Source organism: Bacteroidales bacterium (assembly GCA_021648725.1).
Lineage (GTDB): Bacteria > Bacteroidota > Bacteroidia > Bacteroidales > JAADGE01 > JAADGE01.
Map to the genome: position 1 here is coordinate 1 of JAKISF010000003.1, position 57,671 is coordinate 57,671.

Genomic DNA, 57,671 nt, shown 5'->3' on the forward strand with positions numbered 1-57,671 from the left:
CTATATTTTTCGATTTTAAATTTTACAAAAACACAAATCCAAATTTTTGACTTGTATTTTTGTGATGATAAAATAAAAAAATCAGAAATAAGCTGTTTTTAAGGCCGAGAAAATCAGCAAGCCCTAAATAAAATACTACTGACTTATTCAAAATGATATAAGAAAACAATAGTCCCGATATAAGCCGGTTTTTTTCTGTCTTTTATTTCTAAGGTAGCACGCATTTCAGCTTTACAAATACCTCTTAAATCCTTAATACTTTCAACTGTTACTTTTAATCTGACTTCGTCATCAACCCTTACGGCTTCCATAAATTTGAATTTCTCAATACCGTAATTTACCTGCATTTTTAAATTATTAACTTCAATAATTTGTTCCCAAAGATAAGGTAAAACCGAAAGTGTTAAATAACCGTGGGCAATAGTTGATCCGAATTGTGTTTCTTTTTTTGCTCTTTCAACATCAGTATGTATCCACTGAAAATCAAGCGTTGCATCTGCAAATTTATTTATTTGCTCCTGTGTAATTTTCAAATAGGCGGAAGTTCCGATTTCTTTGCCTTCATGTGATGCAAATTCTTCAAGACTGTTTACAATTACTTTTGACATAGTTTTTGTGTTTTAAATTAATTATTTTTCTTTCTCCAAGAGTCTCTTAATGTAACTGTTCTGTTAAATGTTAGTTTTTCTGAATTACTGTCTTTATCAAGTGTAAAATATCCTTTTCTTTCAAACTGAAACTTTTCACCGATTTTTGCATTTTTTAAAAACGGTTCGGCTTTGCAGTTTTCAATAAGAGTTAAAGAGTCAGGATTTATAAACTCTTTAAAATCTCTATCTTTGTGGCTGTCAGGGGATTCATCGCTGAATAATCTGTCATATTGTTTAACATCAATATCAATTGCATGTTCAACAGAAACCCAATGAAGCGTTCCTTTTACTTTTCTGCCGTCAGGTGATTTTCCGCCTTTTGAAAGAGGGTCATAAGTGCAAAGCAGTTCTGTGATTTCTCCGTTTTCATCTTTTATAACTTCATTGCAAGTAATAAAATAAGCATATCTTAATCTTACTTCCCCTCCGAGTTTAAGCCTGAAAAATTTTCGATTTGCAATTTCTTTAAAGTCCTCTTTTTCAATATATAAATTTCTTGAAAACGGAACTTCTCTTGTTCCGGCACTTTCATCTTCCGGATTATTAATTGCAGATAATAACTCATCCTTTCCTTTCGGATAGTTTGTAATAGTAACTTTTAAGGGGTCAATTACCGTCATTACTCTTTGGGCAACTTTATTAAGGTGCTCTCTTATGCTGAATTCCAACAAACTTACATCAATTATATTCTCTCTTTTTGCAACACCTACTTTCTCAGCAAAGATTTTTAATGCTTCCGGCGTGTAACCTCTTCTCCGTAAGCCTGAAATTGTAGGCATTCGAGGATCATCCCAACCTGAAACATAATTCCCTTCAACCAGTTGCAAAAGCTTTCTTTTGCTCATAACAGTATAATTCAAGTTTAATCTGGCGAATTCAATCTGGCGAGGTCTTGTTCTGCCTTCTTCGTAAATATGACCCAGAAACCAATCATACAAAGGTCGATGATTTTCAAACTCAAGCGTACAAATTGAGTGTGTAATACCCTCAAGATAATCTGATTGCCCGTGTGTATAATCATACATCGGGTAAATACACCACTTATTTCCTGTTCTGTGATGATATTCGTGTTTTATTCTGTACATAACCGGATCACGCATATGCATATTGGGCGAACTCATATCAATTTTTGCACGAAGAACTTTTTCACCATCTTTAAATTCGCCTTTTTTCATGCGTTCAAATAAATCTAAATTTTCTTCAACAGAGCGATTTCTGAAAGGACTTTCAATACCGGGTTTTGTCGGAGTACCTCTTGTTGCAGAAATTTCTTCTCCGCTTTGGTCGTCAACATAAGCAAGCCCTTCTTTTATCAACTTTATTGCCCATTTATAAAGTTGCTCAAAATAATCTGACGAATAAAGATCTTCTCCGTTCCATTTAAAACCCAACCACTCAACATCTTCTTTGATGGAATCAACAAATTCAATTTCTTCTTTTGTGGGATTAGTATCGTCAAAACGAAGATTTGTTTTTCCGTTATATTTTTCTCCCAAACCAAAATTAAGGATAATTGATTTTGCATGACCGATATGCAAATATCCGTTGGGTTCAGGCGGGAACCGTGTAATTATTTCTTTGTGTTTTCCTGATTTCAAATCTTCTTCAATAATTTGTTCAATGAAGTTTAATGGTTTTTTTTCTTCCGAAACTTCATTATTATTTTTGTCTGTCATAATTATCTGTCTGTAAAATTATCATGCAAAGATAAAATGAATTATTGTTTTTTAATACATTTGCAAATTGAATTTATTTTCGTAAATTTTTAATATGGGATTTATAGAAATTGAAGGTATGGAGTTTTATGCCTATCACGGACATTACGAAGAAGAACAAATTGTAGGCAATCGCTTTTTAGTTGATTTGAAAATTGAAACAAATTGCCGAAAGGCTGCGGAAAGTGATCAAATCGAAGATGCTGTTAATTATCAAACAGCTTATAAAATTATTAAAACTGAAATGCAAAAAAAATCCAATTTACTGGAAAATATTGCAGGCAGAATTATTGATGCGTTGCATAATAAATTAGAAAATATGAAATCCGTCAGCATTAAACTGTCAAAAATGAATCCTCCCATGGGCGGAAAAATTAAAAAAGTAAGTATTACAATGACAAAATAAAACAATGGAAAACAAATTAACAATATATAATACATTAAGCAGAAAAAAAGAATTATTTGAACCCATAAATCCTCCCTTTGTAGGAATGTATGTTTGCGGACCTACGGTTTACGGCGATTCTCATTTGGGGCATGCTCGCCCGGCAATTACATTTGATGTTTTATTCAGATACTTAAAATATACCGGATATAAAGTTCGATATGTCAGAAACATTACTGATGTAGGGCACCTCGTAAATGATGCCGATGCAGGAGAAGATAAAATTGCAAAAAAAGCAAAGCTTGACCAAGTTGAACCAATGGAAATTGTTCAAAAATATACAAACAGTTATCATAAAAACATGGAGCAACTAAACACATTGCCTCCGAGCATTGAGCCGCATGCATCTGCACACATTATTGAGCAAGCGGAAATGGTTGAAGAAATTTTAAAAAACGGTTTCGCATACGAAGTGAACGGTTCTGTATATTTCGATGTTGCAAAATACTCCGAAACAAATAATTACGGCAAACTTTCAGGAAGAATTTTGGAAGACCTCCAAAACAATACAAGAGAACTTGCCGGACAAAGTGATAAAAAAAACTCATTCGATTTTGCTCTCTGGAAAAAAGCAGAACCGGAACATATTATGCGTTGGCCTTCAAAATGGAGCGACGGTTTTCCCGGCTGGCATTTGGAATGTTCGGTAATGAGCACAAAATATCTCGGTAATAAATTTGATATTCACGGTGGCGGTTTAGACCTTCAATTTCCCCATCACGAATGCGAAATTGCACAATCGAAAGCTGCAAAAGGTGAAGAAGCTGTTAAGTATTGGATGCATAACAACCTTATTACAATTGCCGGACAAAAAATGAGCAAGTCTTTAAATAACTTTATTATGCTTGATGAAATGTTCAGCGGAAAACATGAACTTTTAGAACAAGCATACAGCCCGATGGTTGTAAAGTTCTTTATATTACAGGCACATTACCGCAGTACGCTTGACTTCTCAAATAAAGCATTGCAAGCATCCGAAAAAGGATTTAACAGATTAATGACAGGAATTCAGACTTTAAATAATTTAAAAGAAAGCAATGAATCAACCGTAGATGTCAAATCTTTGACCGGCAAATCCTTTAAAGCACTTGATGACGATTTAAATACTCCCGTTTTAATTGCTCATTTATTTGACGGCGTTAAAATGATAAATTCAATAGCTGCAGGAAACGAAACAATTAATAATAATGATTTGTCTTCTTTGCAAAACTTCTATGATGATATTGTTTTTAAAATTCTCGGATTAAAAGACGAAGAAGCAACTTGCAATAATGATGAAAAGCTTTCGGATGTTATTGAGCTTCTTTTAAAATTAAGAACAGAGGCAAAAAAGAATAAAGATTTTGCAACTTCTGATAAAATAAGAAACGAGCTTAAAGAACTAGGGATTATTGTTAAGGACACGAGAGAAGGCTCTGAGTGGAAGATTAATTAATTACATTATAAACAAAAAGTATAGAATTACTTCGGCATTTTTTATTGTCATTTACATTTACTTTACACACTAAACCTCTGAAAACAAACATTTTATGTATATTCTGGTTGCCTGCGTTAGTATTTTTTAATTGCAAATACACTTTCTGATTTGCAAAGATAAAATACACATGCGGCTAAGAAAAAAAACGATTGTGTCGCAAACAACACTTTTTACTTGATAAACAGGAAAAAATACACTACGAAAAGTTTATACAAATAAAACAAAACCGATTGTTATATGAATACTGCTGTTTATATATGTTATCCGTCTTTTACAAAAAAAAACATGACATTTGAGTTATTAAATTTTTTGTAACTATTTGCAATTATATACGTCTTAAAAATAAAAAGCCAAAACAATGAATGTCAATAAAGAAAATAAATTGAAAAAAACATATAAGTTTTATGTATTAATAATAATGTTTTTTTTGAGTTTCAGCAGTAATGTTTTTGCAGAAAACAATATAGGAGTTTCTGGTCAGGTAAAAGACGAACAAAGCAAAAAAGTTATAGAGTTTTGTAATGTTCGCGTATTTAATATGAAAGACAGCCTGATAACAGGAGGAGTAACTGACCAAAAAGGCTTCTTTATAATTCCCTTGTTAAGAGGAAATTATAAATTAATAACCGAATATATGGGATATATACCGGACACTACTGAAATTTCCGTAAAAACAGGAACAGAATTCATCGGCATTATTAAACTTAAAAGAGATGCAAACAATATAGATGAAATAATAGTAGAAGGCAGCACAAAGGAAAGTTTAATCGATAAAGATGTTTATCTGGTTACAAGTGATTTAAAAACAGGGGCAGCAAATACAAAAGATGTACTCTCAAAAGTTTCCGGTGTTAATTACGACAGATATAATAATTCAATAAAAGTTGACGGAGACGAAAATATCATAATTCTTGTAAACGGTTTGGAAAAAGATCAAGAATATATCAAAAATTTAGCTCCCGACAGGTTAAAAAAAATTGAAGTTATAAGAGACCCGAGCGGAAGATATGCTCTGGAAGGATATTCTGCAATTATAAACATTATATTAAAAGAAAATTATAAAGGAACCGAATTCCATTTTTCTGACCAACTGATTACCGACCCCGACAATAAAGATTCAAATTACCGTATTCCTATTAACAGCTTTGATGCAAATATAAATTACACATATAATAAAATTAATATTTATTCTGCCGTCAGATACAGCTTTTTTAATATTGGAATGTTGGCAAGTAATTATAAAGAATATGACAACGGATTAACAATTGATAAAAACTCAGGAAGTAATTTACATAATTTGTTATATAAAAACACAAGTGATAATCTAACCATAGGTGCTGATTATTATATAAACCCGAAACATACCGTAAGTTATGAAAGTAATTATAAAGGATATCTTTTAGGAGAAGGCATCTCAAACGAAACATATAATACTTTATATCTGCAAGACGGAAACATAATTGATAATATTGAAATTGAAACAAATAATAATTCAAACAATCAAAGCAATTACCATTCTTTCTTTTATATCGGAAAGTTTAATAAAAAAAACAGTTTGAATGTTGACTTTACATATTCAACATACAAGGATAACTATACAAATAAATATTATGAAAATTCTGTTTTAGGAAGAACCGAGCAAGGAACAAACAATAAAACAAATACAAAATTCTATGCCGAATTCAATCATACTTTAAATGATAAATCAAATATTCAAGTAGGTTACGGAAATGAAACTAAAAATCTTACAAATACACTCATTACAAACAATATTTATTTTAATGAAGTACCGGAAGGCACAAATCCTGATTTTAATTTAACCGAATTACGCCATAAATTTTTTGCATATTACTCGTGGAATATTAATAAAAAACTCGGAATTAAACTTGGCGGTGCTGCTGAAACAAGTATTCCGAAGGTTTACGGCGAAAAATTAACATACTTCATTTACCAACCTTATGCAGATATCAAGTACAAACCTTTTAAGATTTTAGATATACAACTAAAATACAGATCATCAAGTGATTATCCGAGTATAAGTGAAGCAAATCCATTTACTTATGTAATCGACCAAGAAACCGTATCAAAAGGAAATCCTTTTTTAAGTCCGGCAGTAAAACATAAACTTTCAATTAAACTTAATATCTTGAAAGGTTTAGCATCAGTTGAACCTTATTATCATTTTTCCGAAAATTACATCAGCCAAATAGGAACATTAAGAAACGACGGAATATTTGAACTTACATATCAAAATGCCGGAAGATATGAGCATAAAGGAATAAAAGCAAATCTTACGATACCTTTCGGAAAAAGTTTATTTCTTCAAACAAATACAGATTTTTATAAAAGCAAAATTGAATTTGACAATAATATTCAAAAAATAAACGACTGGCGAATGAACAGCCAGTTAATATATGTAAATAAAAAATACGGAAGTGTCAGCGGGTTAATATTTCAAAATAACTTATCAAAATACATTACCGCACAAGGCTATAATATGTGGAATAATGATTTCTGGGGATTATTTGTTCAGCAACCTTTCTTTAAAAAGAAGTTAAATGTTATGCTTCTTTATATGTTGCCGCTTGAACTCGGAATGGATTATTACCAAGGTTCATATACCGAAACAGCCAATTACTCTGAATTAAAAACACAAGACATGAGCCTTCTTAAAAACGTACTACTTCTAAGGGTCAGTTTCAGAATGAATAAAGGACAGTCTGTTCGAAAAACAGAGAAGGAAGTTAAAGAAGAAAAAGAAAAATCAACTAAAAAATTGTTTTAAAAAACAATAAAATTAATCTCCGAATAAAAGATATAACTTACATTTGTAATTCATTCAAAACACACACAATATGAAACATCTTATATATATTTTTTCAACAATATTGTTATTGTCAACAGCGTGTAAAACCGACAATAGCAACAAGGCATCAAAAGATAAAGAAGCAAAAATTATAAGCAAGCCAAATTTAAAACTTGAAAGTGATATTATGACACCGGAGGTTCTTTGGTCATTCGGACGCTTGGGAGATGTTCAGGTCTCGCCCGATGAAAAAACTTTGCTTTTCGGAATAACATATTATGATATTGCCGAAGACAAAGGCAACAGAGAACTTTATACAATGCCGGCAGAAGGTGGTGATATGAAGCGAATTACGGAAACAGCCGGCGGAGAATATAATGCCGTTTGGAGTAAAGACGGTAAAACAATTTATTTTATGACTTACGGTGAATCCGGAATGCAAATGTGGAAAATGAATGCAGACGGAACAAAAAGAACTCAAATTTCAGATATTGAAGGCGGAATTTCAGGATTTATCATTTCTCCGGATGAAAGCAAAGTTTTGTTTGCAAAAGAAGTTGATTTAATCGACGATGTTGTTGATAAATATCCCGATTTGCCGAAAGCAAACGCAAGAATCATAGAAGATTTAATGTATCGCCATTGGGATACTTGGACAGATTCGTACAGCCACATTTTTGTTGCTGATTTTGACGGAAATTCAGTTTCAGGAGAACTTGATATTATGAAAGAGGAAGAATTTGACTCACCTTTGAAACCTTTCGGCGGATTTGAGGAAATTACTTGGAGTCCTGACAGTAAAACAATTGCATATACTTGCGTTAAGAAAAAAGGGAAAGAATATACTTTATCAACAAATTCAGATATTTATTTGTATAATATTGAAACAAAAACAACCTCAAATTTAACAGAAGGAATGAACGGCTACGACAAAGCACCTGTTTATTCGCCTGACGGTAAAAAAATTGCATGGGAAAGCATGGAAAGAGACGGTTACGAATCGGACAAAAACAGATTGTTTATATATGATTTTAAAACAAAAGAAAAGAAAGATTATACAGTAGATTTCGACCAAAATATTCACGGAATAAATTGGACGGCAGACGGAAAAAACATTTATACCGTAAGTGACTATCATGCACGTTTTCAAATTTTCAAATTAAATATTGAAAGCAATGAAATAAATGCCGTAACAAAAGGCGATTATAATTACCGTTCTGTTGCTGTTCTGTCGGATAAATTGATTGCAACAAAACAATCAATGTCGATGCCTACGGAGATTTTTGCAATTAAGGAACAAGGCAAAGAAACTCAACTAAGTTTTGTAAATAAAGATGTATTAGATCAATTAGAACTTGCAAAAGTTGAAGAGCGTTGGGTTAAAACAACCGACGGAAAAGATATGTTGGTGTGGGTAATTTATCCTCCCCATTTTGATGCAAATAAAAAATACCCTGCATTGTTGTATTGTCAAGGCGGTCCGCAATCGTCAGTCAGTCAGTTCTTTTCTTATCGCTGGAATTTTCAAATGATGGCAGCAAACGGCTATGTTGTTGTAGCTCCCAACCGCAGAGGATTACCTAGTTTCGGGCAAGAATGGAATGAACAAATAAGCGGAGATTACGGCGGGCAAAATATGAAAGATTATTTTTCGGCAATTGACGAATTTAAAAAAGAACCTTTTATTGATGAGGATAAACTCGGGGCAATCGGGGCAAGTTACGGAGGGTTTTCTGTTTTTTGGCTTGCCGGAAATCATAATAAAAGATTTAAAGCATTTATTGCACATGACGGAATTTTTAATTTTGAAGCACAATATCTCGAAACCGAAGAAATGTGGTTTGCAAATTGGGATTTAGGCGGTGCTTTTTGGGATAAAAATAACAGAACTGCACAAAATTCTTATGCAAATTCACCGCATAAATTTGTGCAAAATTGGGATACGCCGATTATGGTTATTCACGGACAAAAAGATTACAGAATTGCCGTAACGCAAGGAATGAGTGCTTTTAATGCTGCAATTTTAAAAGATGTGCCGGCAAAATTCCTTTATTTCCCGGAAGAAAATCATTGGGTATTGCATCCGCAAAACGGAATACTTTGGCAAAGAGAATTTAAAACTTGGTTGGATAAATGGCTTAAGTAATTTTTAAACCTCATTAAGCTGTAAACATTTATTATATCAAACTTCGGTTATTAATTTAAATTTATGCTTACGAGCTAACTTCCGTACCAAACATTTTTGCCCTGTAAAATACTGACAAGTGCAAAGGAGCATTATAAAGTAAGAACTTAAAAAGCGATTACGTTCATGACCATTTTAAGTCGGAAAACTTAATACCCCAAATTGTAATATCATCACGTTGTTCCTCTTCTCCTTGATATTCTGCCAATCTTTTCTCTATTAAATTCTTTTGCTCAGCTAAACTAAGGTCTTTGGCTTCTTTAAGCGTTTCAATATACCTTGGTGTTCCGAAACGTTTTCTTTCGGCATTATTTTGGTCAATAATACCGTCTGTTGACAGCCAAATACTGTCATCATTATAAACAAAAAAATCTTTATTGTCAAATTCAATATTCCCTCTTTTTTGTATTGTTCCCCCTATTGATCGTCTGGCAGATGATAATATCGTGATATCGTCATCTTTTTTTGAATAGTAATACAAATCACATTTTGCACCCGAATATGTAATATGAAAAGTATTATCTTCTTTTTCAATCATACACAGTGTCATGTCCATTCCGTCATTATTATCAGTTGTTTCTTGTCTTAGAGCCAACTTAACTTTCTCATCCAATCTTTCAAGAATATCTTTCGGACTGACAATTTTTTGCTCCAAAACGATTTCACTTAATAAACGGCTTCCAATCATTGACATGAATGCCCCGGGAACTCCGTGTCCGGTGCAATCAACTGCTGCAACAAAAATCTTTTCTGAAAAATCATCTGTTGCGGGTAAATGTGCATACCAATAAAAATCACCGGAAACAATATCTCTCGGCTTAAAAATAACAAACGAATCAAAATATTTTTCAAGATCATCTCCTAAAGGAAGAATTGCTTGTTGGATATTTTTTGCATAGTTGATACTGGATGTAATTGCTTCATTTTGTATTTCAATAAATTCTTTTTGTTTTATGATTTCAATCTCTGCTTTCTTTGCAACGGTAATATCTGTATCTATCGTAATTAATTTAACAACTTCATTGTTGTCATCTAATATCGGGGTTATTGTAGTTTGTGCCCAAATATCTTCCCCTCTTCTTGTTTTATTAAGGTTTTGATAATAACCTGTTTGCTTTGTTTCAAGTATTTCTTCAATTACTCTTTTAACATCCGGATTACCGCTTGCACTAATTATATTTTCATCTAATTCATTTCTCAGCAGTTGCAAAGTGTAGCCGTACATTCGAGTAAACCCGGCATTTACCCATTCAAAGTTTCCGTTTACATCAAGAATAGATACTGCATTGTCAGTTTCAGAGGCTACCAGCGATAACTTTTCAAGTTCAGAGTTTACACTTTCCAATTGTTTCGCCTGATTTTGAATCTCATCTTTTTGGCTGTTAATTGCAACATATTGTTCGCTAAGTTGTCTGTTAACCTTTTGTTTATTTATATAACTTACAACAATTAATATTAACATGAAAATAACAACAATCCCGATTCCTGCAAAAATAAATAAATATGTTTTTTGCGATGCAACTGTTGCTTGTGATTCTCCCAAAACTTCTTTATTCTTTCTTAACCTTTCCTCTTGTTCTTTAAGGTCTTTACTTTTTAACTCAATCTCTTCATTAAGTTTCTTAACAAATTCTTTTTGTTTATTAATGTTTTCGGTTTGTATTTCAAGAATTGCAAGGTTTTTTAACAACTCTTCTTTTCGCATCATAACCTCAGAACTCATAGAATCCAGTTTTAAGTTTTGCTCTTTTACTTCATTCTCTTTTGCAGATAATAAATATTCTTTACCGGCAATACTGTCTCTTTGGCTCTTAATTTTATCTTCTTGCTCTTTCAAAAGCTTTTCTTTTTCTTCTATTTCCAGTTTTTTCTGTTCCAACATCTTTTGTTCCGCAATAAGCCTTTTATTTGTTTGAATTTGCATTATTCTGATGTCTTCACGACTTCCTCCTAACCTTAATATTGTAGTAGAAAATTTAAGATTCTGTTTGCCGGCAAGTCGTGTATTAATATCAAAAGGTTTTGATGCATCGGCCTTATTCAGGTTAATTACGCTGTATTCAGGTTGTTTAGACCTGTCCGAGATTATTAAAACATTCTTACCGTTTAATTTTTGATAAACAAATGCTAAATATGCATTCTCATTTTTTGTGACGTATAAAATATGGTTGGGTTCAACATCTGCATAATTTGTATATTTAATTATTTCAACGGGTTTTCCTTTTATTGTTCTCATTGCCGCTAATTTCTCCAATTCGTCAAATGCTTTTTGAGAAGAGAATACACCTATTGTAAATTTTGAAATATTAGCTTCGTTCTCCCAAGTTATGCCAGGGGCAATATTAAAAATCCACATTGCTCTTTTTTCATCCTCGGTTTGCGAATATAACTTTTGAGAAGATATTACACCAATCATAACTAACATTATAATTGTAAAATATTTTTTAAAATTTCTCATTTGTAAAAAATTTAAGTCTTTTGTTTTATATTTTATTTGTTGAAAAATATATTAAAAGGTTTAGTTTGATTTACTCTCATATTCTTTTATGAGCTTTTCTTGTTCTTTTATTATTTCTTTAAGATTCTTAACCTCAATATCTTTTTCTGCTAATTCTTTTTTCACTTTAAGTAATTCTATTATTTGTTTCAACTTGCATCTTCCGTATATCCACTCTGCTTCCTCCTATCCTTGAATATTGATGCTGATAACTCAAGGTTTTGCTCTTTTGCAAGTTTTGTGTTAATATTAAAAGGTTCTGAAGTGTTCGATTTACATAAATTAAATACACTATACTCAGGTTGCTCAGACCTGTCAGATATTATTAATACATTTTTATTTTTAAGCTTATTGCACACAAGCTCTAAATGTGCATTTTCATTTTTTGTGATATAAATAATATGATTTGGATTAATTTCTTCTAATTTTGAATATCTGTATACTTCAACAGCCTTGCCTTTTACGGTTCGTTTTTCTGCTATTTTTTTTATCTCATTATATTCAGTTTCCGAGGAGAACACACCGATAACATATTTTGGGACAGTTGATCCGTTTTCCCATGTTGTACCCGATGCAATATTAAAAATCCACATTGCCCTTTTTTCACTATCTGTTTGCGAAAACATTTTCCGGGTAGATGTTACGGCAATCATAACTAACATTATAATTGTAAAAATTTTTTTAATATTTCCCATTAAACGTAATTTCATAAATTATGCTATTCTGTAAAGCGAAACTTAACAAAATTAATACTTTTTTAGAAATTTATATGCAAATTTCTCATAATTTATTCTTTTTATACATATTTAAATCATATTTTTGTTATCTGTCTTTTCAGTAAAATCCAAAAAATTGTGCTTATTATAGAAAAACTTCTATCTGTTGACACAGAGCTTTTTTTGTTTTTGAATCAATTTCATAATAACTTTTTCGATGTTATTATGAGGCAAATCAGTTCTAAAATAATTTGGCTTCCTCTGTATCTGTCAGTACTTTTTTTTATTTATAAACGGTTTAAACTTAAAAAAACAATTTTACTTTTAATTTCTTTCGGCTTTTTAATTGCATTCAGCGATCAAATTTCCGTTCAGCTTTTTAAAAATGTATTCCAACGCTTGCGTCCGTGCTTTAACCCTGAAATTCAAGATTTAACCCACGTCCTTTCATTGCCCGGAAGTCGCTACGGTTTTGTATCTTCACATGCTGCAAACTCATTTGCATTTGCATTTTTATCTTTACTTATTTTCAGAAACAAAAACTATACAATTTTTATTTTATTCTGGGCATTTACTGTATCCTACAGCAGAATATATTTGGGAGTTCATTACCCGTCGGATATTATAGGAGGTGCTGTGTTAGGAGTTTTTATCTCTGCTTTAGTTTATATAATTATTAAACCCCGGATTTTAATTAAGTAAGAATATCACTTCTTAATATGATAAGTGATTTTTCTGTCTTGATACTTACTGACATTCAAAGGGGTTGTATGCCTGTTTCTTTTTAGCTTAATTCCGCAGTCAGGACAATGTAAATCAACTGCAGAAAGGTCCTCTCCGCATGCAGAACATTTTGACTCATCATTTATCCAAGAAACCTGTTCCTCCGATAATTTTTCCGGAATATTTTTTTTAATAAGAATACCGTCTATAGATTGTAATATCAAATTATAAATAAAATTATCAATTATTAAAAAACTAATCCCAAAAAAGCCTGCTGACATTAGAGCAGAAGTAATTAAAAACCATTTAATTGAAAGAAAAGAAAAAAAAGCGGTAAGGATAATTATAATGAGAACAATTCGAACTAAATTTTCAAAATTGACTTCGTAATCAATAATCAGCTCATTGTTTATTAAGTTTATTTTAATTTCTGTTGAATATTTAAAATTAAAAACAGGAGCAATAAATTTGAAAGATAATGTTTGATTTTTTATTTTAAAGTCTGTCGGATTTTTTTTCTGTATTGCTTTGTTCACAAGATTTTGAATGTCACACAAGTCAATATTGTTCTCATTTAGTTCTTCTCTTGATTTTACTAAACTCTTTTTATATGAATACGGAAAAGCCATTTAATTATTAAGTTCGATTTCTAATATCTTAATTTCTTCAACAGCAACTTGACACGATTTAATAAAAACATTAACTTTTTGACTGTATATATCTTTATTTCTTTTTTCTTTTAAATCTGATTCAAGTATTTTCATATCATCTGCTTGTTTATCCATACCCATAATTTTAATGCTCGACTTTGCTTTATGAACAATGTCTGCAAGCAGTTCGTAATCTTCTTTGTTTAATGCGGCAATCATCACCTTTTCAAACTCAGAAACATTTTGTTTAAACAAATTAAAAATCTTCTTTTTAAACTCTTTCTTTTGCGATATTTCGTCAATATATTTTGTATTTATTATTTTACACATTGGACTCATAATAAATAATATAAACTTGGGTTATTTTTGACCTGTTTAAAATAAAATGACATAAAACTACACTCTTCACAAGCAACCTTATGCCTTTACTCTCATCTAAATTTTATGTTGATATTATACAAAAAAGGTATCTATTAATTTTTTTATATTAAATTTGCCTTATATTTTATAATAGATTAATACTTCAAATTTAATAGAATTATAACAAAATACTGCTGAATATGAAAAAAATATTCATTTTAATCATAAGTCTTGTTTCGATTAACAGTTTCGCACAAGATAATCAAACATCTATAACTGCTAAGGGGCAAGATGCAGAGTTAGCTTACAATGAAGGTGTTAAATTTTTTCTTAACCAGGACCTTCCGGCAGCCCTCGGAGAGTTGTCTAAAGCAATAGATTTAAGATCTGATTTCGGCAAAGCATATTATAACAGAGGGGTAATAAAAAGTGAATTGAAAGACTTTGAAAGTGCAATATCAGATTTGTCAATTGCAGTTCAGTTATTACCGGATATGCCGAAAACTTTATTTGCACGAGGATTTGCAAGAGTTAACACTTCCGACTTCAATGGTGCAGTCAGTGATTTTACCCTTGCAATAAAATCAGGGTATAACAAACCAAATGCCCTGTATTACAGAGGGGTTGCTCATTTGAAACTTAAAAATTACGATGAGGCGATTAAAGATTTTAATGAAGCTATCAGCATGAATGAGAATTATGCCTATGCATATCACGACAGGGGAAGTGCAAAGCGACTAAAGGGAAACCCGCAAGGTGCTGAAAATGACTATCTGAAAGCTGTTGAAATTGACCCTAATTTATATTTTGCTTATAATAATTTGGGGGCTGTAAGAAGCGAACTTAAAAAATATGACGAAGCCATTACGGCTTACAGCGAAGCTTTAAATGTAAATGCAGAATATTATCCGTCATATAACGGAAGAGGGCTTGCTAAATATGCACAAGGCGTAAATAATTTAACAAGAGATAAAACAGAAGATGCAGAAAAAAACTTCAAAGAGGCAATTAAGGATTTTGAGAAAACTATAAATTTTAATAACACTTTTGAGATTGCCCATAATAACTTAGGAATGGCACAATTAAAACTCAAAAATTACAAAGAAGCCGAAGCTGCATTCACAAAAGCAATTAAAATTAAAGCTGATTATCCTGAGGCATATGCAAACAGGGGGACAGCAAGAGAAAACCTCAGAAATTTTACAGGAGCCTGTAATGATTGGGAAAAGGCAGTTTCATTAGGAATAGAACATGCTGATAAATATATTAAAAACTGCAAGTAAGAAACAATAAAATAACAAAGACTCAATATGAAAACTAAGATATTTTTGACTATTATTTTTTTATCGGTTATTTTTCAAAACCAAATATTCTCACAAAAATTTGTGAAAGTTAAAAAGTCAAGCTACAAAATAGAAGAGGAAGGTTTCAAGGAAGCCTGGAAACATGTAAAAAAAGGAAATAAACTTTTCAGAATGAATAAAAAAGGTGCTTTCTACGAAGCACTTGAACATTACTTAACTGCAAATAACTATAACGAAGATAATGCAGCCCTAAACTACCTTATAGGCATTTCATATTTAAAAACATCTGATTCTAAAAAAGCATTAGAGTTCATTGATAATGCTAACTTTATATACGGTTACTTGACTGATGATATATTATACTGGCTGGCAATGGCAAAACAATATAATTACCAATTTGATGAAGCGATTGATGACTACGAGGAATATATGAGTTCTTTGACACCGAAAGAAATGCAAAGAAAAAAAACAAAAATCGACAAAAGAATTGAAGAGTGTGAAAGCGGCATAAAACTAATGAACAATCCCGTAAGATGTTTCGTTGACAATTTAGGTAACGGCGTAAATACAAAAGCTCCCGAATACAGTCCTGTTTTTTACTTTAGAGATTCCGTTTTATACTTTACTTCAAGAAGAGAAAATACAACCGGAGGTAAAAAGAATCCATACAGTCGTATGTATTATGAGGATGTTTACACTTCTTATTTTAAAAACGGGAAATGGCAAAATGCCGACCAAATGGAAAAGCCGATTAATACAAAACATAACGACGCAGCAGTAGATATCTCCCCCGAAGGTCGTGAAATATGTATTTACAGGGGTTATAAAGGTCAAGGAGATTTGTACAACAGCCAATTTAAGAAAGATATGTGGCAAAAACCCGGGAAAATGAAAAGGGTTAATAAAGGCAAATACAGAGAAAGTTCAGTTTCTGTTACCAGAGACTCTATGACTTTATACTTTATAAGTGACAGAAAAGGAGGACAAGGACGACAAGACATTTGGATGACTCAAAAAACAATTGACGGAAGTAAGTGGCAAAAACCACAGAATCTAGGGCATGTAGTAAATACAAAATATAATGAAGAAACTGTTGAAATTTCAGCTGACGGTAAAGATTTGTATTTCAGTTCAAAAGGACACAACTCAATGGGAGGTTATGATGTTTTTGTAACACATAAAAATGATGACGGAACTTGGACAGAACCTGAAAATATTGGCTACCCTATTAACACTCCCGGAGATGACGTGTTTTTTATGCTGACTAAAAACGAAAAATTCGGTTATTATTCATCAAACAGAGATGATTCATTCGGCGACAAAGATATTTATCAGGTTGTTTTTCTGGGACCGGAAAAACCCACTCATATTTCTTTCGGCAACCCGAATGATTTAATTGCGTATTTTGCCGAACCTATAAACGAAACCGATATTGAAAAACCCGTAAACATTAAAGTTATTCAACTTTCAATTGTTAAAGGCGTAGTAACGGATGCATTTTCAGGGAAACCTATAAAAGCCACATTGGAACTTGTTGACAACGCAACCGGCGAAGTTGTAAAAATAGTTGAATCATACGCATCAACAGGTGCATATACTGTTCCGCTTCCTCCGGGAAAAGATTATGCGTTAACTGCCGGAGCCCCTGACTATTTCTTTCATTCAGAAAATTTCACAATTGCAGATACATCTACACACGAAGTAATCAGAAAAGATATTCAACTTCAACCGATGGGAATCGGAGCAAAAATTGTATTGAATAATGTATTTTTTGATTCAGGAAAGGCTATTTTACGTCCGGAATCATTCCCGGAACTAAATCGTTTAGCAAGAATTTTAACCGACTATAAAAACATCCGAGTTGAAATCTCCGGACATACTGACAGCAGAGGCTCTGAAAGTTCAAACCAAGGCTTATCGCAACGAAGAGCACAGTCTGTTGTTGATTATATTCTGACAAGAGGAGTTAATTTAGCTCAAATTGTTGCAATGGGTTATGGAGAAAGCCAGCCGCGTGCTGACAACAATACTGCTTCCGGACGACAACTAAACCGGCGTGTTGAAGCAAAAATTCTTGACAAATAAATAAAAGGAAATCACTTCCTGAAATCTGTTATAAGATTTCGGGAAGAGCAAAGCTCAATCTTTTATTTGATTGGGTTTTGTCCTAATTTTCGCACTTTTTCATCTTCAAAAACAATAAGTTACATTAAATTAGTGAGAATTTTATTGTTCTTGGGGTATTCTGAGTATAACTTTTGCTGTATGTTTTTACAAAACCGGAAAAGCAATTATTCCTTACATTTTATAAACTCAATTTATTAAATCAAAAAATATGTTACCCCTGAAAAACGTAAAAATATTAGACCTCACCAGAGTATTAGCAGGACCGTTCAGCACAATGTTAATGCAAGAACTCGGAGCAGAAGTCATAAAAGTTGAAATGCCCGGCAAAGGAGATGACGCTCGTTATTTCGGACCTTTCAAAAACGGTGAAAGTGCTTATTTTCTGAGCATTAACAGAGGGAAGAAAAGCATTTCGTTAAACCTGAAATCAGAAAAAGGCAAAGAAATATTATTGAACCTTGTAAAAGAAGTAGATATCGTAACTGAGAACTTCCGCCCGGGAACAATGGAGAAACTTGGTTTAAGTTACGAAGTTTTAAAAAAAGCAAACCCGAAAATTATCTTTGCTTCAACTTCCGGCTTCGGTCAAACCGGTCCCGATTCTAAAAAACCCGCTTATGATATGCTTGTTCAAGCCATGAGCGGAATGATGAGCATTACCGGTTGGCAAGACAAACCCCCTACCCGAGTCGGATCTTCAATAGGCGATCTTGGTGCCGGGTTATATACTATCATCGGAATTTTATCAGCTCTTTATCAGCGAACCATAACAGGTGAAGGACAAAGAGTTGATGTTGCAATGTTGGATTGTCAGCTTTCATTGTTAGAAAATGCAATTGTACGTTACGGCATAACCGGAGAATCGCCTAAACCCGGAGGAAATCAACATCCTACGATAACCCCTTTTCAGGTTTTTAAAACAAAAGATGATTATATGGCTGTATCAATGGGAAATGACCTGATGTGGCAAAATTTCTGCAAAGCTATCAACAGAAATGATTTAATTGAAAACCCCAAATTTGAAACAAACCTTAAAAGAACAGAAAATAAAAATGAACTTTTACCGGTTCTGGAAGAAATTGTTTTGCAAAAAACAAATGATGAATGGACTGTAATTTTTGAAAATGCAAAGTTACCTCACAGTCCGGTTAATAATATTGAAAGCATTATGCAACATCCGCAAGTAAAAGCCAGAAATATGATTGTTGAAACAAGCGGAACGGAAATCGGAAAAATCGGTGTTGCCGGAAATCCGATTAAAATGACCAATATTCCGGAAAGTGCATACCGAGAAAAAGCTCCTGAAGTCGGGGAACATAATTTTGAAATATATGCTGAGATGTTGGGTTTTAGTAAAGATGAAATTGAATCTTTGAAAAAAGAAAAGGTTATTTAGTACAGTATGTTTTTCGGTTGCATAACACTTTTAAAGTGCTTGACAACTTTCATTTAAAATCTCAATTATGAAATACACAAATTATATCTCATTTATATTAATATTCCCTTTATTATTCCTAAGTTGCAATTCATCAGGGCAAAATGAGGAGTTTGACAATAATGAGGATACAATCATTCAACAATCAAAAGATAAAATATCCTTGTTGTTCTTGGGTGATATTATGCAACACGATTTACAAATTCAATCGTCCTATGTTCCGGAAACCGGCAACTATGATTTTTCATCACAATTCAAATATGTTAAACCGATATTTGACAGCACCGATGTTGTAATCGGCAATCTTGAAGTTACGCTTGCAGGGAAACCATATAAAGGTTATCCGCATTTCAGTTCTCCCGATGATTTGGCTTTTGAAATTAAAAAATCAGGAATTGATTATCTCGTTACCGCAAATAATCATGTTTACGACAGAGGTAAAAAAGGTTTTGAAAGAACCATGCACATGCTTGATTCTGTCGGATTCAAAAGAACAGGGTGCTTTATTGATGAAGGCGATAAAAATAAAAACCATCCGATGATTATTGAAAAAAACAATTTTAAAATTGCATTGTTCAATTACACATACGGATTAAACGGAAATATTGCAGAAAAACCGAGTATCATAAACACTTTAAATAAAGATGAAATAAAAAAAGATTTAACAGATGCCTCAAATTCAGATTATGATGCAATTATTGTTTTTTTCCATTGGGGAATTGAATACAAACATCAACCGAATAATGAGCAGGTAAATTTGGCTGATTTGTGTTTTGAAAATGGTGCAAATATTGTAATCGGCTCTCATCCGCATGTTATTCAACGAATGGAACATAAAACATACAAAACAAATTCCGGAAAGGAAAAAGATGTTCTCGTTGCATATTCTCTCGGAAATTTTGTTTCAAACTACGGAACATGGCGCTATTGCGACGGCGGAACAATGATTAAGTTCTCTTTAAGCAAAACCGAAGAAGGCAAACTTTCAATTATTGAGCCTGAATACCACTTAATTTGGGTTTACAGAGAACCAAAAAACAACAAATTAATGAATTATTACGTATTACCAATTGCAGACTTTGAAAACAGCAAAGATTTGAAAGAATCGGATAAAAAGCAAATGAATATTTTTATTAATGATTCAAGAAAGCTTTATAATGCAGAAAATATAGGTGTTACGGAACATAAAAATGAATAAAAGTTATAACTTTGTAATATATGTTCACTTCAAAATCACATCTTTCAAAAACAGCATTTATATTAAGAACAAACAAGCTTAATGCAAAAGACTATGTCAGAGGGTCTTGTAAAATTTCCGAAAATAAAGATATACATATAAAAGCATTAATCTCTGAAAAAAACAGAGAAAAAAGATTACTTGCAGAAGTTGATAAATTAAGAAAACGTTTCCCTGATAAAAATAATTTGCCTCCTTTATACGGCGTTCTTGTAGGAATAAAAGACATTGTAAATGCCGAAGGGTTTAAAACAAAAGGAGGAAGCAAATTACCGGCAAAACTTTTTAAAGGAAAAGAGGCTTCGCTTGTTACAAAACTGAAAGACGTAGGTGCAATTGTTATGGGAAAAACCGTAACAACCGAATTTGCCTATTTTGAACCGGGAGAAACCCGAAACCCGCATAATATAGAACATACACCCGGAGGTTCAAGCAGCGGTTCGGCTGCTGCCGTGGCAAGCGGCATTGTTCCTTTGGCAATCGGCACACAAACCATAGGTTCGATAATTCGCCCTGCGGCATATTGCGGCATTGTAGGTTTTAAACCTTCTTTCGACAGAATTGAAAAAGACGGAGTAATCCCTTTTTCTGTTTCTGCTGACCACATCGGAATATTTACGCAAGATATTGAAGGAATTGATTTGGCTGCTTCCGTTCTTTGCGATGATTGGGAAAAAGAAGTTAAAAAAGAAACAAAACCGATTATCGGAGCAGTTGATGGAAAATATTTGCAACAAGCCGAGCCTGAAATTATTGAATTTTTTGAAGAAAAGATTCTGCAACTACTAAAATCCGGGTATATAATTAAACGAATAAACCCTTTTGAAGATATTGATGATATAAACTTCAAACATCAAAATATGAACGCTCGTGAATTTTATGAAGTTCATAAAAAGTGGTTTAAAAAACATGAGCAAAAATACAGAGAAGGAACAAAGGAACTAATACTTAAAGGGAAAAAAGTAAGCGACAAGGATTACATACAAGCAATTGAATATCAGAAAGTTCTCAGAATAAAAATTGAAAAAATGAAAAAAGTAAGCGGAATTGATATTTGGCTTTCACCGGCAACAACAAGTCCGGCTCCCAAAGGAATGCAAACCGGCAGCCCGCTTATGAATTTGCCTTGGACTTATGCCGGACTTCCTGCAATAACAATTCCGGCAGGCAAAGCAAAAAACAGTCTTCCTATCGGATTGCAACTAACAGGCTCTTTTTATAAAGATGAAGAGTTAATTGCTTTTGCAAAAATTGTTGAGAATAGTTTTTAGGTTTTGAAAACATTGTCAGGTTTGAATTAAATTACAACAATGAAAAAAATCTCCCCAAAACACATAATAATGGGTTTGCAACATACATTTGTTATGTTCGGAGCCACTATTCTTGTTCCTTTGCTTACAGGTTTAGATATTGGTGTAACCTTATTTGCAGCCGGTGTAGGAACATTCATTTTTCATATTGTTACAAAATTTAAAGTACCGGTTTATCTCGGTTCATCGTTTGCATTTATTCCGCCAATTATTGCCGTTGCTCAAAGCGGGTCATTGCCCGAAGCTCTCGGAGGTATTTTTATTGCAGGACTTTTATACATTTCCGTTGCAATTCTTTTTAAATTCATTAAAGTTGAAATTTTGCATAAAATACTTCCCGCACATATAACAGGACCTATGATTGTGCTTATAGGACTGATACTTGCACCCGTAGCAATAAAAAACTCATCGGGCGAGTTTGCTCCCGAACTGGTTAAAAATATAACAACAAACGGGTGTTGGGGAATTGCATTATTTACATTGGCTGTTGCAATTTTTGTAAAAATCTTTTTTGAGAAAATAAGCAAGAAGTTACTCTCAATGCTTCCTGTTTTATTTGCTCTTATTACCGGTTACACACTTTCAATAATAGTAGGAGTAGTTGATTATAACGTGATTAATGGGGCGTCTTGGTTCGGTGTACCGAAATTTTCAGCACCTGTTTTTTCCTGGCGAGCAATTTCTATTACAGTTCCTATTGCGGTTGTTACAATTGTTGAACATTTCGGTGATGTTTTGGCAATCGGTAATGTTGTTGGCAAAGATTTTATTTCAAAACCCGGAATTCACCGAACTTTAATCGGTGACGGATTGGCAACCTCATTTTCAGCTCTTATCGGCGGTCCCGCTAATACGACTTACAGCGAAAATACCGGAGCGGTTGCTTTAACCGGTGTATATAATCCTGTAATTATGCGAATTGCAGCAACATTTGCAATTATTCTTGCATTCATCCCTAAGTTTACGGCAATTATCGAAACAATTCCGACACCTGTTATCGGCGGAATTTCAATTCTGCTTTTCGGAATGATTTCATCAATAGGCATAAAAAATATGATTGATGCAAAAGTTGATTTTACGAATCCTAAAATTATTATTGTTTCATCTGTAATGTTGGTATTAGGTTTAGGCGGTGCTGTGTTTGAATTAGGAGAATTTAAAATTGAAGGATTAGGCTTGGCTGCAATAATCGGCATTTTATTAAATTTGGTTATTAATTTCAGTTCTTTCAGTAAAAATGAAACGAAAACTCAACAATAACGAACTTCAGATATTAAAATCAATCTATTTTCATACAATTGATTACAACAAAGTAGAACTTACTAACCAACACTTATTCAGCAAAATATTAAAGAAATACAGAGGAATTGTTTTTGACAACACCATTGTTTTTACAAATAAAAGCTACAAATATGATTTCAGCAAAACAATAAGCGATATGGCATTATTGGTTCATGAAATATGCCATATTTGGCAATATCAAAACTTGAATTACAGATGGTACAAAGCCGGAGTTGAACATTTAAAATTCGGAAAATCAACTTATTCTTATAATATTGCCGATCATAAAAAATTAACCGACTTCAGGTTTGAACAACAAGGCGAGATTATGGCTGATTATTTTAGGCTGAAGAAACGAAGCAGTTCAAAAATCAGTATTTATGAGGATGTGATTTACAGCACAATTAATAAGAATAAGTAAAATGTTCGACATTAAAAATATAAAATGCCCCTGCATCGACAAATGCAAATACGATGAAGATAAAATTTGCATGGGTTGTCACAGAACAATGCACGAAATTGTAAGTTGGTCAGATTTTTCTGATGACGAAAAAATAAAAATTATTCAACGTGTTGAAAAGAAAATGAAATTATGAGTGAGAAAAAATTAAATGCAAAAAATCCTTGCATTCGAAACTGCGAATATGATGATAACAATATTTGTATTGCTTGTCGGCGGACTAAAAAAGAAATTTTTGAATGGGGAGATTATTCCGATGAAGAACGAATATTAATTAATAAACGAATACCAGAAAAATATGACAAATAAAAAAAGACCGCCTTACAGGCAGCCTTAAGATATTGTGTTAAACGGCTATCCTAAATATTTTTTCAAAGGATTGCTTCTTGACGTTGTTCTTAAACGTTTAATTGCTTTTTCTCTTATTTGTCGAACTCGCTCCCTGGTCAAACCGAATTGCTGTCCTATTTCTTCCAAAGACATTTCTTCAACTCCTATTCCGTAGGAAAGTTGTAAAATTTTACTTTCTCTGTCGTCCAAAGTTGCAAATACTCTTTCAATTTCTTTTCTTAAAGATTCGTGAATTAAAGATTTATCAGCAATCGGTGAATCATCATCGGAAAGAACATCCAATAAGCTGTTATCTTCGCCTTCTTGAAAGGGAGCATCTACAGAAACATGCCTTCCCGAAACTTTCATTGTTGCTTTAACTTTAGATTTTGGAATTTCTAAAATTACCGATAATTCATCAATTGAGGGTTTTCTGTGATGTTCTTGTTCAAAAACAGCAACAGCCTTTCTGTATTTGCTTAGTGAACTTACTTGGTTTAAAGGCAGTCTTACAATTCTGGATTGCTCATTAATAGCCTGCATGATTGATTGACGAATCCACCAAACGGCATAAGAAATAAATTTGAAACCTCTTGTTTCATCAAATTTTTCAGCGGCTTTTATTAAACCTAAGTTTCCTTCATTAATTAGATCGGGTAAACTGAGTCCTTGATTTTGATATTGTTTTGCAACAGAAACAACAAATCTTAAATTTGCACTTGTTAATTTTTCAATTGCAGCTTGATCTCCTTTTCTTATTCTTTGTGCCAGTTCAACTTCCTCTTCAACACTTATAAGGTCGTATCTTCCAATCTCTTGCAAATATTTATCAAGAGATGCACTTTCTCTGTTGGTAATTGACTTGGTAATTTTTAGCTGTCTCATATATCGGAATAAAAGTAGATTAGGGTTTTATAGTGAATATCCTTTTTTCAAAAGGGATGCAAATTTAACTCTTTTATTTTATTTAGAACTAATTTTTTAAAATTATATTACAATATTTATCATTCTGCCCGGAACTACTATAATTTTTTTTGGTTTCCCGTTCTCTAATCTTTTTTGTGTTCTTTCATCGTTGAATGCAGTTTTCTCAATATCAGCTTTTTGCATATCAGAGGGAACATTTATCGTAAACTTTGTTTTACCGTTAAACGCAACAGGGTATGTTATAGTATCTTCAACAAGAAATTCTTCTCTAAATTCAGGGAAATTTGCATTAACTACACTACCCGGATTTCCCGTTAATTGCCAAAGTTCTTCAGCAATATGAGGAGCAAAAGGTGAAAGTGTAATGATGAAATTTTTTAAAACTTCTTTATTGTTGCATTTTAATTTTGACAAATCATTGGTACAGACCATAAATGCAGCAACCGATGTGTTAAACGAAAAGTTCTCAATATCCTCATTAACTTTTTTTATTAATGTGTGAATAACTTTTTGTTCTTCTTTTGTGGGTTCGTTATCAGATAAGTTAATATTTCCTTCATTATCAAAGAATAATCGCCAGAATTTATTGAGAAACCTTGATACTCCTTCAATTCCGTTAGTATTCCACGGTTTTGATTGTTCAATAGGTCCGAGGAACATTTCATACAAACGTAATGTATCGGCACCGTATTCTTCAATAATCAGGTCGGGATTAACAACATTATATTTTGATTTTGACATTTTTTCAATAGTATTTCCGCACCTATATCTTCCGTCTTCCTCTAAAATAAATTCTGCACCTTCAAATTCTGGTCGCCATTTTTTAAAAGCTTCAATATCTAAAATGTCGTTATTTACCATGTTAACATCTACATGAATTTCGGTAACTTCGTAATCTGCTTTCAGGTTGAAAGAAACATATTTATTCGTATCTTTTATTCTGTAAACAAAGTTTGAGCGTCCTTGAATCATCCCCTGATTTACAAGTTTTTTAAATGGCTCATCTTTAATGACATATCCTAAGTCAAAAAGAAATTTATTCCAAAATCGAGCGTAAATTAAATGACCTACTGCATGTTCTGTTCCTCCGATGTATAAGTCAACATCTTGCCAATAACTATTTGCTTTTTTTGAAACTAACGCATCTTTATTTTGCGGATCCATATAACGCAAATAATATGCGGATGAACCTGCAAAACCGGGCATTGTACTTAATTCGTAATGAAATTTGCCGTTGTAAAGCCAATTTTCTGCTCTTCCTAGGGGCGGTTCACCGGTTTCTGTCGGTTTATAATCGTCAATTTCAGGCAAAGTCAAAGGAAGTTCATCTTCTTTTAACGGTCTTGCAATATCGTTTTCGTAATAAACGGGAAACGGTTCTCCCCAATATCTTTGTCTGCTGAAAATTGCATCTCTTAAACGATAGTTAATTTTTCTGTATCCCAATTCTTGATTTTCAATTTCATCAATCATTTTTTTAACAGCATCTTTAACATCAAGCCCGTTTAGGATATCAGAGTTAATCATTGTTCCGCTTTTTGCATCGTAAGATGCTTCTGAAATATCACCGCCGTCAACCACAGGAATTATTTCAATATTAAAGTGTTTTGCAAAGGCATAGTCTCTGCTGTCGTGTGCGGGAACAGCCATTATTGCTCCTGTTCCGTATCCGCCGAGTACATAGTCGGCTATCCAAATCGGAATTTCTTTTTTTGTAAACGGATTGATTGCGTAAGACCCGGTTAAAACTCCTGTAATATTTTCAGCATCAGCCATTCGTTCTCTCTCTGTTCTGCTTTCTGCTTTTGTAACATATTTATCAACTTCTTCCGATTTTTCGATACTTGTAATTTTATCGACAAGGTCACTTTCGGGAGCAATAACCATAAAAGTTGCACCATAAATTGTATCCGGTCGTGTTGTGAAAACCTGTATTTTATCTTCTGAATCTTTAATTTGAAATAACACCTCTGCACCTTCCGAACGACCAATCCAGTTTTTCTGCATTTCTTTTAAAGAATCAGACCAATCAATGGTATCTAATCCTGAGACCAGTCTTTGTGCATATGCCGTTACTCTTAATTGCCATTGCATCATATCTTTTTGAGTAACAGGGTGTCCGCCTCTTTCTGAAACTCCGTCTTTAACTTCATCGTTTGCTAAAACTGTTCCGAGAGCGGGACACCAGTTTACTTTTGTATTTGAACGGTAAGCTAATCGGTAGTTCATTAAAATTGCTTCTTTTTCATTTTCCTCCATTCCGTTCCAAACGGCAGCTTCAAATTTAGGCGTTTCACTACATGCAGCATCAATTAATGTGTTTCCGTTTTGTTCAAATTCTTTTATTAGAGAATTAACTTGCTCTGCTTTTTGTGTCTTATTATTAAACCAGTGATGAAACATTTGAATAAATGCCCATTGTGTCCATTTATAATAGTCAGGATTTGCTGTTCTTACTTCCCTGCTCCAATCATAAGAAAATCCGATTTTATGAAGTTGTTCTTTATATCTTTTAATATTAATATCAGTTGTTATAGCAGGATGTTGTCCTGTTTGGACGGCATATTGTTCAGCGGGAAGTCCGAAAGCATCAAACCCCATAGGATGAAGAACATTAAAGCCTTTTAATCTTTTATATCTGCTGTATATGTCAGAAGCAATGTACCCGAGAGGATGTCCCACGTGCAAACCTGCCCCGGAAGGGTAGGGAAACATATCCAAAACATAGAATTTAGGTTTTGAATTATCTATTTCAACTTTATATATATCAGTTTTTTGCCAATTATCTTGATGTTTCTTTTCTATTTTTGAAAAATTGTATTCCATTATTTTGATATAAGTAGCATTATAAAAGTTTGCAAAAATAGTAAAAAATCACATTGATTTTATATTGCTTAAATAATTGTTTGAATATATTCGGATAATTTCTATTTTTGCAGAATAATTAAGGCTCCGTAGTTCAATGGATAGAATATCAGATTTCGGCTCTGAGGGTTGTGGGTTCGAGTCCCGCCGGGGTCACTAATATACTTTAAAAGTCTTGTTAATCAAATGATTGCAAGGCTTTTTGTTTTTTGGTACAACATAGGTACAACAAATCAAATATTTTTTTATTCCCTTTTTTATGTATGATTAATCATTGTATTGCATTGTTTTGCAGTTTGTTATGAATTGTATTAGCCTTATCTTTGTCATGTAATTTTTTTAGTAACTTAAAACTTAATATCATGGCTAAACAGAAAGGACCTATTAAATACATCGGAACATTAGGCGACATCCGACATTTCAAAATCAAGAACACAGAAGGATATTTTGCCGGAATGATTGGCGGCCCAACAGCCGAACAAATTAAAACAGACCCTGCTTTTGCTCGTACTCGTGAAAACATGAGTGAGTTCGGTGGTTCTGCAATTGCTGCAAAAGCTGTTCGAGTTGCTTTTGGTGAACTTGTACAAAGTGTTGCAGATTCACGAATAACCGGACGTTTAACTGCGTTAATGAAAAAGATTAACAAAGAAGATACAACCGGAATAAGAGGACAACGACCGATTTTAGTTACACAATATCCGGAACATTTAAAAGGGACAGAATTTAATAAAAACATCACTTTCGGAAGTATTATGTATGCACCGTTCACAATTACTCCTAATGTTGACAGAAACAGTTCTGACCTCGTTATTCCTGCATTTAAACCAAAGAACAGTATAAATGCACCTGTCGGAGCAACACATTTCAGAATTGTAAATGCAATCGGTGTAATATCAGACTATGCATTTGACCTGGATACTAAACAGTATGAAGCTGTTGATGATGCTTTGAATATGAAAATGAACATTGAATATTCTCCATATCTTGATTTGTCCTCTAATATCGGAACTGATACAACTATTACCGCTGCTCTTGCCGGTGCTCCTGTGATGTCTACGGATGTAATTGTATTGAATGCTGTCGGTATCGAATTTTATCAAGAAGTAAATACTGAATATTATCTTTTTGCATCCGGACATGCTGCAAAAATTAAAAATACTTTCTAAACTTGGGAATTTAGATTGATGATGACAGATTTGAAGCTCTCTTTAATTAGAGGGCTTTTTTTATATCCATAGCAATCATATACGACTTATATATGCTTTGTTTATGAAATAAGATACGGAACAAGCCAATTAACCGGAACATAGCTCAACCGGATGAACTCTTTTATTTACCTTTTCTTTTTACATATATTTTTAAAAGAAGAAAGAAAAAAAACGAGAAAAAAAAAGAAAAAAGAAAGCATTTTGTAAGGCGGTGTAGAAGGGTGTCAAGGTTTTTGGATATTTATTTTATGCCTTTGAAAGTTATTAAAAGATAAACATAAAAAAAATATTCAAAACCCGCAGGGCTTGACCTTGATGCCCTTGTGCGGTTGTATGTGCGTACCGCCTATCTTTGCTTTCCTTTTTTATTTTTTGTACCCTGCCAATTTAACTGCAACTTTATTTTAGTCTTTTTCTTTTAAACCGGATTAAAACAAATAACAACAAATACAATATCAAACTGATTGCCGGATAAAACATATTTTGGGGTGGTGGTCGGGGACGTGGGGGGACATTGGGGTTTGGCGTGTGTTTTTGCTGTGGATGGTGCGGTTGAGAACAGGTGGCTTTTGTGGATGAAAATATTTGGTTTGTTTTTTATGTGGGTAGATTGTGTGGTTGATAAAAAACAAGCCGGATATTTTAAGTGCGGTTGTAAAGCTGCCTGTGTGTGTAGCGGTGGGTTTTATGATTTACTGAACGTAGTTTACGGAGAGAAGAAAATTAGAAAATCCAAGGAGCGATTGGTGGTTATGACTTGCAAAAAACATGACAAAACCGTGCGGTTGCAAACCTTATGTTTTTTCTGAATTGACTTTCTTATTGATGCTTGGGGCGCGTATGTGCAGCAATAATTAAGTTAATAGAAGAAAAACATTGTGCGGATGTATTTGTGCGGGCTATTTAACATAGTTGACTTATGGGACAATTTTTCTTTGTTCCCATAAGACGCAATTATGTTAAATAGCTTTGCAGCAATTTATTTGGCGTGTCTTTTTGTTTGTGTGGTTGGCAGCTCTTTGTTTTTTGGTTTTGCCTTTTGAGTTATTAAAAAATAAAACCGGAAAACAATGTGCTGCTTGTAGAGGTTGTACAAAAAGCATGACGGATAAATTGCGTGTGCGGTTGTGTGGGGAGTTAATGTGTCTTAAAGCTATTCCATTTTGGCTTAAAGTGTAATACTAATAGTATTTCAGCCAGATGGAGTTTAAAGTTATGTGTTTTTTTATTAATATCTTTTTCAATACGATGAAAGTAAACTTTTAGATTTTCTATATTCGGATGTTTTTCATATAGAGGCATTAAGTTGTAGTGATATTCCTTTTCTTCCATGAGATTTGCCCATGTTGCAGACTCTTTATTTTTTCTGATTAAGTGGTCTGCCATTCTCCGTCTTAAATCTCTTGAAATCCCGATATAAACAGGGTTATTCTTTTTTGTTGCCGAATCTTGTTCTGAAAAAATATAAACACCCATTAATTCAGACAATTCATCTTTGGAAAATTCATTAAAGGCTTTAATAAACTTTTCATCTTGAAAGAAATATTTATCAATATAATCACCTTTATATTTAGCTTTCTCCTTTTTATATAGTTTTCTTACAGGAACAGATTTATTTAATTCAATATTATCAACTAACTCTTTAATAAAGTCATTATAATCAATCTCCGGAAACGTTTCTTTGTCAAAATTTTTACTCATTTTCTGTGTCATTATCAATAGGGTTTTTGCTAAATGTAAGCACCAATTTGAATTAAGCTATTCGATAAAACGTTTTCTTTGCCTATATATTTGGTAACGAAATCCTTTTCGCTACCAAAAGGTTTTGACATGAACTAATTTGTAATCAATCAGGCGTTTACCTTTTAGGACTTCGTAACCGTTTTTTGCTAATTCTTTTTCGTATTTGGACAGGTAGTTTTCAGCAGTTCGTTCGGTAATTTCAAAAAAATCGGCAATTTGTTTTTTAGTAAAGCGAAACTCGCTTTCGTATAAAACACCCCTTAAACCTACTGCATTCTGTATTTCCTGAACTGCATATTTATTGTTCAGTATATTTTGTCTTACTATTTTTGAGTTTGTTAAATCTTTCATTTTTTATTCTTTTATTACCGGTAGCTTTATACCTATTTTAAACATTTGAACAAATTCTTTGATTTCGTTTGATTCGTCATTCAGGTTAATTTCATTGAAATTTTCTATACCGGATTCTTGATTCGGATAAATTATCAGACAATCAATTATTTCATTATGGTCTTTTTCTAATTTATTGTAAACAGATTTAAGCCGGGCATAACCACTTACTTGTCTCATGTCTATGTTTTTAAAATGTGAATCATATGCAGGCTTGTATTTTGCATCAATTACCATTTTGTATTCATTGCTGTTGAGTAAAAAGTCTAATTCATTTCCGAGATATGTGTAATGATAATTTACATGATTTCCGAATTTGTCTTTTAATAAACCGAGTGTGTACAATTCAAATAGTTTACTCATATCAATCCAAAACGGTGGTATTTTAGCTTTTTCTTTATTGTTAATGTTGTTTACAGAATAACCGAATCGTTTTAATATCCATAATGCCAACTTCACAGCTTCTTTATATTCGGAATATATTGCATTTGATTTTATTTGCTTTATTTCATTGAAACTTACATCTTCACTGACCTGAACAAATGCCGGATTAATATATCCGAACAGTTCGTTGTAATTATTATTTATACCGGACATGTTTTGACCGGATAAATATTTCTGTACAAAAGTTAATGCTTTTTTCAGTAATCTGTTTTCAATGTTGTTAATTCCAAACTCATCATAAGTACAGACCGTATTTAAATTTTTACTTTTAAAGTGGTTTTGTTTTATTGTTTCAGCAATATTAATCTTTCCTTTTACTTTTCCGAATAAGTTATCTGTTTTTCTGTAATATGATTTTTTAAGCCCTTTTTTTACAATTTCTTTTATGATTTTAATAAAATGAATTGCAAGCAATGGTGTAAGAAGGTCTTGATGTTTTTCTATTTCAACCGGTTTTGATTCAAACCTAATATCATATAAATCATTTGTGTGTTTATACACTTCCGGATGATTTAAGGCATGGAACAGCATATTTATGTAATTTAACCGAACGCCTTCTTTGTTTAATTTCGGTTCGACAACTATAATTTTGTTGTCTGTTATCCAATCAATACCTATGTAATAGCTTGTGTGGAGAGTATTGTTGCTTTTGAGTTCAACACATCGTTTTTCTTTATTGTTTTTGAAATATACAGATGAGTTTATATCCCCGACTTTTTCATTCGGGATTTGCTCACCATGCGGATATTTATGATGCTCTGTAAAAACTTTATTTAAAAACAAATCAATCATATTAAACTGAAAGTTTTTCAATTATTTCTTTTGCACTTTCCAAAAGAACTCCGTCTTTTAAGTATTCATTGAGAATAGGTTTTATTTCATATTCAAGTCTCATGTTTAAGTTTTTTTCCTCTCCCATAAAATAACTGTGCCCAACCATTACATCCAAAGGGTTAAATTCTTGTGAAAGATGTAACGAACGCTCCGGATTATCTTTATTGTTTTCATAATCATTGCAAAACAGTTCAGTCATTTTGATAAATAAATTCTGACCTTTTTCTGTTTCGATAATTGTTTTATCCGGATTAATATTTACGAAAGCAAAGCGTCTTCGAATTGCATAATCTATATGCCCGACACTTCTGTCTGCCGTATTCATAGTGCCTATAATGAATAAGTTCTTCGGTAAGGTAATCTGTTTGCTTTCCGGATTGTCATCATCATCATCATCATATAAAGCATACATACTTTCAACCGTTGTTTCTTCCGGATTGTTTTCATCGTAACGGTATTCGAGGGCATATATTAATTCACCGAGAACAGCCGGAAGATTCGCTCTGTTTATTTCATCGATAATGAGGACGAAATTTGCTTTGGGGCTGTCGAGTGCTTTTTGAGCAAATTTTGCTAAAACTTTATTCTTTACACTGTATTGAATCCTATTTTCATCATCAGTTTCTACGGTTATACCTCTTACAAAATCTTCATAAGTATATGCCGGATGAAATTGAATTACCTTATATTCTCCATTTGTTAATATTTGATTTTTCTCAATTTTAACCGGAACTTTTAAATCAAATTTGTCAAAAAGGAAGAACATAAATTCAAAATTTGTTATATCAACACTGTATTCTTTCTTCTTCTGTAAAAATAAGTCTTGAACTTTCTTGTTTTTTTCCAGTAATGAAATACCTTCCGGAGAAATATCGAATAACTTTAAAACATTATCAATAAATTCTTCTTTACTTATAGGGAAATAAATGTCAGGGTGGTAGCTGTGGAGAATTTTGAGAACTAAACCTTTGCTTAAATATTTAATTGTTTTTTCCGGATTGATATTCTCTGCAATAGTATGAAGTTGTTCTCCAATCATTTTTATTGCTGTATCATCATCATGGTTTTTCAGAAATGCACTTTTTCTAAATTCTTCTTTTGATTTGCTCCAATAAATTTTAAATTTTGTTGCAGGACCTGTATATTTTCCAAGATGTTCCAAGCCATATTCAATCCACCATGAGAATGTTTGAGAACCAAAACCTAAAACATAATTGTCTAATTCAATTTCTTTTAGTTTATCTTTCGGGAACTCTTTTTGAAACGTTTCCAATAAAGTGTTTTGTTTTTTTCTAAACTTGATAGTTTCTTTATCCGGATTGAATGATTTAAAAAACTCATTAATAATTAGCAAAGGACTTCCTAATTTTACCGGTTTTGTTAATTGTTTTGCTACTTCTTTTGCTGTGAAAGTTTTACCTGTTCCCGGAGCACCTTGCAGAATAATTTGATGCTTTAATTTTAACAAATTATTAATTTCTTTCATTCTTTCGTTTTTGTTTAGGATATTCATATAATTTACCACATACTCAAACATCTTATCTTGTCTCATAAATTCAATAGTTTTGCGGTATGAAATACCGTCAAAATCTTTTGGTAAGGAATCATTTTTTAACCAATTTACATTAAATGAAAACCAGCTGTTTTTTGATATAACTATACCAATCCCTTTCAGTTTAGTGAAAGTTATTGAATGATTTTTCCCTTTTGTTGAACTTGATTTCATTATTATAATGTCACCAATTTCAACTTGATTCAAATATCTCTCATTTTGATTATTATCATTTGCGGCATAACCGTCATACCAAACACTTTCTTTTATAAAACTATCTGATACATCTTTACCTTCGAATGATGCTCCTACTGCCCAATAATTCATGATTTATTATTTTTTAATGATTTTATCATTTTGTCGAAATCGGATTCTATTTTTTGGGTTTTGTTGAATTTGTCGTATTCTTGAAATGCTTTATTTTCTGCTTGTTTGGCAGATGTTTTTCCTTTGCCTTCTAAAACTTTGTATTCGTTAAATTCAAGGAACTTGTTAATACTACCGGCAAATTGTTCCATTGTAAAGGCATTGCGAGTTTCAATGATTCTTTCAATGTAATCAAAGAAACTTGTGATTGTACGTTCTAAACCTTTAATTTCTTTTTTTGATAAGTAGTTTTTTGCAATTTTAGCATCTGATTTTAATATTCTTCCTTCGGGTGAGTTTTTCCAAGTTTGCAGCCCCATAAATTCTTTACCGGAATCGACTTTGGTGTATATTATTTCTGCTGCGGTTTGTCCGGTTATGGCAAAATGGAATTTGTTTTGAACCGTAGCATAAAATATTTTTGTAATTTCAGATTTTGAATCGTAATCAATACTGCATTCTTGAAAAATATCTGTTATTTGTTGGTAAATTCTGCGTTCGCTTGCACGTATCGAACGAACCCTTTCAAGTAGTTCTTTGAAATAATCTTTACCGAAATAACGTCCGTTTTTAAGCCGGTCGTCATCCAGTATAAAGCCTTTTATAATGTATTCTTTCAGGGTTTTGGTTGCCCAAATTCTAAACTGTGTTGCTTGCCTTGAATTTACCCTGTAACCGACTGAAATTATGGCATCAAGATTGTAAAATTCAAGATTACGTTTAACCTCTCTGTTGCCTTCTTTTTGAACTGTTTCCAAAATGGAAATAGTTGCATCTTTCTCTAACTCTCCTGTTTCGAAGATGTTGTTCAAATGTTTTGATATTGCCGGCACATTTACACCGAATAAATTTGCTATTGACTTTTGTGTGAGCCAAACGCTTTCGTTGTTTAAAATGACTTCTACTTTTATATTGCCTTCCGGAGCGGTGTATAGTAAGAAATCTGTTATTTCGTCTTTGGGGCTTATTTTTTTTGGTAGCTTTTCCATTAATTTTTATTTGGTTTTTGTGTTGTATTTAATTTTATATTCGTTAGACTATAAATCAATTTCTAAAAGTTCACCGTTTTCTTTTAACCAGTTTTTTGCTTTTTCGTAATCCGGATGTTGGATAGATACTATATTCCAAAATTCAGGAGTGTGGTTTGGTTCGATTAAATGTGTCAGTTCGTGTATTACAATATATTTTATTACATACATAGGTGCTTTAATAAGCCTCCAATTAAAGTTTAAATTGTTTTTTGGTGTGCAAGAACCCCATCTGTATTTTATATCTGAAATAAATATTTTATTGTATTTTACTCCTATGTGCTCTGAAAATTCTTTTGCAATTTTATTAATTTTTGCTTTTGCTTTTTCTTTATACCATTCTTTAAATAATTTATATGCTTTATTTTGGTTCTTTTTAGATATAGAAAAATTATAATTAAATTCAATTCCTTTAATGTCTTCTTCTATAATATTTAGTTTGTAATTTTTACCGAGATATAGTAATGTTTCACCGGAAACAAATTCTTTTTGATTTTTATGTTCCGGATATTTCTTACCGTGGTTTATCTTCTCAAACAGCCAAAGTTTCTTTTTCTCAATTATTTCATCAATTTTTTCCTTTGAAGTGTTTATAGGTGCTCTTACAATAATTGACCGGTCACGTTCAACTGAAATATTGAGTGTCTTCCTTTTGCTGTATATGAGTTTATAATCAATATTCATCAGTCGGCAATAATTTTAAAGTGATTTGTTTTTGCAAGTTCCATTATTCTTGAAATTAATTGTTTCCTGTTTTTTACAATATTCGGCAATTTATTAAAACGTGGAGATAAAAACATTTTTTGTAATTCTTCTTTCAGTTTATTTTGTGCAGGGATGGCATCCCAAAAGCCGGTTAATTTCAGTTCGGTATTTAAAAGATTAAAAACATTCAGAGTCAGGTTTACATTTTGGCTAATTTCATCTTCTGAAAGTTTTTTATTATCAAAGATTTCAGCCTTGAAGATATTGAAAAACGGCATTTGTTTTTTTCTGTCAAGACCAAAAGTGAGTTCTTTTTCTCTTTTCGCAATTTTCTTTCGGAGTTTTTCAAGTTCTTCATAAATCTTTTTCCAGTTTCCTTTGAAATTCTTAAATATTTCTAATAAAGCTTTTGAGAATGAAGCAAAAAGTTCCGGGTCTTCATTAATATTAACTTCAATATAGTCCCTTATTGCATGCTCTACTTCTGCCGCTTTTGTTTTTTCTCTTTTCCTTTTCTTAACATTCTTTTGAAAATCGTCATCCATTATTGAAATCGGAGCTACTTTTTGGTCAATTCCTTTTGATTTCAGAAAGTCATCTGCAATTGCACGGAGTTTATCCGGAATGCCTCGCATACTTAATCTGTCATCATGAAAATGCTTGTGAGCTAAAATATTTATTTCCAGTAAATTTTTATAATCATTAAAATAATCTAATGCTTCTTTTTGCGGTAGAACATTATTAAAGGCAGAGGTTAATTTTTGAAATGCAAGAATATATTCAAAACGAATTTCTTCATCATAGAATGTATCAAAAAATGCTTCGGGGTCAGAAAAATCAGTAAGGCCATGTTTTTCCAGTAATTCAAAAATTTCTTTATGTGAACTTTTCAGTTCTTTTAAACTTTCTTCTCTGTTGCTTAATGCATCAGTGATTTCTTTCAGTTCTCGTTCACTGTAACTGTCCAATGCTCTTTTTAAATGATGACCTACACCAACATAGTCAATAACAAAACCGACATCTTTTCCTTCCGGACCAACTCTGTTTACTCTTGCAATTGCTTGCAAAAGATTATGTGCTATAATTACTGTATCAAGATATAATACTTGTTCAATCGGTGCATCAAAGCCGGTAAGTAACATGCTTTTAACAATTATAATTCCTACATTACCATCTGTTTTTTTTTCATTTGAACCGAAAGGTTTCTTAAACCGTTTAATACTTTTATCGTGATAGGATTTATTTGTAAATGCTTTTAAATGTGGTTTATCATTGTTTTTTCCGGATACTATTACAGCCGTTTCAAGTTTTTTAAGTCTTTCAATGTTTATTGAATACGGATTGTTTTTCTCTAAATTCAATATCTCACTTTTCAAAGCATCATCTAATGCTGATTTATATCTTACGGCTGCTTCTCTTGAATTTGCAACAATTTGAGCTTTAAAACCATTTGTAAAAATATATTCGGTATAATGCTTAATAATATCTTTTGCTTTTTCTTTAATTGTTTCTTTTGCTTCGAGATAGGCATTTCTTGTACCATAACCTAAAATTTGAAGTCTTTCGGTTAATTTATATTCACTGAATACATCTGAAAAACGTTTATCCATTTTTTCGGTTTCAGGAATTTCGGCGTTATGGGTTCTGCCTTCATATACTATTTCAAGAGTTACACCATCATCAATGGCTGTTTGCATGGTATATTTGTCAATATAATCACCATAGCTTTTTTCAGTTTTATCTATCGGTGTACCGGTATATGCAATACGACTTGCATTAGGAATTGCTTTGTCTAAATTTGCACCGAGTAATGAATACTGTGAACGGTGAGCTTCATCAGTCATTGTTAAAATTTTATGACTTTCGTTCAGGGTTGGGAAAATAGTGTTAAAATCTTGTTCCTGAAATTTATGTATCATTGCCATTACCATATCAGGCGTATCGTTTGAGAGTAATACTCTTAATTGCTCCATGCTGTCGGCAACATTAACAGAAAAACCAATGTTGCTTGCAGTTTCATTTAATTGGTCTTCAAGCTGTGTACGGTCAGTAATAAACACAATTTTCCAATCGGCAAAGTATGATTTTAAACGCATTTCTCGAACCATAAACATCATTGTAAGCGACTTACCGGAGCCTTGCGTGTGCCAAATAATCCCGCTTCTTTCATCTTTGTTTTTACCGGACAGCAAACGTTCTACTGATTTTTTTACGGCTTTGAATTGTTGATATCTGCCTACAATTTTTATTGTTTTACCTTCTTCATTTGTGTTAAAGATTGTAAAGGTTTGAATAATATCTAATAAATTGTTTTTATCCAACATTCCTGCTACCATTCTTCTTTGGTCGTTGGGAGATGATTTGCCGTGTTTTAATTCATTTAATGTTTTTGGATAAGGGTCTGACCAACGGTAAAAATGTTTTTCGTTATGGGTTGTTATTGTCCCGAATTTTGCATTTAGGCTATCGGTTATTATTACAAATTGATTGTAAAAGAACAATTCTTGATTTCCTTCACCTTTTGAATTTCTTTGTTCTGAATATCGCATTAACTGGTCTATTGCTTCACCCATTGAATCTTTTACTTTGGGGGATTTACATTCAACCGTTACTATCGGCAAGCCGTTAATAAACAAAATTATATCCGGAACGATATGATGTTCTGTTCCGGGAATTTTGACTTTAAATTGTGATATAGCCGTAAATGTATTATTTGTCGGATTTGTAAAGTCAATATACTTAACCGTAGGACTTATTTCACCGGTTTCTTCATTTACATCTGTTATTGTGTTTTCGAGCAATAGGTCTAAAACAAATTTATTGCTTTCAATTAAACCGGATTTATTAAAGGTTGTTATTCTATGAACCAAGCTGTCGAGTTGCTTATCTGTTAAGAAAGGATTTATTTTTCTTAATGAGTTTTCTAAAACAGGAGATAAAACAAGTTCCGAGAAAGAAGAACGATAACTGTCTTCGGGGCTTTGACCGTGCATATTCAGCCTTAAAACTTCATCCCAGCCTTGTTCTTCGAGCTGTTGCAAGAATGGTTCTTCAACATAATTTTGTTCATCTAATTTTAGGGCTTTACCTTGATTGCCGGTGTATTTTTTGTCGTTAGAGAGTATCATGCTTATCTTATATTTCGCTCTTTAAGAGCTTTAAAAACTTGTTGAATTTGCACCCTGTGCTTCACACAGGGCTATTATATTTTACCCTTTCAGGGCTTTTAGAAAAATACTATTCTATATTATCTTTCCATAAAGAAATTCTTTTTTCAATTTCATCATACGGAAGTCTGTTGTTTATTTTATTAAGTAATTTGATTTTTTCTAATGCCGTTTTGTTATCAATGATTTGTGTTTCAATTAATTTATCAAAGATAAAAAATATACCTTTAACAGTTATACCTTGCTTGCTTGCAGTTTTTCGTAAGATGCCGTCACCGGATAATAATATACCGCCTGTTTTTATTGCATAGTGCCAAATTGAACAATCTGCAAAACTTAAATTTTTAGTTTGCAGCTCTAATATTTCTTGATATTCTTCACTTTTTGTTTGGGCAACAAATAATTTGTCGGTTTTGATAAGTTCTTCAATTTTTTCTTTTTGTTCCGGGTTCTTTATCTCATCTATTACAAAATCGTTTGTGTGAAATTCAAAATCAAGTCTAACAAATTCGTTTATTAAGTCCAAATCGGCAAGGTCTATAAGTATGTTTGCATCGCTTACTGTTATTTTCATTTTGAACTGTTTAATGTTTGCCCATAATGTCCGATTTCTTCGTTATCCTTATGTTTATATTCAGTCATTTACAAAAGATACACTCTATTTAGTCCTTGTTTATAAAGTCGATAATTATTTATTCGCTCTTTCATGGCTTTATTGATTAATATAGATTATATCAGTGCTAATTTATTTCTTATACTGTTAATGTCGGTATTTAAAAAAGCTGATGCTTTGCTTATTGATATGATTTCTTGTGATAGTGCTTTATAAACAAGCCTCATAAAACGTTCTGAAAATTCTTTGCCTGCAAATCGTTCTTTGTCAACACTTTCTTTTAATTCAGCATTTAAATTTCTTTTAATATAAAAAGACTTTTTTCTGTTTTCTGAAATAATTTCCAAATCGGCAAGTCGGTATATTTGTGCTGATATACTTATGCCGAATTGTTTTTGAAAATTAATTAATTCGGTTAAGCTAATTTTTTGTCGTTTTATGCCAATTTCTTCAATTAATATTTCTTGCGGCAGAAGCATAGCTCCTGCAAAACGATTGCAAAATTTTTCTTCTTCTTTTTCAGAAAACTCTTTGTTGATGTTTAATAATAAATGACCAAGTTCGTGAAGAAGAGTAAATCTTTTACGTTCTATACCGAAACTTTTATTTATTACAATTACCGGATATTTATTGTTAAGATAAGTTGAAAGCCCGTCGAATAACTTGTGGTCGGGTTCTTTAATTTCAACAACTTTTATTCCGTGAGTTTCGAGCAATGAAATTATATTGTGAATAGGGTCGTTTCCAATCTTCCACACCATTCGGAGTTTTATTGCCGCATTTTCTACATCATCGGCAGAAGTTATTTTAATGTTTTTTAAAGGGTTAATAAATTCTGATTGTACGGAAAGTATATCTTCAATAGATAAATAACTTTCCACTTTGTTTAAGATTTTTGCTTTTAAACTTTCAATTTTAGTTTTTGAATATTTTGATTTTTTACGAAACCGGATGCTTTCTAATGATACGGTTGACGCTTGAAAAAAATAATCGGGTTTTACATCCAAAATATTTGAAAGTGCAATAATTTTATTGCTGTCGGGAATTGATTCGGCATTTTCATATTTACTTATCATTTGCTTGCTTACACCAAGTTTTTCGGCAAGTAATTGCATTGAAAAGCCTTTGATTTTTCGAGCATTCTTTAAACGGTATGCAAATATATTTTTCATAAGAGAGATTGTTTAGTTGACAAATATAGATTAAATATACAAAAAGTCAACCAGAAAGTCAAATGTTTTTGATGAAATATTATTATTTCTTACCCAAAAGTTCAGTAACTCGAACTTTACCGGTTAATAAATCTTGCATTAAGCCGGTTTTTTGTTTTTGGAGTTTGTTTATTTCTTTATTATAAATATCAATAGTTTTATTAAAATTTTGAATAAAATCTGAAATTCTGATTTGCTCTTTGGGTTTTGGAAGTAAAATAGGTAAATTCTGTAAACTTTCTTTATTTAACTTGAACCTACCTGCTCCCTGTCTTGTTAAATAATATGTAATGTCTTTATGTGAAAAATAATAATGAATCCATTCTGTATTACAATTTGGTTTTCCTTGTAATATATGTGCATGGTTACTTACATTAAATTTACCATCAACTAAAATAGTCATTTCTTGTGACTTGAATTTTAGGAAATGGTCTCCATCTTCACCCATTAAAACACATTTGCCATTAATCCTAAATTCATTTATGTAATCTATTATCCCTGTTGCACCATAATAAGGATAATCTCCAATCATATGTTCTCTTTCAAGTGCAGATATGGGTTTTCTTAAATTGTTTAACAAAATACTACATTTCTCCAACTTATCTACTTCCCATTCCTCCGGTATTCTGCCAAGCGGGCTGTCTTTAAATTTGTGTGTTTCTTCTGTTCGGATGTTTCCGTTTTTATCAATTCCTTTGGTTAGGAGGTCTTGCATTAAGCCGGTTTTTATGTGCTTGTATTTGGCTATTAGTTTTTGAGTTTGCTCAATGACATTATCTATGGTGCTTAATATTTGGGCTATTTTTTTTTGTTCGGGGAGAGATTTGGGGTGATAGAATTGAAAATTTTTAAAATCTTTTTTTTGTAAATGTTTTAAGCCACTACCATGAAAAAAATGAATATTTATAAATTCAATAATGTTTAAGAAAAAGTAATATAAATATTTTGTATCTATATTATCGCCACAAACAACATAAGTATCCGTTGAGTATGACGTTTTGCCATTATAATATTTGACATTAGCAACACCGCCAGTTGCTAAAAAGATATTTTCATCATCAATTAAAAAAGTATGATATTTAAGAATATTATCTCCACTTGTATAAAAAGGAAACACACCGAAATCTGATGCATCAGACACCATAATTTTTGATTTTGGCAATTCCTTTATTAATTCTCCAATTTTATTTTCTATCCACCCTTTCATTAATTCAAATATTTCAATTTAGTCAGAAATGTGTTTAGTTCTTTTAATGTTTCTTTACGTTGCGTTTCTATGTCTTGTGCTGATATTGCATATTTATCGTAGATGTTTTCAAAGAACCGGAGCATTGTTCGTTTTTCAGCATTAAGATATTTGCTTAATTGCTCGCTTATAAGGTCGTGGTGTTTCAGTAAAATAAGTTCTTTGGTTTCTTCTTCGCTTATTTTATCACCTATTTCTTTGAGTATTTTATCTAATGAATTTAATTTTTGCTTAATAATATCAATGTCTTTTAAAACCGGATTATAGGCTTTGGTAATTTCTTTAAATTCTTTTTTTGCGGTAATAATTTTATCAATTATTGAGTTGTTATTCTTGCTTTCCTTTTTTATTTCTTTTTCAAACTTTGTAAGCGATTTTTTAATATTTACAAAGTTGTCAGCTTTATCTAATCGGTCTTTAAATTCAATAATCAGATTTTCAATTATTGTGTCGTAATCTTTAATTTTAGCATTCAGTATTGTGAGTAAATTTTTGTTTTCGTGTTTTAAATCTTCCGTGCCGAAACGTTTTATTTCAAGTTTTAGCTCTAATTGTTGTGCATAAAGTTTTATGTCCTTTTTGAGTTGTTTTATTTTTTCTTGTATACCGGTTATTTTTTTGAGTAATTTCGGTAAAGCTTCATCATCGTTGTCTTTAATTTCATTATTGAGAAGACTTGTTAATAACTTTGTTGTAATTTTTTCATCTTCTTCGGGTTCATATTCGAGTGTTATTTGTGTTTCTTCAAGAGTTTCCGCCAAAATATTTTCATTTTCTGAAATTGAATTTTCAGTATCATTAATTTGCTTTTGTTCTTTGGTAAAGTATTTATCAATTAAATATTTATCGGGGATTAATGCCGGCATCCAACCGTTTGACATTATTGTTTTGAGGTCGTATTTAATGCTGTCCCACCAATTAACAAACACACCTGCCAGTTGGAAATTGTCTAAAACTTTATATTCTTTAAGTTTATTGATTAGTGAAGTAATTAATTCTTTTCTGACCTTGGGCAATTTCTCACCTTTAACAGTAAGATATGTTGCCATTGTTTCGTTTACTTTATCTTGTTTATCTTCCGGTTGTTCTTTTTTTCCGTTCGTATTTGCAAGAGATGCAAAATTGTTTTTAGCATTGCTCCACCAATTTGTTAAATCGGTATAGAATTTTTTATATACTTCGGTTACTTTTTTGTTGGTATCAATAAGTTGTTTGATGTTTTCTTTTTCCGGAACATCTTCTTTAAATTCTAAATAATTATCATCTTTCTTTTTGAAAAACAAATCTTTGTCTATACCGAATTTTGAGTAAATAAATTTATTGTCGTTTACTTCTTTTTTCGGAATACCACCGGTTAAGTGTGCTTTAACATCTTCCGGTTCGGGTTCCGGTGTATTATCTACATAACGCCGGATGTTTAAGTTATAATCGTTTTCTTCTATTGTTTTTAAATCAACCAATTTAGAGTATTTTTCAATCTCTTTCTTTTTCGTGAAAACATAATCAATTTTTTCAATATCCTCCGGACGTAAGAGATTTTGATTTTTTCCTTCTGCATATTCTGCATCTGCATTTATAAAAAATACTTTGTCTTTCAGTTCATCGGGTTTGTTTTTATTAAAAATAAGAACCGCAGCCGGAATACCTGTACCATAAAAAAGAGCCGGAGGTAAACTGATAATTCCTTCAATAATATTGTCTTTAAGCATTGCTGTTCTGATGTCTTTTTCTTTGCTTCCTCTGAATAATACACCATGCGGCATAATTACGGCTACTTTTCCGGGTGAACCGTCTGATGCTATATTTTTACAGCTTGCTACCATGTGCTGAACAAACATTAAATCGGCTTTTTTGCCTGTTTCAGAAGCAAAACCATAGGTGAACCTGCTTTTATGTTCAATATCTTTTAAGTTGTAATCTTGCGAAAAGGGAGGATTTGCAATTACTCTGTCGAATAAGCGGATTGAGCCTTTTTCAAGGTTTAACGGGTCGGCAAGTGTATCACCGTAATCAATATTGTAATTTGTGATATTGTGTAAAATAATATTCATTTTACAAATAGCCACAACAGTCGGGTCATTTTCCTGACCGTGTAGTTGCATGTTGTCATCATCTTGTCCTTGTTCTGATACATATTGATGCGATTGTATAAGCATACCGCCTGAACCGGCAGTAGGGTCATAGATACTCATGCCCTCTTGCGGTTTGATTATTTGAACTAACAGCCTTACAACTTGTGCCGGAGTATAAAATTGTCCTCCTTTTTTTCCTGCACTGTCGGCAAAAAATTTGATTAAGTATTCATATGCTGCACCAAGTAAATCAGGGAACTCAAAATTTTCATTTATTAAATCAGGAAAATTGTTGAAGTGGTGTATCAGTTTTTCAAGGTCGGTATCTTTCAGTATTTTTTTACCGTCAACATCTCTGTTGAAATTAATACGCCCTTTGAGCATACCATTTAATGTATCGTTTTCATCTTCAATAGCCGTTAGTGCTTTATTAAGCATTTGCCCTATATTCTTATGTAAGTTTTTTACAGCCGGTTGTTCTTCTCCGTTTTCATCAATAAAACTGTTGTGCCATCTTGCTCTGGGCGGAATGTAAATAGTATCGCCGTAAGATGTTTTATCTTCAATTATTTTCTTGTATTCTTTTTCTAATTCGGAATTATTATCACTTAAAAGATGTTTGAAGTCTTTCTCAATGTTCTTCTTTTTTTCATAAAACAAATCAGACATTCTTTTTAAAAACAACATGCCGAATATGTATTCTTTATATTCGGAAGCATCCATTTTGCCACGCAAAATATCAGCTGCTTTCATTAAGAAGCTTTCTAATTGAGTTAAAGTGATTTTATTTTGGTTCATTGATTAAATGCCTTTGTTTGTTTATAAAAACCATAAATTCTTTTTGCCGAATGGGGGCAGTGTGTTTCCTGTGAAATAAGGGAAGAGTTCTGCGACCATCTCCGGATATTTTATTGTTACGGGTAATTTTTGTTGTTTTACTGATTTCCAATACATACGACTGAATTGGTATATTTGGTCTATTAATAAATTGATTGTTGTCTTGCTTTCAATCAGTTTTTCATCGGTTGACCAAAAACTTAATTTAACCGGAAAGGGGTAACTTTCAATTTTAAATTCAGGATTGCTGCCGTATCTTGTATTGTTGCATAAGAGGTATTGACTTTTGCCAATTTTTAGTGATGTTCCGCTTAAAGGAATTAAATTGTTAAAATTTGTATCAAAAGGAACGTAATCAAAACTTTCTGTTTTGTTTATCGTTACTATTATTATCGGAACATTATAGTTGAGGCTTTGCAGGGCTTCTTGTATTGGTCTTATGTTTTTGTTTGACATGGTTTTGTAGAAATGGATAATAAGACGTTTTATGTCTTTGTTATCTTTCTTAAATTTTTCTACTGCTGTTCTTATTGAACCTGCCAGTTTAATCATGTTGTTTTCTCGGAAAGCGTCAAAACTTTGAAAGTGTCCTTCGTTTGAGAAAGAAAAAGCACTGCCGATATATCGGGAATCAAATTTTAAAGATTTGAATGCTCCGATGCCTACTATTAGTTCTTTTTCTACTGTTCGTTCCAGTCTCCACGGTATTCCGTCAAGTTTTGCGGATATTGATACAAAAATATTTTGTAAGGTCCACTCAAAGCCATAACCTCCAATATTATCAATATTTATGACTTGTGACGTGATACCCGGTTTTAATAATGCTTCTTTTATAAGGTAATACGCTCTGTGTTGTTCCGGATTAGATTCTGTTTTACTAATCGGACTTATGTATATTGCTATGTATCTTTTATTATTTGTCTTATAATCGTTTTTTTCTATTGCTTTTAATACTTCGGGAGCCGGATTGTTTATATTTTCAAAAAGTATATGACCGGCTTTATAATTTTTATGTGTTACTCCAATATATTTTGATATGCCTGCATATATTGAGTTTCCGTTTTTATCTTTTGCTATGGGTTTGTCGTATTTTGAAATTGGTTTTTTGCCTTTAAAATAGTCGTCAAATTCCTTAACTTTCTTTTCATGGTCTTTATGACAGATATAGAAAAACTCAATGTCTTGTGAGTCGGGCGGATGTTTGTAAACTCCTGAATTGATACCAAACTTCGGACTGATATTGGTTTTTTCTTGTCCGAATATCATTTTATTACTGTCGTGAGATGTTGAAAATATGTTATCCGGATTGAAGCTTATAAATTCATTTGTATTTATAGGAATTATATTTTTAAAGTCGCTTGTAATGATATGCTTTTTAAGAAAATCATTAATGAGTGTATAGTGCTTTTTGTATTTGTTAACTATCTTAAAGGTATTATCAAACGGAATATTCAGACTGTTTTTGAGATTGTAGTTTAGTGCCGGATATACGTTTTGTAATTCATATTTTGCTTGGTCGGGTAAGTATTTGTATTTATGAATATGTTTGTTCCAGATTACTCTTGTGTAGTCATCTTTATCAATGTCATCCAATTCAAGAATACTTTCTTTAAATACTTTTGAGAGTGCATGGTAGGCAATCAGAAGTTCCGGATAATCTGAAACTCTGCTGTTTTGAACTCTTAACCGGAAAACATGGTATGCATTAAATTGTTCATCGCTTTCTTTTTCATCTTTAAACCATACTAATAAATCGTTTATGAAATCGAATTGTATTGCATCTGCTACATTTTTGAAATATTCGTAAATCAAATATGTGTAATAATGGTTTGCAAATGTTGTGCTTTCTTTTAGGTTTACGGTTAGGTTTATGTCTTCGGAAGTTGATTTGAAATCGGTATATAAATATTTTATTTCATCATACTTTTCAGAATCTGCCTGTTCCTGTAAATTGGTCGGACATTCTTTTTTTTTGATAGGGAAAAAGCCTTGTTTTTTTTCGTAGGAAAAGGAAAAGTTTTTTTCATCTTCTTCGGGGTTGAAGGTTAGGATGTTTATTTTGATGTTTTGGTCAATCATGATAATTCTAAAAATGTAAATTTCTTCGTTATTTCAAAATTTTAAAATCCTCATTTACAACAGTAAACTGCGGTTTGAAAATTTCTCATGCCTTGGACTTCACTATTTTTAGAGATTATCATCAATAATGCTTATTGTGAAGACCTTAACAAAGTAACAGCAAAAATAAGAAATTAAGGGTAAAAGAATGTAGATGTTAATAATAAGTTAATAAGTATTGTGGATGTTGAAATGATTTTTTGGTTTAATTGCTCTTACTTTTCTTTTGTCTTGAAACAAAAGAAACAAAAATTCAAGACTGCAAATAAACTTCTTGTTTTCTACACTTTACTTCACTAAAATAAAAGAACTCACTTCCTTCGGTCGTTCAAACAGCTTTTATTTCTTAACGTTCCGTTCCGTTTGAAAACTACGAAATTTCTTTGAGGTCAGATTCAGCAACTTGCAAGTATTATAGAAAATTATTATTTTTCTTGAACAAAAAAAAGAGTTTGAAATTAATCAAACTCTTTGAAACCTGATGAGTTATTACAAATCTATGTCAGGTCATTGATTTCTGCATCGGGTGCATTTGTTTTAACTGATTCAATTCCGTTGTCTCTTGATGAGGTGCTTTCGTACATTTCACTTGTACCAATGATTTGACCATTGGTTGCAGTTAAATTGAAATATGGCTTGCCGTTTTTAGCTTCAAGACGTTTGAATCTGTTATCGTCTTGTGAGTTTGTTCTTACTGATTCAATTCCGTTGTTGCATCCGGCTTTTGATGTATATCCTTCGCTTGTCAGAATTACTTGACCGTTCCCTGCTTTCAAATTGAATTGAAATTCATCGTTCTTTCTTTTTGTAATCTCGAATTTTCCCATTGTTAGTGTTTTAAATTTATTATTTGAATGTAAAAGTATGAAAAATTAATTAAGTTTTAAAATTCTTGTCGGACAACCGGACAGGGGACAAATAGTTTTTGTTTGTTATTTTATTGATATTTAGTTGAATGCAGACAATTATTGTTTGTGTGTTTGTCCGGATGTCCTTTGGTATTATTTTTATTAAACTATCGTTTTTAACTTTTGTAATTTCTCTGTCTTTATATAATAATCTCCTTTTCTGTTTATAAATTTGTTGTAATTATACTCCATTTGATTATAACATGAATCAATATCTTTAAAAAGAATTGAATGACTGTAAAAGTAATTACCGTTTATGTTGTTGAAAAATCGTCCGGCAGGGTCAAGCATAACATAAGAATTTGTCATTGCTTCATTATTCTCAATAATTGCATTATCCGGATTGATTTTTATAAAATGCTTAAATTCAACTTTTGAGATTAAGAAATTATCAATGTTTTTATCATTTTCACCGGTTATCGGTAATACTTGAAATATTTTCCATCTTTCCGGTTGCAACAACTTTATTTTATCAGACATTTTTTCATTGAAATTGTATTTATGTACAACTGTGTTAATTTTAAATCCTATATCTAAATTTCGGACATTCTTTGCCAATAAATAATAATCTGAAAAACTTAATGTATTTTTGTTTGTTGCTCTACCGGATACAAAATTTGTTTGCTCCACGAAACTGTCCATACTGACTGTAATCCAATCTGCAATATTTCTGAATTTTTCTAATAGTGCTTTGTTTCTTGCAAAGACATAACCGTTTGTAACAATATTTGTTAACAAACCTTTCTTTTTTGCAAGCAATACTAAATCATACAGCCACGGGCAGAGTGTCGGTTCTCCGCCTACAAATGTTATTTTCTTGAAACCAAAGTCAGCAATTTTATTTACAATTTTAATTGCATCTTCTTTTGATAAATGACCTTTCGGTAAAATTGTTCTTTTAACATCTTGAAATGTTGCAAAACAAAATTTACAACGCATGTTACAGGGTTCCCATAAATGGAAATTAACGCTTGGAATTAAATTTTCTTTGTTCATAATAGTACGATTTTAAAAGTTATCTCGGAGAGATTGAATCATATATTATGAGGATTGCTTATTTGCTATCTAATTCTTTTGCTGTTACTAACATGTTTTGCCATATAAAGTAATCTTTTCTTAATTTTAAAGCTTTATCGTATTGTTGCATTGCTGTTTCTTTTTGGCCAAGTTCAGCAAGACAGGTTGCTATTAAATCAATGTAACTTGCTTCATGTGGATTTATTTTATGTGCTTTTTCAAAATGAATAATTGCATTGTTATAATCTTTTTGTTCAAAATATTCATTTCCTATGTCAAACTGTTTAAATTCATTTTCATCGTCCGGAACATTTGATGGAGTGAACGCTTTTTTATAATAAGAATGACGGTAATTCAGACCATATTCAGGCTGTTGATATATTATAAAATCTTTATCAATTTTTTTAAATTCTTTTGCTATATTTTTCCATATCTCATCTTCCTTTAAAACATTATAAAATTTTTGCAAAATATTATCTAATTGTCTGTCAAAAAAAAGTGCATAGAAATTAAATTCAAAAAAGCTTTTCTTTAAAATATCGTTTATCATTTCACCGTCTTGTTCCATTGATGTTGTTATGATTAAAGGCAAAATCTTCTTGACTTTTTGCATGTCTATTCCAAGTTTTTTGTTAATCCATTCATGATTTTGTTCGTCTTTAAGAAATTTTTGAATTTTTATTAATTGATGTGATGCGTGTTCATTTATTTCTTTTCGCTCTATTTGTAATTCATGTAATTGCTTCCTGAAACGTGTTCGTTTCAATTCAACTAATAATAATATTCCTTCATGCAAAATATACACATCAATATCACCTATTATTATTTCTTTTCCATTTTCGTTTTTTTTACAGACATCTTTTGAAACTCCAATTTTATCAAATTTGTAGCCGGAAAACAATTCAAGAAAATATTTTTCAAAGTCTTTATCTTCTTGTTGTGTCAATCTTATGGGTCTTAATTTTTTAAATTGTGTTTTATGAAAATATGTATTTTCTCTAATAATATTATATGAATTTGTCAGTTTACCCAAAAAACTTTCTAAACTTATAATATAACTATTCAATTCAAATAGAGGTTGTGCAACAATATTTACAAAAGGGGTATGCCTGTTAAAATATTTTTTTGGGGTATCTTTTACTGGATTAAAACACAAAACATTTCGAATTTCTTTTGAATCATTTTGCATTTTTAAGGTATTACCAAGCATATTGGAAAATTCTTTTACAGACTCAAAACGAACACCTAAATGCCCGGTCAACGGAGCAAATAATAAAGACTCTATTCCGCTATTCCCGGTAGTTTGCTGATATTCATGTAACGGATTATAATATTTTTCTGTTGCATTGTGAATTAAACCATTCAGTAAGTGTGAAATTGCACTTACCTCTATTTTTTTTTCGGCTACTTCATAATGAGTATATTGCATAGAGTTTAATATTATAGATTGGGAAATATCTCTAATTGCCTCTCTTTTATTTATATCTTTATCTTGTTGAGTTTTTCCGGGTATTTTTGATATGTTATCTTTAACATAAAGTTCTGCAATTTCATAGTTGCTTGCTTCGATAAACATAGGTAAAAATTCAATTTTCTTTCCTATTGTTCTCCATTTTGATTCTTCAATAGTATCTATGCAGTTTAAGTGAAAACTATATTTTGTTTCCGACAAATAATAATTGTCATAAAATAAATATACACTTGCAATATCTTCAACAAAAACATTCCACTTTTGCAGTTTTTTTAAACTTTCAAAATATTTATTTTTTGAATTTTCAATACATTGCATAAGGATTCTCATACTGTTTTCTATGAAAATCTTTTCATTTATTGTATATGTTTTATTGTCTTTTGATTCAAAAAAGTAATATGAAAAAAGAACATTAAGAGAGGTATATAAATGATTTGATTTATTAAGTCTATCAGATTCTACAATATAATATGAGGCATATGCAAATAATTCGACAGGATTTAAATTTAGCCAAATTTTAGCATCTGATTCGAACTCTTGCCAAAGATTTGTTTCAATTTCATTTACATAAATTATAAATTCAGAAAATAACTTTAACTCCGAATTTTTTGATGTAGTAAATTGCCGGATATTATTAATGAATTTGTCATTAAATACAGGCTTGTATTTGCTTGTTTTGAATTTTTCAATAAAAAGTTTCGGGTTTATTTCCGAAACAGGTTTATTGAAGTTATTATTTGCATTAGCTTCTTTTTTGAAATAGTAGTCAAACAGCAAATCAACTTTTTCAATATACTTATTGTTTTTTATTAATTCAGGAAAGTGTTTTGATTTAATAATTGCAGACCAGAAATCATTTTTGAAATGATATTTGCCATTTACATTTCTATTATTTGGGTTTTTTGGCAATAAAATTTTTAACCAATCTTTGAAGTTTAATTGGTCAATCAGGTTGAAAAACTCTGTGTATTTGCCTTCTATTATTAGTTGAAGGGCTTCTTTTTGTTTAATTCTAACATCCATAGTTATAATATTTAAAGATAACTCATTGAGTTGAACTATGGCTATGGATTTTACAAATATAAGACTTTTTTATATTAAGTACATGAAATATCGGCAATTATTTTTAAAATAGGACAGAGAATTAATGTTTTTTATTGTGTTATATTGATGATATTCAGTAAAATAATTTGCTTGCATTTTTGTGAGTTTGTCCTGTGTCGGATGTTATTCTTTTAACCAAGCACCTACCGTTGATTTACCTTTTCCAACATATACAGCAATATCTCTGATGACCATCCCTTTTTCTGATAAAAGTTTTGCAACAGATTTCATATTTAATGATGCCGGATTATCTGCATTTTCAATTTTGTCAATTACTCTTATTGCATTTTCTTTGAAATATTCGATTAGTTCTTTTGCTCCGGATAATGCTTTTAGACTGACATTTTCTTTATTGTCTTCACCGGATGCCCAATACAGCATTTGTAAGAGCAAAGCAAAACGTGAAATATAAGATACATACTTTGAGTATAAGCTGCGTATTTGTTCCGGTATGTTATCGTCATTGATTAGGTCTGTATTTTGTTTATTCCATTCTAAAAATGCTTTTTTTGCATCAACAGAAAAGTTAAGTGTTTCGGGTTCTTGTTCTGTTAAAGGGTTTTGGTATTCGGTTAGATTATATAACTTGATGATTATTTCTTTATATTTCTCTGTCAGCTCTTGCGACATTTCTTCATCATCTAAATACGGTTTTTTTAGATTCTCCGGATAGGCAAATAAAATTCTGTCAGTGAAACCGTTTTTATTCATTTTGTCTTTTGCAAACTCATCTAAAATTGCCGGTTGTATTGTTCCGCAAACAGAAATAAACGGATTAGGAATAAATATAGGTTTACCTGTTTTTCGATTTACTGTTATAGTTGTACCACTCCAATTGCTTAACCAAAATTGTTGGTCGCTTCCTTTGTGATAACGGTTAAAGTCATTTAACCAGCCTGTTAATTCATCTTTGAATACTCCCAATCCTCTTTTATTATTGCTGTGAACTTCATTTAATGCTTCGGGTGTGAAATCATTTACAATCATTTGTTTTAAAATCGGTTTTACCGGTTCATCAAAACCTTCGTTTTCTCTTTCCTTTTTGGAAAGACTGCTTACATGTTCGTATTTATCAAAATCAGAACTGAATGTATTATGATTTTTTTGGTCTATATTCAGAATCGGAGATAATGCAAATTTCAAAGGATGACTTTTGTTTATTCCGGGTCTGCCGACTAATGCAATGTATAAAATCGGGCTTTCTATCCATCCCTTTTTAATTTGAATATTCACAGCTCTACCGGTTGCAACAGATGTAGCAAACAGAATTGATGATGCGAGATATTCAACCGGATATTTAAGTGTGTCGTTTGCTTTGCTGATAAACTTTTGTATGATTTCAGGAAAAACATGAACCGGAAAGGGGCGTGTTTTCCTTTTCTTATTTGTATTCCGGATTGTGCTTATTTTTTCATATTCCTGTAAAGTGTTTTCTAATAATAAATCATTTGAATCTTTACCGGACGGGAATTGTATTGATTTGATTTCTTTAACAGGAATCTTATTTTTAATTATCAGGGATAAAAGTTCATTGTTAAACTTTTCTCCTGCTTCATCACCATCACCGGAAAGATAAACAGATTTTCCGGATATGTATTTGCTTAACAAATTTGCATTCGGCAGATTGGTTGCTCCGAATGTTGCTATTGCTGATTTACCTATCTCTGCAAATGATATTGCATTATTAGGACCTTCACAAATAAAAACTTCATCAAATGCTTTATTGAAACAACTTATATATAAGGTGTCTGTTTTGTTTCCTGAAAACTGTGTCTTTGGAAGTCCTTTTTCTTTCAGTTCTTCTTCTGTTGCTATGTATCTTCTTTCGAATCCTGTATTATTATGATTAACGAATACAACAGATGCCGGATATTTTTTATAAGCATTTGATTGTAAAAAATATTCATGTTTTGTTAGTCCTCTGCTATTTTGATAAGCAATTGCATGATCTTTATTATTCTTCCGGATGTTATACAATTGCTTTTCGGTTTTGGTATATTGGGTTGACATTGACAAATTAAGATTTAAGTCATTATTTATATTTTTCAGAATTTCAATAAAACTTGTTTTTAAAATCAAATTATAATGAAATGCTGCAAAGTCGAACATATCACCTTTATAATAATCGTCTCCGTGGTCTTTGAAAAACCATTGGTCAGATTTGTTGAATATGCTTAAACTTGGTTTTGTGTCTTTGTAAAAGGGGTTTTTTATGTTTTTACATTTGTTCCCTTGCCGGTTGAGTTCCGGAATAACAAACTTGAAGAAATCAAACCCGTTATTTGTTGAACTCAATATATTTTCTTTATTTAGTTTCATGGGTGACAGATTTTTATTGAGTTTATTAAAAAGCCGGATTATAATGTTTGTCCAAGTGTTTCTGAATGTCACTTGCTTTATAATAAATCTTTGCACCGATTTGACTAAAAGGCAGAATGCCTTTGTCTCTATAACTTTGGAGTGTTCTTTTAGATATGTGCAACAGTTCGCATACATCTTGAATGTCAAGCCATCTGTCTTCCAAAGGGTCTTTTCTGTTTATTTTTTCAACTCTTTCATTGAGTGTTTCAATTTGACTGATTAATTTCTCAAATTGTTCTGATGATATTATCATTGCTTCCATTATTAATTCATTTTAAAGATTAAACATTAGATTTTGTTTGAATCTTCATTTAGCGCTAAACGAATGATTACGGGAGCAAATTTATGCTATACAGTGAAGCAAATCAAGTTGTATTCAGTTGTACAACCATAGTGTAACATATTGATTTAGTGTGGTTAGATTCCGATATTTTTTTTGTCTGTAAAAGCAATTTCTTGCATTTTTTTAAATTTCGGATGCATATTCTCAACAGCTTTATCATCTTTTGTGTAGAATTTATTATATATGCTATCAGTATCAAGGTTTGGATTTCTCATTTGTTTTGTTTCAAAGACATTTGCTATGCCTCGGCACAATTCTTTTTTATCTTTCATCTCCAAAACACCTGATTCGTCTATAATTCTGAATAAATATGCTAATTCATAAGTATTCAGATTAGTCTTAATTTTAGTTATTTCTAATAAATCTGCCGGATTATAATTTGGATTTACTTTATAAGTTTCTTCAATTTTATTAAGCCATGTTCTTAATTCTCTCGGGAGAGATAATTCAAGTTTAGGATTTTCAATGATATGATTTGAATTAAGGAATGAAAATTTATCAAGCTCTTTGCTGATGAGGCTTGTTCTGTTTGCAGGGCTGTCAGTTTTTTCAAGTTCTGAAATTATCTTGTCTTGGTATTCAGGTTTAATTGATTCAATATTTTTTTGTTCTAAATGAGTTAAAATATTTTGATTGCCTTTTAATTTACCGAGTACATCAATGCAAATGATATTTTCTAATGTTCGGATATTTTGTATTTGTACTTCGTTTAATTCAATTTGTTCTTTTTCAGAACTGTTGTTTTTATTGAATTTAATGTAATCGTAGCGGATAGTTTCAATTAACCCCAAAGCCTCTGACATTTCAAACTTGTTGATTTTTAGAAGTTTGTGTATTTTGAAATGATTTAGTTTTGAAGTTATACTGTTAAGGTTAGGAAAATGTTTCAGCAAATCATTTTCGGATAGCTTCTTTGATGTAATTAATTCAGGATATAAGTTTTGTACTTCTAATCGGATTTTTACAAGAGTTGTGTAGAGAGTTTTGAAAATGAAATCCGTTTGATGTGCTGTATTATTAATGTGCTTTTCAGTTTCTTCTTGATATTGTTCAATTTGTTCAATGAACTGTAATACCGGATATTTTGCTTGTTCCTTGTTATAAAAATTCAAAGCTTTATTTAATGTTGAAATAAGCCTTATTGCTTCGGCAGATATTATTTGCTTATAGTATTTTGTAAGTTTATCATCTGCTTTTGGGAGGTCTATATATATAAGGTGTTCAAATATTTCCGAATAGTCAGTTTTGGGTTTGTCGTTTGTCGGGAATGTTTCAATAGTAAAAGTATCTGATTTTGAAATAAGCGGATTATTTTTTACAATTTTTGATAATGAATTGTTGAGGTCTTCAATGCTTGTATATGTTTCTTTTTGTCGATATTGTGGTAATATCTGTTTGTGTGCATCTTCATTAAGTTTATTTAGCCATGGGCGTAATTCTCCGAAAATGATACTTTGGTATATGTTTAAATCTATATTCATAATAAAGGTGTATGTAAGTAGCTGATATTTAGATGATTGCAACGTGTTGATAATCAGACAGTTTGTTGCACGAAAGTAATAAAAAAAGCCGGATGTTCCGGCTCTTCTTAGTCAAAAAATTTATCCATTGCATCGTCAAGGTCTTGGTTGACAATTTTTGCATAGACTTGTGTTGTTTTGATTGATGAATGACCTAACAAACGTGAAACGTATTCTATACGCATTCCTTTCTTTAATGCTCTGGTTGCAAATGTGTGTCGGCTTGTATGGAAATGTATGTTTTTATCTATCCCTGCCAATTTTGCAATTTTCTTTAAATCCGTATTTGTATATGCTGTATGTGATGAAATTGCTCTGAATAATGCACTTTCAGAATATTCAATATCATTTTTCAGAAACGGAAAAATATAATGTTCTTTTTCTGCATCTTCTGTTTTATATTTTTTGATAATTTCTTTTGCTTTGTTCGGTAACTTTATTGAAACTGTGGATTTTGTTTTTTTAGTTGTCATTAAGATTCTTTCACCGTCATAATCAGACCACCTTAATTGAAAAATATCTGATATTCTTAAACCTCCCGCGTAAGTAGCAAATACATATATATTCCTGTGGTGGTTTCTCATTGAGTTTTTTTCAAGTTGTAGTTCTTCAAATCTCCGGATTTCATCCTCTGTTAAAAATTCTTTTGTTGTTTTTTCTAATTTGAGTTTATATTTATGAAAAGGACTTTTTTCGTATGGTAAGATATCTTCATTAATAGCATCATTTATAACTTTTCTGATTACTTTCATATTTGAATGAATGGTATTTATTGAATTTCCTAAATTTTCAGATAAATATCTTTCATAACGTTTCAAAAATGTTACAGTCAATTCATTGAAAGTAATCTTTTTATCGCCTACATATTCGGAAAGTTTTGTGAAAACTGTTTTTGATTTTTTATAATAACTGAATTTGCCGCTTTTTTCAAGTGTGTCAATGTATTCACTAAAATATTGCAAGAAACTATGAGGATTTGTTCCCATTATATTATCCTTAATACTTTTTGGGCTTACATATTTTGAATCTGCTTCCATTTCCAAAGCAACACCTTCCGCTTCTGCTACTTTATGAGCAATAAAATTATTCATTCTTTGTGAGTTCGGATGTGACTTTCTTACTCTTGATTGTCTTTCATTCCAATCTTTTATTAATATCTTTACACCCAAAGAAATAAATTTAGTTTTTCTGTTTTTAATAATCCGGATGTATAAAGGTGCTTCACCTTTTGAATTAATTTTGTTCTTTTTGAGAATTATTTTTACTGATGACATAGCTCTTTGGATTTGTAATTTACTGGTATAAAGATAATAAAAATAATTCAAAGGTACAACAATTGGTACAACAAATCATGCTTTTTCTTGCATATATTTGCTTTTAGTTGCTTTAATTAAAGTGTTATATAGCTGATATACAAGTATAAAAAGGAAATATGAAGCAAGGAAAAGCAGAGTAATTAGTCCCGCCGGGGTCACTAATATGTTTTTAAAGCTCTCTAAATCTGATATTTATAGGGCTTTTGGTACAACAAATTGAGTATCTACTCAAACATTGAATATAAAGACATAGCTCTAACAAATTAATGGATTTCCAATTTTTGGACAATCGTTAAAGGCTCTTACACTTTGTTGTTGATTTCAATTTACCCTAATTCTGCATCACTGAAATGGGGATATGTTTTTATGCGTATTCTTCTTGCAAATACAATAAATTTCTTGATAGCAGTTTAGTATAAAGCTACTCTCAAAAAAGAATCGCAAAACATCAACATTGATTGAAATATATAAAATTATGCACAAGTAAGTCAAAAAAGTATACAGATTTATAATAAAACAGTAATATCTTTGTAATGTAATTAAATGATTAAAATTATGAAAACTTTAGTGACAATTTTCACATTTGTTAAAATT

43 protein-coding genes and 1 tRNA gene are annotated in these 57,671 nt (G+C 31.6%); 17 read left to right on the forward strand and 27 right to left on the reverse strand.

Features of this window, described 5'->3' with window-relative positions; all coding sequences use genetic code 11:
* Positions 1-143: 143 nt before the first annotated feature.
* Both L3J35_01685 and L3J35_01690 read right to left on the reverse strand, forming a co-directional pair.
* Complete coding sequence (locus L3J35_01685) at positions 144-608, reverse strand: MaoC family dehydratase (protein ID MCF6364889.1); 465 nt, start codon at positions 606-608, stop codon at positions 144-146.
* Between the two features lie 17 nt (positions 609-625).
* Positions 626-2,326: a glutamine--tRNA ligase/YqeY domain fusion protein gene (locus tag L3J35_01690; GenBank protein MCF6364890.1), complete on the reverse strand. Its 1,701-nt coding sequence runs from the start codon at positions 2,324-2,326 to the stop codon at positions 626-628.
* Between the two features lie 94 nt (positions 2,327-2,420).
* Here L3J35_01690 and folB point away from each other — a divergent pair, with 94 nt between their 5' ends.
* The 4 genes from folB to L3J35_01710 all read left to right on the forward strand — a co-directional run bounded on the left by folB (position 2,421) and on the right by L3J35_01710 (position 9,239).
* A complete protein-coding gene (folB, locus tag L3J35_01695; GenBank protein MCF6364891.1) occupies positions 2,421-2,771 on the forward strand; it encodes a dihydroneopterin aldolase in 351 nt (116 codons plus the stop codon).
* Between the two features lie 4 nt (positions 2,772-2,775).
* A complete protein-coding gene (cysS, locus tag L3J35_01700) occupies positions 2,776-4,245 on the forward strand; it encodes a cysteine--tRNA ligase (GenBank protein ID MCF6364892.1) in 1,470 nt (489 codons plus the stop codon).
* A 400-nt stretch (positions 4,246-4,645) separates the two neighbouring features.
* Positions 4,646-7,072, forward strand: a complete 2,427-nt coding sequence (locus L3J35_01705) for a TonB-dependent receptor family protein (GenBank protein ID MCF6364893.1) — start codon at positions 4,646-4,648, stop codon at positions 7,070-7,072.
* A gap of 70 nt (positions 7,073-7,142) precedes the next feature.
* Positions 7,143-9,239, forward strand: a complete 2,097-nt coding sequence (locus tag L3J35_01710; GenBank protein ID MCF6364894.1) for a S9 family peptidase — start codon at positions 7,143-7,145, stop codon at positions 9,237-9,239.
* Between the two features lie 163 nt (positions 9,240-9,402).
* Here L3J35_01710 and L3J35_01715 read toward each other — a convergent pair whose 3' ends face one another.
* Together L3J35_01715 and L3J35_01720 are read right to left on the reverse strand one after the other, a co-directional pair.
* On the reverse strand, positions 9,403-11,736 hold the full coding sequence (locus tag L3J35_01715; GenBank protein ID MCF6364895.1) for a YfiR/HmsC family protein: 2,334 nt from the start codon (positions 11,734-11,736) through the stop codon (positions 9,403-9,405).
* A gap of 188 nt (positions 11,737-11,924) precedes the next feature.
* Positions 11,925-12,485 carry a YfiR family protein gene (locus tag L3J35_01720; GenBank protein ID MCF6364896.1) on the reverse strand — a complete coding sequence of 187 codons (561 nt, stop codon included), beginning with the start codon at positions 12,483-12,485 and terminating at the stop codon, positions 11,925-11,927.
* A gap of 231 nt (positions 12,486-12,716) precedes the next feature.
* Between L3J35_01720 and L3J35_01725 the strand changes: the two genes are divergently transcribed.
* On the forward strand, positions 12,717-13,193 hold the full coding sequence (locus L3J35_01725; protein ID MCF6364897.1) for a phosphatase PAP2 family protein: 477 nt from the start codon (positions 12,717-12,719) through the stop codon (positions 13,191-13,193).
* Between the two features lie 5 nt (positions 13,194-13,198).
* On the opposite strand, the gene L3J35_01730 is transcribed toward L3J35_01725, so the two are convergent.
* Complete coding sequence (locus tag L3J35_01730) at positions 13,199-13,843, reverse strand: zinc ribbon domain-containing protein (GenBank protein MCF6364898.1); 645 nt, start codon at positions 13,841-13,843, stop codon at positions 13,199-13,201.
* Positions 13,844-14,194 (reverse strand): hypothetical protein, encoded by a 351-nt coding sequence (locus L3J35_01735; protein ID MCF6364899.1) that lies wholly within the window; start codon positions 14,192-14,194, stop codon positions 13,844-13,846. It lies immediately after the preceding gene.
* A 230-nt stretch (positions 14,195-14,424) separates the two neighbouring features.
* Between L3J35_01735 and L3J35_01740 the strand changes: the two genes are divergently transcribed.
* The 9 genes from L3J35_01740 (at position 14,425) to L3J35_01780 (ending at position 23,687) form a co-directional block, all read left to right on the forward strand.
* A complete protein-coding gene (locus tag L3J35_01740; protein ID MCF6364900.1) occupies positions 14,425-15,507 on the forward strand; it encodes a tetratricopeptide repeat protein in 1,083 nt (360 codons plus the stop codon).
* 27 nt (positions 15,508-15,534) lie between these two features.
* Positions 15,535-17,613 (forward strand): OmpA family protein, encoded by a 2,079-nt coding sequence (locus tag L3J35_01745; GenBank protein MCF6364901.1) that lies wholly within the window; start codon positions 15,535-15,537, stop codon positions 17,611-17,613.
* A gap of 250 nt (positions 17,614-17,863) precedes the next feature.
* Positions 17,864-19,051, forward strand: coding sequence for a CoA transferase (locus L3J35_01750; protein ID MCF6364902.1), 1,188 nt, complete (start codon positions 17,864-17,866; stop codon positions 19,049-19,051).
* A gap of 67 nt (positions 19,052-19,118) precedes the next feature.
* Positions 19,119-20,288 carry a CapA family protein gene (locus tag L3J35_01755; protein ID MCF6364903.1) on the forward strand — a complete coding sequence of 390 codons (1,170 nt, stop codon included), beginning with the start codon at positions 19,119-19,121 and terminating at the stop codon, positions 20,286-20,288.
* Positions 20,289-20,308: 20 nt separating this feature from the next.
* Positions 20,309-21,598, forward strand: coding sequence for an amidase (locus L3J35_01760; GenBank protein MCF6364904.1), 1,290 nt, complete (start codon positions 20,309-20,311; stop codon positions 21,596-21,598).
* A gap of 39 nt (positions 21,599-21,637) precedes the next feature.
* Positions 21,638-22,897 (forward strand): uracil-xanthine permease family protein, encoded by a 1,260-nt coding sequence (locus tag L3J35_01765; protein MCF6364905.1) that lies wholly within the window; start codon positions 21,638-21,640, stop codon positions 22,895-22,897.
* Entirely contained in the window at positions 22,875-23,339 is a 465-nt protein-coding gene (locus tag L3J35_01770; GenBank protein MCF6364906.1) for a hypothetical protein, read from the forward strand. The genes L3J35_01765 and L3J35_01770 overlap by 23 nt, the downstream gene beginning before the upstream one ends.
* 1 nt (position 23,340) lies before the next feature.
* Positions 23,341-23,514: a DUF1289 domain-containing protein gene (locus L3J35_01775; GenBank protein ID MCF6364907.1), complete on the forward strand. Its 174-nt coding sequence runs from the start codon at positions 23,341-23,343 to the stop codon at positions 23,512-23,514.
* The gene (locus L3J35_01780) at positions 23,511-23,687 is read left to right on the forward strand and encodes a DUF1289 domain-containing protein (GenBank protein MCF6364908.1); all 177 of its coding nucleotides are present in this window, start codon (positions 23,511-23,513) and stop codon (positions 23,685-23,687) included. Before L3J35_01775 ends, L3J35_01780 begins: the two co-directional genes overlap by 4 nt.
* Before the next feature lie 45 nt (positions 23,688-23,732).
* On the opposite strand, the gene L3J35_01785 is transcribed toward L3J35_01780, so the two are convergent.
* Together L3J35_01785 and leuS are read right to left on the reverse strand one after the other, a co-directional pair.
* Positions 23,733-24,593 (reverse strand): sigma-70 family RNA polymerase sigma factor, encoded by an 861-nt coding sequence (locus L3J35_01785; GenBank protein ID MCF6364909.1) that lies wholly within the window; start codon positions 24,591-24,593, stop codon positions 23,733-23,735.
* A gap of 102 nt (positions 24,594-24,695) precedes the next feature.
* Positions 24,696-27,461: a leucine--tRNA ligase gene (gene leuS / locus L3J35_01790; GenBank protein ID MCF6364910.1), complete on the reverse strand. Its 2,766-nt coding sequence runs from the start codon at positions 27,459-27,461 to the stop codon at positions 24,696-24,698.
* Between the two features lie 122 nt (positions 27,462-27,583).
* On the opposite strand from leuS, the gene L3J35_01795 reads away from it, so the two are divergent.
* The 3 genes from L3J35_01795 (at position 27,584) to L3J35_01805 (ending at position 29,520) form a co-directional block, all read left to right on the forward strand.
* Positions 27,584-27,656: transfer RNA gene (locus L3J35_01795), tRNA-Arg, on the forward strand.
* A 206-nt stretch (positions 27,657-27,862) separates the two neighbouring features.
* Positions 27,863-28,669: a hypothetical protein gene (locus L3J35_01800; GenBank protein ID MCF6364911.1), complete on the forward strand. Its 807-nt coding sequence runs from the start codon at positions 27,863-27,865 to the stop codon at positions 28,667-28,669.
* Between the two features lie 533 nt (positions 28,670-29,202).
* A complete protein-coding gene (locus tag L3J35_01805; GenBank protein ID MCF6364912.1) occupies positions 29,203-29,520 on the forward strand; it encodes a hypothetical protein in 318 nt (105 codons plus the stop codon).
* Positions 29,521-29,848: 328 nt separating this feature from the next.
* Here L3J35_01805 and L3J35_01810 read toward each other — a convergent pair whose 3' ends face one another.
* The 19 genes from L3J35_01810 to L3J35_01900 all read right to left on the reverse strand — a co-directional run bounded on the left by L3J35_01810 (position 29,849) and on the right by L3J35_01900 (position 57,035).
* Positions 29,849-30,412 (reverse strand): GIY-YIG nuclease family protein, encoded by a 564-nt coding sequence (locus tag L3J35_01810; GenBank protein ID MCF6364913.1) that lies wholly within the window; start codon positions 30,410-30,412, stop codon positions 29,849-29,851.
* Positions 30,413-30,523: 111 nt separating this feature from the next.
* Positions 30,524-30,805 (reverse strand): hypothetical protein, encoded by a 282-nt coding sequence (locus tag L3J35_01815; GenBank protein MCF6364914.1) that lies wholly within the window; start codon positions 30,803-30,805, stop codon positions 30,524-30,526.
* A 3-nt stretch (positions 30,806-30,808) separates the two neighbouring features.
* Positions 30,809-32,101: an McrC family protein gene (locus tag L3J35_01820; GenBank protein MCF6364915.1), complete on the reverse strand. Its 1,293-nt coding sequence runs from the start codon at positions 32,099-32,101 to the stop codon at positions 30,809-30,811.
* Positions 32,082-34,001: an AAA family ATPase gene (locus L3J35_01825; protein ID MCF6364916.1), complete on the reverse strand. Its 1,920-nt coding sequence runs from the start codon at positions 33,999-34,001 to the stop codon at positions 32,082-32,084. The genes L3J35_01820 and L3J35_01825 overlap by 20 nt, the downstream gene beginning before the upstream one ends.
* Complete coding sequence (locus L3J35_01830) at positions 33,998-35,029, reverse strand: virulence RhuM family protein (GenBank protein MCF6364917.1); 1,032 nt, start codon at positions 35,027-35,029, stop codon at positions 33,998-34,000. Before L3J35_01830 ends, L3J35_01825 begins: the two co-directional genes overlap by 4 nt.
* 48 nt (positions 35,030-35,077) lie before the next feature.
* Positions 35,078-35,752: a M48 family metallopeptidase gene (locus tag L3J35_01835; GenBank protein MCF6364918.1), complete on the reverse strand. Its 675-nt coding sequence runs from the start codon at positions 35,750-35,752 to the stop codon at positions 35,078-35,080.
* On the reverse strand, positions 35,752-38,901 hold the full coding sequence (locus L3J35_01840) for an HsdR family type I site-specific deoxyribonuclease (GenBank protein ID MCF6364919.1): 3,150 nt from the start codon (positions 38,899-38,901) through the stop codon (positions 35,752-35,754). Before L3J35_01840 ends, L3J35_01835 begins: the two co-directional genes overlap by 1 nt.
* 109 nt (positions 38,902-39,010) lie before the next feature.
* Positions 39,011-39,514 (reverse strand): type II toxin-antitoxin system VapC family toxin, encoded by a 504-nt coding sequence (locus tag L3J35_01845; protein ID MCF6364920.1) that lies wholly within the window; start codon positions 39,512-39,514, stop codon positions 39,011-39,013.
* 155 nt (positions 39,515-39,669) lie between these two features.
* Positions 39,670-40,725, reverse strand: coding sequence for a helix-turn-helix domain-containing protein (locus L3J35_01850; GenBank protein MCF6364921.1), 1,056 nt, complete (start codon positions 40,723-40,725; stop codon positions 39,670-39,672).
* A gap of 82 nt (positions 40,726-40,807) precedes the next feature.
* Positions 40,808-41,971 (reverse strand): restriction endonuclease subunit S, encoded by a 1,164-nt coding sequence (locus tag L3J35_01855; protein ID MCF6364922.1) that lies wholly within the window; start codon positions 41,969-41,971, stop codon positions 40,808-40,810.
* Complete coding sequence (locus tag L3J35_01860; GenBank protein ID MCF6364923.1) at positions 41,971-44,880, reverse strand: N-6 DNA methylase; 2,910 nt, start codon at positions 44,878-44,880, stop codon at positions 41,971-41,973. The genes L3J35_01855 and L3J35_01860 overlap by 1 nt, the downstream gene beginning before the upstream one ends.
* Positions 44,881-44,901: 21 nt before the next feature.
* A complete protein-coding gene (locus L3J35_01865) occupies positions 44,902-46,998 on the reverse strand; it encodes a hypothetical protein (GenBank protein MCF6364924.1) in 2,097 nt (698 codons plus the stop codon).
* A 536-nt stretch (positions 46,999-47,534) separates the two neighbouring features.
* On the reverse strand, positions 47,535-47,864 hold the full coding sequence (locus tag L3J35_01870; GenBank protein ID MCF6364925.1) for a YegP family protein: 330 nt from the start codon (positions 47,862-47,864) through the stop codon (positions 47,535-47,537).
* 183 nt (positions 47,865-48,047) lie between these two features.
* A complete protein-coding gene (locus tag L3J35_01875; GenBank protein ID MCF6364926.1) occupies positions 48,048-48,941 on the reverse strand; it encodes a viperin family antiviral radical SAM protein in 894 nt (297 codons plus the stop codon).
* 58 nt (positions 48,942-48,999) lie between these two features.
* Entirely contained in the window at positions 49,000-51,456 is a 2,457-nt protein-coding gene (locus tag L3J35_01880; GenBank protein ID MCF6364927.1) for a tetratricopeptide repeat protein, read from the reverse strand.
* 204 nt (positions 51,457-51,660) lie between these two features.
* On the reverse strand, positions 51,661-53,856 hold the full coding sequence (locus L3J35_01885) for a DUF3987 domain-containing protein (protein ID MCF6364928.1): 2,196 nt from the start codon (positions 53,854-53,856) through the stop codon (positions 51,661-51,663).
* A 25-nt stretch (positions 53,857-53,881) separates the two neighbouring features.
* Positions 53,882-54,160 (reverse strand): helix-turn-helix domain-containing protein, encoded by a 279-nt coding sequence (locus tag L3J35_01890; protein MCF6364929.1) that lies wholly within the window; start codon positions 54,158-54,160, stop codon positions 53,882-53,884.
* 155 nt (positions 54,161-54,315) lie between these two features.
* On the reverse strand, positions 54,316-55,722 hold the full coding sequence (locus L3J35_01895) for a hypothetical protein (GenBank protein ID MCF6364930.1): 1,407 nt from the start codon (positions 55,720-55,722) through the stop codon (positions 54,316-54,318).
* 107 nt (positions 55,723-55,829) lie between these two features.
* Complete coding sequence (locus tag L3J35_01900; protein MCF6364931.1) at positions 55,830-57,035, reverse strand: site-specific integrase; 1,206 nt, start codon at positions 57,033-57,035, stop codon at positions 55,830-55,832.
* Between the last annotated feature and the right edge of the window lie 636 nt (positions 57,036-57,671).

Bases quoted from the DNA above. Each gene is read 5' to 3' on its own strand.
- L3J35_01685 (MCF6364889.1), bottom strand. From the start codon at position 608: ATGTCAAAAGTAATTGTAAACAGTCTTGAAGAATTTGCATCACATGAA.
- L3J35_01690 (MCF6364890.1), bottom strand. From the start codon at position 2,326: ATGACAGACAAAAATAATAATGAAGTTTCGGAAGAAAAAAAACCATTA.
- folB (MCF6364891.1), top strand. From the start codon at position 2,421: ATGGGATTTATAGAAATTGAAGGTATGGAGTTTTATGCCTATCACGGA.
- cysS (MCF6364892.1), top strand. From the start codon at position 2,776: ATGGAAAACAAATTAACAATATATAATACATTAAGCAGAAAAAAAGAA.
- L3J35_01705 (MCF6364893.1), top strand. From the start codon at position 4,646: ATGAATGTCAATAAAGAAAATAAATTGAAAAAAACATATAAGTTTTAT.
- L3J35_01710 (MCF6364894.1), top strand. From the start codon at position 7,143: ATGAAACATCTTATATATATTTTTTCAACAATATTGTTATTGTCAACA.
- L3J35_01715 (MCF6364895.1), bottom strand. From the start codon at position 11,736: ATGAGAAATTTTAAAAAATATTTTACAATTATAATGTTAGTTATGATT.
- L3J35_01720 (MCF6364896.1), bottom strand. From the start codon at position 12,485: ATGAAATTACGTTTAATGGGAAATATTAAAAAAATTTTTACAATTATA.
- L3J35_01725 (MCF6364897.1), top strand. From the start codon at position 12,717: ATGAGGCAAATCAGTTCTAAAATAATTTGGCTTCCTCTGTATCTGTCA.
- L3J35_01730 (MCF6364898.1), bottom strand. From the start codon at position 13,843: ATGGCTTTTCCGTATTCATATAAAAAGAGTTTAGTAAAATCAAGAGAA.
- L3J35_01735 (MCF6364899.1), bottom strand. From the start codon at position 14,194: ATGTGTAAAATAATAAATACAAAATATATTGACGAAATATCGCAAAAG.
- L3J35_01740 (MCF6364900.1), top strand. From the start codon at position 14,425: ATGAAAAAAATATTCATTTTAATCATAAGTCTTGTTTCGATTAACAGT.
- L3J35_01745 (MCF6364901.1), top strand. From the start codon at position 15,535: ATGAAAACTAAGATATTTTTGACTATTATTTTTTTATCGGTTATTTTT.
- L3J35_01750 (MCF6364902.1), top strand. From the start codon at position 17,864: ATGTTACCCCTGAAAAACGTAAAAATATTAGACCTCACCAGAGTATTA.
- L3J35_01755 (MCF6364903.1), top strand. From the start codon at position 19,119: ATGAAATACACAAATTATATCTCATTTATATTAATATTCCCTTTATTA.
- L3J35_01760 (MCF6364904.1), top strand. From the start codon at position 20,309: ATGTTCACTTCAAAATCACATCTTTCAAAAACAGCATTTATATTAAGA.
- L3J35_01765 (MCF6364905.1), top strand. From the start codon at position 21,638: ATGAAAAAAATCTCCCCAAAACACATAATAATGGGTTTGCAACATACA.
- L3J35_01770 (MCF6364906.1), top strand. From the start codon at position 22,875: ATGAAACGAAAACTCAACAATAACGAACTTCAGATATTAAAATCAATC.
- L3J35_01775 (MCF6364907.1), top strand. From the start codon at position 23,341: ATGTTCGACATTAAAAATATAAAATGCCCCTGCATCGACAAATGCAAA.
- L3J35_01780 (MCF6364908.1), top strand. From the start codon at position 23,511: ATGAGTGAGAAAAAATTAAATGCAAAAAATCCTTGCATTCGAAACTGC.
- L3J35_01785 (MCF6364909.1), bottom strand. From the start codon at position 24,593: ATGAGACAGCTAAAAATTACCAAGTCAATTACCAACAGAGAAAGTGCA.
- leuS (MCF6364910.1), bottom strand. From the start codon at position 27,461: ATGGAATACAATTTTTCAAAAATAGAAAAGAAACATCAAGATAATTGG.
- L3J35_01800 (MCF6364911.1), top strand. From the start codon at position 27,863: ATGGCTAAACAGAAAGGACCTATTAAATACATCGGAACATTAGGCGAC.
- L3J35_01810 (MCF6364913.1), bottom strand. From the start codon at position 30,412: ATGAGTAAAAATTTTGACAAAGAAACGTTTCCGGAGATTGATTATAAT.
- L3J35_01815 (MCF6364914.1), bottom strand. From the start codon at position 30,805: ATGAAAGATTTAACAAACTCAAAAATAGTAAGACAAAATATACTGAAC.
- L3J35_01825 (MCF6364916.1), bottom strand. From the start codon at position 34,001: ATGAATTATTGGGCAGTAGGAGCATCATTCGAAGGTAAAGATGTATCA.
- L3J35_01830 (MCF6364917.1), bottom strand. From the start codon at position 35,029: ATGGAAAAGCTACCAAAAAAAATAAGCCCCAAAGACGAAATAACAGAT.
- L3J35_01835 (MCF6364918.1), bottom strand. From the start codon at position 35,752: ATGAATATTGATTATAAACTCATATACAGCAAAAGGAAGACACTCAAT.
- L3J35_01840 (MCF6364919.1), bottom strand. From the start codon at position 38,901: ATGATACTCTCTAACGACAAAAAATACACCGGCAATCAAGGTAAAGCC.
- L3J35_01845 (MCF6364920.1), bottom strand. From the start codon at position 39,514: ATGAAAATAACAGTAAGCGATGCAAACATACTTATAGACCTTGCCGAT.
- L3J35_01850 (MCF6364921.1), bottom strand. From the start codon at position 40,725: ATGAAAAATATATTTGCATACCGTTTAAAGAATGCTCGAAAAATCAAA.
- L3J35_01855 (MCF6364922.1), bottom strand. From the start codon at position 41,971: ATGAAAGGGTGGATAGAAAATAAAATTGGAGAATTAATAAAGGAATTG.
- L3J35_01860 (MCF6364923.1), bottom strand. From the start codon at position 44,880: ATGAACCAAAATAAAATCACTTTAACTCAATTAGAAAGCTTCTTAATG.
- L3J35_01865 (MCF6364924.1), bottom strand. From the start codon at position 46,998: ATGATTGACCAAAACATCAAAATAAACATCCTAACCTTCAACCCCGAA.
- L3J35_01870 (MCF6364925.1), bottom strand. From the start codon at position 47,864: ATGGGAAAATTCGAGATTACAAAAAGAAAGAACGATGAATTTCAATTC.
- L3J35_01875 (MCF6364926.1), bottom strand. From the start codon at position 48,941: ATGAACAAAGAAAATTTAATTCCAAGCGTTAATTTCCATTTATGGGAA.
- L3J35_01880 (MCF6364927.1), bottom strand. From the start codon at position 51,456: ATGGATGTTAGAATTAAACAAAAAGAAGCCCTTCAACTAATAATAGAA.
- L3J35_01885 (MCF6364928.1), bottom strand. From the start codon at position 53,856: ATGAAACTAAATAAAGAAAATATATTGAGTTCAACAAATAACGGGTTT.
- L3J35_01890 (MCF6364929.1), bottom strand. From the start codon at position 54,160: ATGGAAGCAATGATAATATCATCAGAACAATTTGAGAAATTAATCAGT.
- L3J35_01895 (MCF6364930.1), bottom strand. From the start codon at position 55,722: ATGAATATAGATTTAAACATATACCAAAGTATCATTTTCGGAGAATTA.
- L3J35_01900 (MCF6364931.1), bottom strand. From the start codon at position 57,035: ATGTCATCAGTAAAAATAATTCTCAAAAAGAACAAAATTAATTCAAAA.